This is a genomic window from Massilia sp. NBRC 108631 (assembly GCF_059704565.1).
In genome coordinates, this window is the sequence record NZ_BAAKJE010000025.1 from 1 (window position 1) to 49,043 (window position 49,043).

Annotated in this window: 44 protein-coding genes; 22 read left to right on the top strand and 22 right to left on the bottom strand. The window is 64.4% G+C overall.

All coding sequences use genetic code 11. The annotated features are described in order from the left end of the window. Positions 1–144: 144 nt before the first annotated feature. Positions 145–411 carry a 30S ribosomal protein S20 gene (gene rpsT / locus AC6H42_RS02080; RefSeq protein ID WP_056402684.1) on the top strand — a complete coding sequence of 89 codons (267 nt, stop codon included), beginning with the start codon at positions 145–147 and terminating at the stop codon, positions 409–411. 98 nt (positions 412–509) lie between these two features. On the opposite strand, the gene AC6H42_RS02085 is transcribed toward rpsT, so the two are convergent. Continuing rightward, positions 510–962: a DUF192 domain-containing protein gene (locus AC6H42_RS02085; RefSeq protein ID WP_057158772.1), complete on the bottom strand. Its 453-nt coding sequence runs from the start codon at positions 960–962 to the stop codon at positions 510–512. 8 nt (positions 963–970) lie between these two features. Then, a complete protein-coding gene (locus tag AC6H42_RS02090) occupies positions 971–1,534 on the bottom strand; it encodes a pseudouridine synthase (protein WP_057158771.1) in 564 nt (187 codons plus the stop codon). Between the two features lie 113 nt (positions 1,535–1,647). Between AC6H42_RS02090 and icd the strand changes: the two genes are divergently transcribed. Together icd and AC6H42_RS02100 are read left to right on the top strand one after the other, a co-directional pair. Next, a complete protein-coding gene (gene icd, locus AC6H42_RS02095) occupies positions 1,648–2,901 on the top strand; it encodes an NADP-dependent isocitrate dehydrogenase (protein WP_497547313.1) in 1,254 nt (417 codons plus the stop codon). A 103-nt stretch (positions 2,902–3,004) separates the two neighbouring features. Further along, positions 3,005–3,220 (top strand): type II toxin-antitoxin system MqsA family antitoxin, encoded by a 216-nt coding sequence (locus tag AC6H42_RS02100; RefSeq protein ID WP_057158769.1) that lies wholly within the window; start codon positions 3,005–3,007, stop codon positions 3,218–3,220. Positions 3,221–3,286: 66 nt separating this feature from the next. Here AC6H42_RS02100 and cspE read toward each other — a convergent pair whose 3' ends face one another. Continuing rightward, a complete protein-coding gene (gene cspE / locus AC6H42_RS02105) occupies positions 3,287–3,490 on the bottom strand; it encodes a transcription antiterminator/RNA stability regulator CspE (RefSeq protein WP_056403455.1) in 204 nt (67 codons plus the stop codon). A gap of 333 nt (positions 3,491–3,823) precedes the next feature. On the opposite strand from cspE, the gene clpS reads away from it, so the two are divergent. Together clpS and clpA are read left to right on the top strand one after the other, a co-directional pair. Beyond that, positions 3,824–4,126, top strand: coding sequence for an ATP-dependent Clp protease adapter ClpS (gene clpS / locus AC6H42_RS02110; protein WP_056402670.1), 303 nt, complete (start codon positions 3,824–3,826; stop codon positions 4,124–4,126). After that, positions 4,123–6,426: an ATP-dependent Clp protease ATP-binding subunit ClpA gene (gene clpA / locus AC6H42_RS02115; protein WP_057158768.1), complete on the top strand. Its 2,304-nt coding sequence runs from the start codon at positions 4,123–4,125 to the stop codon at positions 6,424–6,426. Before clpS ends, clpA begins: the two co-directional genes overlap by 4 nt. 52 nt (positions 6,427–6,478) lie before the next feature. On the opposite strand, the gene AC6H42_RS02120 is transcribed toward clpA, so the two are convergent. The 4 genes from AC6H42_RS02120 to AC6H42_RS02135 are packed head-to-tail and all read right to left on the bottom strand — an operon-like array spanning position 6,479 to position 9,820. Then, positions 6,479–7,168 (bottom strand): alpha/beta fold hydrolase, encoded by a 690-nt coding sequence (locus AC6H42_RS02120; RefSeq protein ID WP_497547314.1) that lies wholly within the window; start codon positions 7,166–7,168, stop codon positions 6,479–6,481. Then, a complete protein-coding gene (locus tag AC6H42_RS02125; RefSeq protein ID WP_057158766.1) occupies positions 7,165–7,908 on the bottom strand; it encodes a LytR/AlgR family response regulator transcription factor in 744 nt (247 codons plus the stop codon). Before AC6H42_RS02125 ends, AC6H42_RS02120 begins: the two co-directional genes overlap by 4 nt. Then, positions 7,908–8,945, bottom strand: a complete 1,038-nt coding sequence (locus AC6H42_RS02130) for a sensor histidine kinase (protein WP_057158765.1) — start codon at positions 8,943–8,945, stop codon at positions 7,908–7,910. Before AC6H42_RS02130 ends, AC6H42_RS02125 begins: the two co-directional genes overlap by 1 nt. Continuing rightward, a complete protein-coding gene (locus AC6H42_RS02135; RefSeq protein ID WP_057158764.1) occupies positions 8,945–9,820 on the bottom strand; it encodes an alpha/beta fold hydrolase in 876 nt (291 codons plus the stop codon). The genes AC6H42_RS02130 and AC6H42_RS02135 overlap by 1 nt, the downstream gene beginning before the upstream one ends. A 169-nt stretch (positions 9,821–9,989) precedes the next feature. Here AC6H42_RS02135 and AC6H42_RS02140 point away from each other — a divergent pair, with 169 nt between their 5' ends. Continuing rightward, positions 9,990–13,346, top strand: coding sequence for a S41 family peptidase (locus AC6H42_RS02140; RefSeq protein WP_200954127.1), 3,357 nt, complete (start codon positions 9,990–9,992; stop codon positions 13,344–13,346). 82 nt (positions 13,347–13,428) lie between these two features. On the opposite strand, the gene prpR is transcribed toward AC6H42_RS02140, so the two are convergent. Then, complete coding sequence (gene prpR / locus AC6H42_RS02145; RefSeq protein WP_497547315.1) at positions 13,429–15,105, bottom strand: propionate catabolism operon regulatory protein PrpR; 1,677 nt, start codon at positions 15,103–15,105, stop codon at positions 13,429–13,431. A 160-nt stretch (positions 15,106–15,265) separates the two neighbouring features. On the opposite strand from prpR, the gene prpB reads away from it, so the two are divergent. From prpB to AC6H42_RS02180, 7 genes are all read left to right on the top strand, one after another. Continuing rightward, positions 15,266–16,156 carry a methylisocitrate lyase gene (gene prpB / locus AC6H42_RS02150; protein WP_057158761.1) on the top strand — a complete coding sequence of 297 codons (891 nt, stop codon included), beginning with the start codon at positions 15,266–15,268 and terminating at the stop codon, positions 16,154–16,156. A gap of 15 nt (positions 16,157–16,171) precedes the next feature. Beyond that, the gene (gene prpC / locus AC6H42_RS02155) at positions 16,172–17,323 is read left to right on the top strand and encodes a bifunctional 2-methylcitrate synthase/citrate synthase (protein WP_057158760.1); all 1,152 of its coding nucleotides are present in this window, start codon (positions 16,172–16,174) and stop codon (positions 17,321–17,323) included. Continuing rightward, positions 17,323–19,917 carry a Fe/S-dependent 2-methylisocitrate dehydratase AcnD gene (gene acnD / locus AC6H42_RS02160; protein ID WP_497547316.1) on the top strand — a complete coding sequence of 865 codons (2,595 nt, stop codon included), beginning with the start codon at positions 17,323–17,325 and terminating at the stop codon, positions 19,915–19,917. The genes prpC and acnD overlap by 1 nt, the downstream gene beginning before the upstream one ends. 2 nt (positions 19,918–19,919) lie before the next feature. After that, positions 19,920–21,122 (top strand): 2-methylaconitate cis-trans isomerase PrpF, encoded by a 1,203-nt coding sequence (prpF, locus tag AC6H42_RS02165; protein WP_497547325.1) that lies wholly within the window; start codon positions 19,920–19,922, stop codon positions 21,120–21,122. A 105-nt stretch (positions 21,123–21,227) separates the two neighbouring features. Beyond that, positions 21,228–21,536, top strand: a complete 309-nt coding sequence (locus AC6H42_RS02170; RefSeq protein WP_057158758.1) for a DUF485 domain-containing protein — start codon at positions 21,228–21,230, stop codon at positions 21,534–21,536. Continuing rightward, on the top strand, positions 21,533–23,206 hold the full coding sequence (locus tag AC6H42_RS02175) for a cation acetate symporter (protein WP_057158757.1): 1,674 nt from the start codon (positions 21,533–21,535) through the stop codon (positions 23,204–23,206). Before AC6H42_RS02170 ends, AC6H42_RS02175 begins: the two co-directional genes overlap by 4 nt. Before the next feature lie 177 nt (positions 23,207–23,383). After that, complete coding sequence (locus AC6H42_RS02180) at positions 23,384–26,659, top strand: sensor domain-containing protein (RefSeq protein ID WP_497547317.1); 3,276 nt, start codon at positions 23,384–23,386, stop codon at positions 26,657–26,659. 9 nt (positions 26,660–26,668) lie between these two features. On the opposite strand, the gene xth is transcribed toward AC6H42_RS02180, so the two are convergent. Both xth and AC6H42_RS02190 read right to left on the bottom strand, forming a co-directional pair. After that, the gene (xth, locus tag AC6H42_RS02185; protein WP_497547318.1) at positions 26,669–27,436 is read right to left on the bottom strand and encodes an exodeoxyribonuclease III; all 768 of its coding nucleotides are present in this window, start codon (positions 27,434–27,436) and stop codon (positions 26,669–26,671) included. A 36-nt stretch (positions 27,437–27,472) separates the two neighbouring features. Further along, on the bottom strand, positions 27,473–27,904 hold the full coding sequence (locus AC6H42_RS02190; protein ID WP_497547319.1) for a LysR substrate-binding domain-containing protein: 432 nt from the start codon (positions 27,902–27,904) through the stop codon (positions 27,473–27,475). On the opposite strand from AC6H42_RS02190, the gene AC6H42_RS02195 reads away from it, so the two are divergent. The 3 genes from AC6H42_RS02195 to AC6H42_RS02205 all read left to right on the top strand — a co-directional run bounded on the left by AC6H42_RS02195 (position 27,806) and on the right by AC6H42_RS02205 (position 29,341). After that, the gene (locus AC6H42_RS02195; protein WP_497547320.1) at positions 27,806–28,138 is read left to right on the top strand and encodes a putative quinol monooxygenase; all 333 of its coding nucleotides are present in this window, start codon (positions 27,806–27,808) and stop codon (positions 28,136–28,138) included. The two genes, AC6H42_RS02190 and AC6H42_RS02195, sit on opposite strands and share 99 nt — an antisense overlap. Positions 28,139–28,383: 245 nt before the next feature. Further along, positions 28,384–28,797 (top strand): phiTE_015 family protein, encoded by a 414-nt coding sequence (locus tag AC6H42_RS02200; RefSeq protein WP_057158754.1) that lies wholly within the window; start codon positions 28,384–28,386, stop codon positions 28,795–28,797. 79 nt (positions 28,798–28,876) lie between these two features. After that, positions 28,877–29,341, top strand: a complete 465-nt coding sequence (locus AC6H42_RS02205) for a hypothetical protein (RefSeq protein WP_229418390.1) — start codon at positions 28,877–28,879, stop codon at positions 29,339–29,341. Positions 29,342–29,373: 32 nt separating this feature from the next. On the opposite strand, the gene AC6H42_RS02210 is transcribed toward AC6H42_RS02205, so the two are convergent. Continuing rightward, a complete protein-coding gene (locus tag AC6H42_RS02210) occupies positions 29,374–30,867 on the bottom strand; it encodes a leucyl aminopeptidase (RefSeq protein WP_057158752.1) in 1,494 nt (497 codons plus the stop codon). Between the two features lie 60 nt (positions 30,868–30,927). Between AC6H42_RS02210 and lptF the strand changes: the two genes are divergently transcribed. From lptF to AC6H42_RS02225, 3 genes are read left to right on the top strand one after another with little or no spacing between them, the layout of a single operon-like run. Continuing rightward, positions 30,928–32,070 carry an LPS export ABC transporter permease LptF gene (gene lptF, locus AC6H42_RS02215; RefSeq protein WP_057158751.1) on the top strand — a complete coding sequence of 381 codons (1,143 nt, stop codon included), beginning with the start codon at positions 30,928–30,930 and terminating at the stop codon, positions 32,068–32,070. After that, positions 32,070–33,239: an LPS export ABC transporter permease LptG gene (gene lptG, locus AC6H42_RS02220; protein ID WP_057158750.1), complete on the top strand. Its 1,170-nt coding sequence runs from the start codon at positions 32,070–32,072 to the stop codon at positions 33,237–33,239. The genes lptF and lptG overlap by 1 nt, the downstream gene beginning before the upstream one ends. Beyond that, on the top strand, positions 33,239–33,652 hold the full coding sequence (locus AC6H42_RS02225) for a sirohydrochlorin chelatase (RefSeq protein WP_229418389.1): 414 nt from the start codon (positions 33,239–33,241) through the stop codon (positions 33,650–33,652). Before lptG ends, AC6H42_RS02225 begins: the two co-directional genes overlap by 1 nt. Before the next feature lie 15 nt (positions 33,653–33,667). On the opposite strand, the gene AC6H42_RS02230 is transcribed toward AC6H42_RS02225, so the two are convergent. From AC6H42_RS02230 to AC6H42_RS02265, 8 genes are all read right to left on the bottom strand, one after another. Further along, a complete protein-coding gene (locus AC6H42_RS02230; protein WP_057158749.1) occupies positions 33,668–34,408 on the bottom strand; it encodes a hypothetical protein in 741 nt (246 codons plus the stop codon). A gap of 64 nt (positions 34,409–34,472) precedes the next feature. Further along, the gene (locus AC6H42_RS02235; RefSeq protein WP_497547321.1) at positions 34,473–36,539 is read right to left on the bottom strand and encodes a M13 family metallopeptidase; all 2,067 of its coding nucleotides are present in this window, start codon (positions 36,537–36,539) and stop codon (positions 34,473–34,475) included. Between the two features lie 77 nt (positions 36,540–36,616). Continuing rightward, positions 36,617–37,345, bottom strand: coding sequence for a uroporphyrinogen-III C-methyltransferase (cobA, locus tag AC6H42_RS02240; RefSeq protein WP_057158747.1), 729 nt, complete (start codon positions 37,343–37,345; stop codon positions 36,617–36,619). A gap of 2 nt (positions 37,346–37,347) precedes the next feature. Continuing rightward, positions 37,348–38,655, bottom strand: a complete 1,308-nt coding sequence (locus tag AC6H42_RS02245) for a sulfate adenylyltransferase subunit 1 (protein WP_497547322.1) — start codon at positions 38,653–38,655, stop codon at positions 37,348–37,350. Next, complete coding sequence (gene cysD, locus AC6H42_RS02250; RefSeq protein ID WP_057158745.1) at positions 38,655–39,602, bottom strand: sulfate adenylyltransferase subunit CysD; 948 nt, start codon at positions 39,600–39,602, stop codon at positions 38,655–38,657. Before cysD ends, AC6H42_RS02245 begins: the two co-directional genes overlap by 1 nt. A 38-nt stretch (positions 39,603–39,640) precedes the next feature. Further along, positions 39,641–40,357, bottom strand: a complete 717-nt coding sequence (locus AC6H42_RS02255; protein WP_057158744.1) for a phosphoadenylyl-sulfate reductase — start codon at positions 40,355–40,357, stop codon at positions 39,641–39,643. A 15-nt stretch (positions 40,358–40,372) separates the two neighbouring features. Further along, a complete protein-coding gene (locus AC6H42_RS02260; RefSeq protein WP_057158743.1) occupies positions 40,373–40,948 on the bottom strand; it encodes a DUF934 domain-containing protein in 576 nt (191 codons plus the stop codon). Continuing rightward, positions 40,941–42,632 (bottom strand): nitrite/sulfite reductase, encoded by a 1,692-nt coding sequence (locus AC6H42_RS02265; protein ID WP_497547323.1) that lies wholly within the window; start codon positions 42,630–42,632, stop codon positions 40,941–40,943. The genes AC6H42_RS02260 and AC6H42_RS02265 overlap by 8 nt, the downstream gene beginning before the upstream one ends. Before the next feature lie 178 nt (positions 42,633–42,810). Between AC6H42_RS02265 and AC6H42_RS02270 the strand changes: the two genes are divergently transcribed. From AC6H42_RS02270 to AC6H42_RS02280, 3 genes are all read left to right on the top strand, one after another. Next, positions 42,811–43,752, top strand: coding sequence for a CysB family HTH-type transcriptional regulator (locus tag AC6H42_RS02270; RefSeq protein ID WP_057158741.1), 942 nt, complete (start codon positions 42,811–42,813; stop codon positions 43,750–43,752). A 5-nt stretch (positions 43,753–43,757) separates the two neighbouring features. Beyond that, positions 43,758–44,408, top strand: a complete 651-nt coding sequence (locus AC6H42_RS02275; RefSeq protein ID WP_497547324.1) for a class I SAM-dependent methyltransferase — start codon at positions 43,758–43,760, stop codon at positions 44,406–44,408. A 219-nt stretch (positions 44,409–44,627) separates the two neighbouring features. After that, on the top strand, positions 44,628–45,596 hold the full coding sequence (locus tag AC6H42_RS02280) for a porin (protein WP_057158994.1): 969 nt from the start codon (positions 44,628–44,630) through the stop codon (positions 45,594–45,596). 60 nt (positions 45,597–45,656) lie between these two features. On the opposite strand, the gene AC6H42_RS02285 is transcribed toward AC6H42_RS02280, so the two are convergent. The 3 genes from AC6H42_RS02285 to AC6H42_RS02295 form a co-directional block, all read right to left on the bottom strand. Then, positions 45,657–46,430, bottom strand: coding sequence for a sensor histidine kinase (locus tag AC6H42_RS02285; protein WP_057158739.1), 774 nt, complete (start codon positions 46,428–46,430; stop codon positions 45,657–45,659). 90 nt (positions 46,431–46,520) lie between these two features. Further along, positions 46,521–47,297 (bottom strand): LytR/AlgR family response regulator transcription factor, encoded by a 777-nt coding sequence (locus AC6H42_RS02290; RefSeq protein WP_057158738.1) that lies wholly within the window; start codon positions 47,295–47,297, stop codon positions 46,521–46,523. Between the two features lie 63 nt (positions 47,298–47,360). Continuing rightward, positions 47,361–48,713 (bottom strand): sensor histidine kinase, encoded by a 1,353-nt coding sequence (locus AC6H42_RS02295; RefSeq protein ID WP_057158737.1) that lies wholly within the window; start codon positions 48,711–48,713, stop codon positions 47,361–47,363. Positions 48,714–49,043: the final 330 nt, after the last annotated feature.

Genomic DNA, 49,043 nt, shown 5'->3' on the forward strand with positions numbered 1-49,043 from the left:
AGGCTGTACAGATTTCAGTATCGCAGACACTAATGTTTTGCCAGCGTCCCTTGGCTTACATGGTTAGGCAGACAGACTGAACAAACACCTGTTTGGCAAACGCTATTGTTTGCAAACGAACTTTGACAACGATTAGGAACCACCATGGCAAATACCGCACAAGCGCGCAAACGCGCTCGTCAAGCAGTCAAGCAAAACGCTCACAACTCGGCTCAGCGTTCGACCCTGCGCACCGCAATCAAGGCAGTGCGTAAAGCGATCCAGGGCGGCGACAAAGCTGCTGCTACCGCAATCTTCCAGGCATCCGTGTCGACCATCGACAGCATCGCCGACAAGAAAATCATCCACAAAAACAAGGCAGCTCGCCACAAGAGCCGTCTGGCCGCTGCTCTGAAGGCACTGGCAGCCTAATTGCGCCGGCGGCGTTCGCGCCGCTGTGCACCAGGCAGGATGAGGCAGGAAACCCGCATGGCGCAAGCCATCGCGGGTTTTTGTGTTTTGTGCGCGCCTTAGCGCGGCGCCGGCAACTGCTCCACCTTCATGCCGGGCGTGATGTGGCGCTGGCGGAACCAGCCCACATTCATCTGCAGCGCATAGCGCACCGGCTGGCCGCTCGCGGAGCAGTGGCTGTCCAGCGTGTTGGCGCGCATGTTTTCGATATTGACGATGCGCCCGTCGGCGCCGATAAACGCCACCGACAGCGGCAGCGGCGTATTTTTCATCCACAGGCAGTGCGCGCCAGCCCGGTCGAACACCAGCAGCATGCCGCTGTTGGCCGGCATGGCGTCGCGGTGCATCAAGCCTTGCCGGCGCTGTTCCTCGGTGGCGGCCAGTTCCGCGCTGATGCGGTGCCCGCCCGCGCTCAGCTGGACGCTGCCGGGCGGCTGGACCGGTTGCTGGCTGGATGCCGGCGCGGGGGCCGCTGCCGCCAGCAGGGCGGCGCATCGCAAGATGGTCTGCATGCCGCCGCTCAGCGTGGCTTCAAATCGCGCGGCGCCACTTCCATCCACTCGCCCGGCATCAAGGGGTGGCTGGCCAGCGAAATGCCGCCTATGGCGCTGCGCACCAGCCGCAGGGTAGGGTGGCCGATGGCCGCGGTCATGCGCCGCACCTGGCGGTTCTTGCCTTCCTGCAGTGTAATCGCCAGCCACGCCGTCGGCGCGTCGGCCCGGCTGCGGATGGGCGGATGGCGCGGCCATAGCCAGCCCGGTTCGGCAATGCGCACCGCCTGGCACGGCTTGGTGGTGAAATCGCCCAGGTCGAGCGGCGCCTGCAGGCGCGCCAAGGCGGCCGCGTCCGGCACGCCTTCCACCTGCACCAGGTAGACCTTGGCCTCCTTGCGCTCCGGGTGGGCGATCTCGTGCTGCAGCTTGCCGTCGTCGGTGAGCAGCAGCAGGCCTTCGCTGTCGGCGTCCAGCCGGCCGGCCGGGTACACATTGGGCACCTTGACGTAGTCCGCCAGCGTTTCACGCTCCGGCTGCGGGGAAAACTGGCACAATACCTGGAATGGTTTGTTGAATAAGATTAGCGGCATAGACGAATTGTACCGTGCGCCCGGCGAAATACTGGTGCATAATGTGAAACACACGTCTTATGTCTTATAGAAGACCTGCTTACCTGGACTTGCCCACTATTTCGGAGATCACGATGTTTCAACATATCAAAGTTCCTGCTGACGGCCAGAAAATCACCGTCAACGCCGATTTTTCCCTGACCGTACCCGACAATCCCATCATCCCCTACATCGAAGGCGACGGCACCGGCGTGGACATCAGCCCGGTCATGATCAAGGTGGTGGACGCGGCGGTGGCCAAGGCCTACGACGGCAAGCGCAAGATCAGCTGGATGGAAATCTACGCCGGCGAGAAGTCGACCAGCGTGTACGGTCCGGACGTGTGGCTGCCGGAAGAGACGCTGCAAGTGCTGAAGGACTACGTGGTTTCGATCAAGGGCCCGCTGACCACGCCAGTCGGCGGCGGCATCCGTTCGCTCAACGTGGCGCTGCGCCAGGAGCTGGACCTGTACGTCTGCCTGCGCCCGGTGCGCTACTTCAAGGGTGTGCCGTCGCCGGTGCGCGAGCCGGAGAAGACCGACATGGTGATCTTCCGCGAAAACTCGGAAGACATTTACGCCGGCATCGAATACCAGGAGGGCAGCGAAGGCGTGAAAAAGCTGATCGACTTCCTGGTCAAGGAAATGGGCGTCAAGAAGATCCGCTTCCCGGACACCTCGGGCATCGGCATCAAGCCGGTGTCGCGCGAAGGCACCGAGCGCCTGGTGCGCAAGGCCATCCAGTACGCGATCGACAACGACAAGCCATCGGTGACCATTGTCCACAAGGGCAATATCATGAAGTACACCGAAGGCGGCTTCCGCGACTGGGCCTACGCGCTGGCGCAGAAGGAGTTCGGCGCCCAGCTGATCGACGGCGGTCCATGGTGCAAGTTCAAGAATCCGAAGACCGGCCGCGACATCATCGTCAAGGACTCGATCGCCGACGCCTTCCTGCAGCAGATCCTGCTGCGCCCGGCCGAGTACAGCGTGATCGCCACCCTGAACCTGAACGGCGACTACATCTCGGACGCGCTGGCCGCGCAAGTGGGCGGCATCGGCATTGCGCCGGGCGCCAACCTGTCCGATTCGGTGGCCATGTTCGAAGCCACCCACGGCACCGCGCCGAAATACGCCGGCAAGGATTACGTGAACCCGGGTTCGCTGATCCTGTCCGCTGAAATGATGCTGCGCCACATGGGCTGGACCGAGGCGGCCGACCTGATCATTTCTTCCACCGAAAAAGCCATCGCCTCGAAGAAAGTCACGTACGACTTCGCGCGCCTGATGGAAGGTGCGACCCAGGTGTCGTGCTCCGGCTTCGGCGACGTGATGATCGAAAACATGTAACGCCAACCGTGCAGTTGGCAGGGCCCCGCACTCCCAGCGAGTGCGGGGCCTTTTTCATTGGTGTATGCTGATGCTACAGAACAACAGAATACAGGAGCGATTCATGCAGTGTCCATTTTGCGGCGAAGGCTCGCTGGTGCACCAGACCAGGGACATGCCGTACACCTACGACGGCGAATCGACCGTCATCCCCAATGTGACGGGCGACTTCTGCGGCGCCTGCGGCGAGTGCGTATTCACCGACAGGGAAAGCAAGCGCATCGGCGATGCCATGCTGGCATTCAACAAGGCCGTGAACGCGAGGAACGCGGCGGCGTAGCGGGCCCGCCACGGCAAAAAAAAACCCCACGATTGCGGGGTTTCTTACTTCCAAAAAAGCTATTGCTTACATCGACTGGATGTTGGAAGCTTGCTTGCCTTTAGGGCCTTGGGTGACTTCGAACTGAACTTTTTGACCTTCTTTCAGGGTCTTGAAGCCATTCATGTTGATCGCGGAGAAGTGTGCGAACAAATCCTCGCCGCCATCATCAGGAGTGATGAAGCCAAAGCCTTTGGAGTCATTGAACCACTTAACGGTACCAGTTGCCATAAAAAAAACTTTCAATAAAAACGAATCACACGAGCCATAAAAGCAAGAAGCTTCCTGCCCCCTCCTCGACGCCTCACTTCTTATCAACATGTACATTTCTGCACAAGTCGATATCGCATTGTTGGCGGAACAATTTTTAATGTCAAGCGCTTTCGAGGGGCTATTAGTATTTTTCTTGCAACAGCCGCACAGCCCGTCTAAAAAGCCACTCTTGATTTTGCCGCGACGGTCGCCATCTGCGCCAAGTCGGGAAAACGCGTAAGATGGAATACAAATGGATTTACATCCATAAAGCACGTTGCAACAACACCGAAAGCATTAGAATATAAGCGTATGGCAACCAAGCATGATACCGAACAGCTGCTGGAACGGCAGACGCTAAAACCGCCTCCCCTGTATCAGGTGGCGTTGCTGAATGACGACTACACCCCGATGGAGTTCGTGGTGGCCATCATTCAGGAGTACTTCAACAAGGACCGTGAGACGGCCACCCAAATCATGCTGAGCGTGCACCGCTACGGCAAAGGCGTGTGCGGCGTCTTCTCGAAGGATATCGCGAGTACCAAAGTGGAGTTTGTATTAACGCATGCACGCAAGGCAGGCCATCCCCTGCAGTGTGTGATGGAGGAAGTATGATTGCGCAGGAACTGGAAGTAAGTTTGCACATGGCGTTTGTCGAAGCACGGCAGGCACGGCATGAATTCATCACGGTAGAGCATCTGCTGCTGGCGTTGCTGGACAATCCGTCGGCAGCCGAAGTGTTGCGTGCGTGCGCGGTCAACATCGAGGACCTGCGGAAAACCCTGACCAACTTCATCGGCGATAACACGCCGACCGTGCCGGGCACGGGCGAGGTGGATACCCAGCCGACGCTGGGCTTCCAGAGGGTGATCCAGCGCGCCATCATGCACGTGCAGTCCGCTTCCAACGGCAAGAAGGAAGTCACCGGCGCAAACGTGCTGGTGGCCATCTTCGGCGAGAAGGATTCGCACGCGGTCTACTACCTGCACCAGCAGGGCGTGACCCGCCTGGACGTGGTCAACTTCATTTCGCACGGCGTGCGCAAGGACCAGCAGAGCGACGCCGCCAAGGCTTCGGAAGGCGTGGAAGAGGGCGCCCCCGGCGCCGAGGGCCAGCAGAAGGAAAGCCCGCTCGACCAGTTCACGCAGAACCTGAACAAGGCCGCCGCCGACGGCAAGATCGATCCGCTGATCGGCCGCGAAGAGGAAGTGGACCGCGTGATCCAGATCCTGTGCCGCCGCCGCAAGAACAATCCGCTGCTGGTGGGCGAAGCCGGCGTGGGCAAGACCGCCATCGCCGAAGGCCTGGCCTACCGCATCACGCAAAGCGACGTGCCGGAAATCCTGCAGAACGCCGTGGTCTACTCGCTGGACATGGGCGCGCTGCTGGCCGGCACCAAGTACCGCGGCGACTTCGAGCAGCGCCTGAAGGCCGTGCTCAAGCAGCTCAAGGACAACCCGAACGGCATCCTGTTCATCGACGAGATCCACACCATCATCGGCGCCGGTTCGGCGTCGGGCGGCACGCTGGACGCGTCCAACCTGCTCAAGCCGGCCCTGGCCAACGGCCAGCTGAAATGCGTCGGCGCCACCACCTACACCGAGTTCCGTGGCGTATTCGAGAAGGACCACGCGCTGAGCCGCCGCTTCCAGAAAGTGGACGTCAACGAGCCTACCGTCGAGCAGACCGTGCAGATCCTGCGCGGCCTGAAGTCGCGCTTCGAGGAACACCACGGCGTGAAGTACTCCGCGTCCGCCTTGTCGACCGCAGCCGAACTGGCGGCCCGCTTCATCAATGACCGCCACCTGCCGGACAAGGCCATCGACGTGATCGACGAGGCCGGCGCCGCGCAGCGCATCCTGCCGAAGTCCAAGCAGAAGAAGACCATCGGCAAGGCCGAGATCGAGGAAATCATTTCCAAGATCGCGCGCATTCCGCCGCAAACCGTCAACCAGGACGACCGCAGCAAGCTGCAGACCATCGACCGCGACCTGCGCAACGTGGTGTTCGGCCAGGACCCTGCCATCGACGCGCTGTCGTCCGCCATCAAGATGGCGCGCGCCGGCCTGGGCAAGACCGACAAGCCGATCGGCTCCTTCCTGTTCTCCGGTCCGACCGGCGTCGGCAAGACCGAGGTGGCCAAGCAGCTGGCCTTCATCCTGGGCATCGAGCTGATCCGCTTCGACATGTCCGAGTACATGGAGCGCCACGCCGTGTCGCGCCTGATCGGCGCGCCGCCGGGCTATGTCGGTTTCGACCAGGGCGGCCTGCTGACCGAGGCGATCACCAAGAAGCCGCACGCCGTGCTGCTGCTGGACGAGATCGAGAAGGCGCATCCGGACATCTTCAACATCCTGCTGCAGGTGATGGACCATGGCACGCTGACCGACAACAACGGACGCAAGGCCGACTTCCGCAACGTGATCATCATCATGACCACGAATGCGGGCGCCGAGAGCTTGCAGAAGACGTCGATCGGCTTCACCACCACCAAGCAGGCGGGCGACGAGATGGCCGACATCAAGCGCATGTTCACGCCGGAGTTCCGCAACCGCATCGACGCCACCATCAGCTTCCGTGCGCTGGACGAGGAAATCATCCTGCGCGTGGTGGACAAGTTCCTGATGCAGCTGGAAGAGCAGCTGCACGAGAAGAAGGTGGAAGCCGTATTCACCGAGGCGCTGCGCAAGTTCCTGGGCAAGAAAGGCTTCGATCCGCTGATGGGCGCGCGCCCGATGTCGCGCCTGATCCAGGACATGATCCGCAAGGCGCTGGCCGACGAGCTGCTGTTCGGCCGCCTGGTGTCCGGTGGCCGCGTCACGGTGGACCTGGACGAGAAAGACCAGGTCAAGCTGGAGTTCCCGGAATCGGACGCCGCACCAAGCCCGCCGCCGGAAACCGTCGAAGTGGAATAAGACCCGAACCCGCCTCCGTGGCGGGTTTTTTTTCGTCCGGCTTGCCTTGCCTTTATTGGCTGGCTTGCAGCCAGTCCAGCATCAGCTGCGCCAGCGCGGCGGGCTGCTCGAGCGGAATCAGGTGCCCGCTGCGCTCGACCACTTGCAGTCTGGCGGCGGGAATGCCGTCGCGCAGTTCCTCGGCCTCGGCCAAGGAGCGCAGCTGGTCTTGCGCGGCCGCGATTACCAGGGTAGGGCAGGCGATGGCGCCCAGCCGTTCCATGTCGCCGCGTTCCAGCAGCGACTGGCGCAGGAACACGTCGCGTCCCAGCCGCGCGCCCATGGCGCGCACGCGCTCGACCAGCGCGGCGTTGCCAGCCTGGTCCGGGTGCAGCGACGTGACGATGGCGCCCTTGCTGAGCCCACGGAACGGCCCCTGCGGCGTATTCCGGGCCGCCTTGGCGCGTTGTTCGCGCGTGGCCTGCGAGTCCGGCCGGCTGGAGGTGGCGACCAGAATCAGCGACTGCACCCGTTCGGGCGCCAGCCGCGCGATCTCGCGGGCGATGTAGCCGCCCATGGAAAAACCGGCCAGCACGAGGCGCGGCGGGCTGGCGGCCAGGATGCGGCGCGCCATTTCTTCCACGGCGCCGCCTTCGCGCAGGCTGCCGTGGATGATGGGCCGGTCCACGCCAAGCAGCGGCAGCACGTCGTCCCACAGGGTTTCATCCAGCATGTAGCCGGGGATCAGGAGCAGCGGTGTCATAAGCTTGAGAGGAGTTTGAACTGGGCTGCGCGGCGGCGGGATACTTCCACTGCCGGGCCGCCCTGCAGCACCAGATCGAGCCCGCCTGCGTCGTTCGGGGCCACGCTGCGCACACAGTCCAGGTTGACGATGTGGCGCCGGCTGGCGCGGAAGAAGCGCTGCGGATCGAGCTTCTCCTCCAGCTGCGTCAGGGTGCGCAGCATGAGCGGCTGCTGGCCATCGAAGTAGACGCGCGTGTAATTGCCTTCGGACTCGAATAAACGGATATCGTGCAGCGCGACGAACCAGCAGCGCTCGCCGTCCTTGATGAAGATCTTGTGCGGCGCCGGCGGTTCCGTGGGGGCGGCAGGCATCGCCGCCGCCCCTGCTGCGGCCACTGCCGCCGCAGCCTGCCTGCGCTGGGCCGCGCGTGCCAGCGCAGCCGCCATGCGCGCCGGCTGGATGGGCTTTTGCAAATAGTCCAAAGCATTCACCTCGAACGCCTGCAACGCAAATCGGTCGAATGCCGTCGTGAAGATCACGTCCGGTACATTGTCCAGCGAGGCCAACAGATCGAAACCGCTGCCGCCGGGCATCTGCACGTCCAGCAGCAGCAGGTCGGGCCGCAGCGCCGCGATCTGCGTTACGGCATCGGCCGCGCTGACCGCCTCGCCTACGATCTCCATCACCGGATGCGCGGCCAGCAGGCGGCGCAGTTCGGCGCGCGCCAGGCGTTCGTCGTCCACCAGCAGTACGCGCATCAGGCAGCCTCCGGCAGTGTCAGCCTGGCGCGCACACAGCCGCCGGTTTCAGACAAGTCGAGGCTGGCGCCTTGTCCCACCGCCAGCGCCAGCCGCTTGCGCGCGTTGTTCAGCCCGACTTGCGTGGAATTGCTGAACTGGCGCAGCGCGCCTGTGTTGGCGATCTCGATCAGTATGCAGCCTCCCGCGCGGCGCGCGGTGATGGTAATGTCGCTGCCCGTGGTGCTGCTCTCCACGCCATACTTCACGGCGTTCTCCACCAGCGTTTGCAGCGCCATCGGCGGCACCTGCACCGCCTCCAGGCCGGCGTCGATGTGCACGCTGGCGCGCAGGCGCTCCTCGAAGCGTATCTGTTCGATCGCCAGGTAAGCCTGCACCGCCTCCATTTCCGCAGACAGCGGGACGGTGCCGGTCTGGCCGGATTGCAGCGCATAGCGCATCAGGCTCGCCAGCTGGTCTATCATCCGCGCCGCCGCGTCGCGATCCTCGTAGATCAGGCCGCGCACGCTGTTCAGGCTATTGAAGAAGAAGTGCGGATTGACCTGCGCCTGCAAGGCGCGCAGTTCCGCGTCCTTGCCACTTACTTCCAGCCGCAGCGCCTCCGCCTCGAAGCGCGCCGCACGGCCGATAGCTTTGACCATCAGATAGAAACCGGTCCAGCTGATGAAGACCAGCGCCCAGAAGGTCAGCGCCATCGGCAGGAAGCCATAGTTCGCCGGCGACGAGTTCTGAATCAGCCTGATGCCCAGTGTGACGCTAGCCGCTTGCAGCGGCGAGAGCACCAGCGCCGGCAAGGCGAACATTTGCCAGCGAATGCGCGGCGTGTGCCACCCTCGGCGCTTGAAAAACCAGCGCCAGCCATGCGAGAGCAACAGGCCGCTGGCGGCTGACCAGACGGTGGTCAGCACCACGCCCTTCATGTGCAGCGTCCAGCTATAAGTGGCCAGTACAAACAACAGGATGCACAGCCAGCCGATCAGCTGAAGTGTCCAATACCAGTTAAGGCGCGTGGGCCAAGGGCGGGTAGCGTGGTCCATTATTTTTGATTCAAAAATTGGTCGATGCGAGCATACATCCATTCTGGATCGTCGTACATGATGAAGTGGCGCGCAGTGTCGGTCAGCTCGAATTTCACGTCGGGCAGCAGCCGGTACTGGCCTTGGTACATGGCTTCGATCGCGCTGCGCGGCAGCATGCCCTTGTGGGCCGCCCAGCCGGCCAGCACCAGCGTCGGCGCAGTCACGCGCGCCAGGTCCGGACGCAGGTCATGCGACAGCATCTGGTACATCGAGGTCGCCATGGCCTTGCGGTCGGACTTCTGGCCCCAGCCCACGATGCGCTCGACGTCCGCGGCGGAACTCGCCATGGTGCCCGCCGTGCGGCGCTGCTGCGTTGCGAATGAAGCATCGTCCGCCTGCAGGGTGCGGTCGCGCGCTTGCGCAGCCACTGCCTCCAGCTGCTCCGGCGTCATGTTCGGCATCTGCGTGGCAGCCAGTGCTGGCAACATGTCCACCACCACCACGCGGCCCACTTGCGCCGGGTGGTCAGCCGCGAGCTTCAGCGCCAGGTAGGCGCCCATGCTGTGCCCGATCAATACCGGCTGTTCCATCCTGTGCTCGGCGATATAGTCCGACAGCTGTTGCTCGGCCGCTGGCAGCAGCGGCGCCTCGATGGCGGGCGTGCCCGCGAAGCCGGCCAGCGTCAGCACATGGCACTGGCGCTTGGCGCAGAAGCGCTGCACGGTGCCATCCCACACCTCGCCAGGGGATGCCAGGCCCGGAATCAGGATCACGGGTGCGCCGCTGCCGGTGACCTTCACGTTGAAGGCGGGATGGCTGGCAGCTGTGGCGCCTATGGCGGGCAGCAGCGCCGCGCAGGTGAACAGGGTGCGGGAGATCAGGCGTTTGAACATGGTGTCGTTCCTTGTGAGTGGTGGCAATGGAGACCATGCTACCGGCGCCCCGCCGGGGCAGCCACGGCCTTGGGATGAGCGGTAAAAATTGAGGATGAACGGCGTGGCGGGGTAGTGTATATTTGCCAACCAGGTATTGCCATGTTCCCAACCACCGAGCGAGCCACACTTGAAACGACACAGTCTCAGAACCGCCATTGCCCCGCTGGCCGCCGCCAGCGCCATGCTGATCGCACAATCCGCCGCAGCGCTTCCCAACACCGGCGACACCCGCATGCTGAGCGAGCCGGCCGTATCGGCGCGCCACATCGCCTTCATGTACGCGGGCGACCTGTGGCTGGCCAACCTGGACGGCAGCGCGCCGCGCCGCCTGACCTCGGACGTGGGCGACAAATCCAATCCCGTGTTCTCGCCGGACGGCAAACTGCTGGCCTACACCGCGCAGCTGGACGGCAATGCCGACGTGTACGTGCTGCCGGTGGAGGGCGGCGTGCCCAGGCGCCTGACCTACCACCCCGGCCCGGATGTCGCGCAAGGTTTCGCGCCGGACGGCAAATCCGTCCTGTTCACCTCCCCGCGCGCGGCATTCAACAACCGCTACCGCAAGCTGTTCACGGTGCCGGTGAATGGCGGCGTGGAGACCGAACTGGAGATCCCGAACGCCGCGCGCGCTGCCTATTCGCCGGATGGCAAGCGCGTGGCGTACAACCCGTTCTCGCCCGCGTTCACGCAGTGGAAGCGCTATCGCGGCGGCACCAACTCCATCCTGTGGCTGTACAGCTTCGGCGACAAGTCGGTGGAAAAAATCCCGCAGCCCGCGACCCATTCCAACGACGTCGATCCGGTGTGGCTAGGCGATACGGTCTACTTCCGTTCCGACCGCAGCGGCGAATTCAACCTGCACGCCTACGACCTGAAAACCAAGGCCGTGCGCCAGGTCACCAACCACCGCGACTTCCCGGTGCTGAACATCGCTGCCTCGGGCAACACGCTGGTGTACGAGCAGGCCGGTTATCTGCACACGCTGGACCTTGCCGGGGCCAAGGCGAACAAGCTGACCGTCGGCGTCAGCACGGACCTGGGACTGTCGCGCGAGCGCTGGGTACGTGGCGCCAAATACATCCGCAACGCCTCCATTTCCCCGTCCGGCGCGCGCGTAGCGTATGAGTTCCGGGGCGAGATCGTCACCATTCCGGCCGACAAGGGCGACGTGCGCAACTTGACGCAGAGCTCGTCGGCGCACGAACGCAACCCGGCCTGGTCGCCAGACGGCCGCTCGGTGGCGTACACCTCCGACGCGTCGGGCGAGTATGAACTGCACATCCGCCAGCAGGACGGCAAAGGCGCGGCGAGAAAATTCAAGCTCGCCGGCGCCGGCTATTACGACAACCTGGTGTGGTCGCCCGACTGCAAGAAGATCGCCTACACCGACAACGCCTGGACCATGTACGTGCTGGACGTTGCCACCGGCGCGACAAAAAAGGTGGCCGCCGAGCCGCTGTACGGCGTGAACAAGACTCTGCGCGCAGCCTGGGCGCCCGACTCGCGCTGGATCGCCTACACGCTCAATTCGATGAGCTACACGCGCTCCGCCTACATCTACTCGCTGGAACAGAATAAATCGTACGCGGTGACCGACGGCCTGTCCGATGTGGCCAATCCCGTGTTCGACAAGAGCGGCAAATACCTGTACTTCTTCGCCTCCACCAACGCCGGCCCAAGCAACAACTGGTTCTCGCAGCAGAACGAGGACAACCTGGTCACGCGCACCATCTGGATGGCGGTGCTGCGGCGCGACCTGCCGTCGCCGCTGATCAAGGAAAGCGACGAGGAGAAGGGCGCGCCGCCATCGGCCCCGAAAGAGCCGGAGAAAAAAGACACGGCGAAGGACGCGGCCAAGGCCGCCAAGGCCGAAGCCGAAGCGGCCGAGCCGCCCAAGGTTGATCCGAAAACCGGGCGCGACGACCCGAAGGTGGCGCTGGCCGTGGTGGCCCCGATTTCCATCGATTTCGACGGTATCGAAACCCGCATCATCGATCTGCCGGTGCCCGCCGCGCAGATCTCCGAGCTGGAAGCCGGCGCCGCCGGGCAGATCTTCTTCATGCGCGAGGCGGACGGCAAGAAGGCGGTGCAGCGCTTCGACCTGAAGGACCGCAAGGCGGAAACCCTGGTGGCGGAAGTGGATGGCTACGACATCTCGGCGGACGGCAAGAAGCTGCTCTACAAGCACAAGGAAAACTGGGTGATGGGTTCGGCCACCGGCAAGATGCTGCCGGCCGGCGAAGGCCGCATCAAGGTCGACAACATTGAAGTGAAGGCCGAACCGCGCGCCGAGTGGGTGCAGATCTTCAATGAAGCATGGCGCATCAACCGCGACTTCTTCTACGACCCCGGCATGCACGGCGTGGACTGGAACAAGATGCGCGACAAGTACGCCGCCTTCCTGCCCGACCTGTCCAGCCGCGCGGACCTGAACCGCCTGATCCAGTGGATGTGCAGTGAACTGGCGGTGGGCCACCATCGCGGCGGCGGCGGCGACAACTTCGTCGAAAGCCGCGCCGTGCCGGGCGGCCTGCTGGGCGCGGACTACGAGATCGCCAATGGCCACTACCGCTTCAAGAAAGTGTACGGCGGCTTGAACTGGAACCCCACGCTGCGCGCGCCGCTCACCGAGCCGGGCCTGAACGTGAAGGCCGGCGAGTACCTGCTGGCGGTGGAAAGCCGTCCGCTGCTGCCGCCGACCAATCTGTACAGCGCGTTCGAGAACACCGCCAACAAGGCCATCGACATCACCGTCGGCCCCAATCCGGACGGCAGCAAGTCGCGCACCATCACCGTGGTGCCGGTGGCGAACGAGGACGCGCTGCGCAACCGCGACTGGGTGGAAGGGAATATCCGCAAGGTGCACGCGGCCACTAACGGCCGCGTGGCCTACGTCTACGTGCCGAATACGGCGGGGCTGGGCCACACCTACTTCAAGCGCTACTTCTTCCCGCAGGCCGACAAGGACGCCGTCATCATCGACGAGCGCTTCAACGGCGGCGGCAGCGTGGCCGACTACTACATCGAGATCCTGCAGAAGAAGGAGATCGCGTGGTGGACCATGCGCTACGGCGCCGACATGAAGACGCCGTCGGCCTCCATCCAGGGCCCGCGCGCCATGCTGATCGACGAGACGGCCGGTTCCGGCGGCGACCTGTTGCCGTGGATGTTCCGCAAAAACCAGATGGGACCTTTGATCGGCAAGCGCACCTGGGGCGGGCTGGTGGGCATTCTCGGCTTCCCGGTGCTGATGGACGGCGGTTTCATCATGGCGCCCAACCTGGCGTTCTGGACGCGCGACGGCGGCTGGGGCGTGGAGAACGAGGGCGTGGCGCCGGATATCGAGGTCGAGCAGACCCCGGCACTGGTGATCGCGGGCCGCGATCCGCAGCTGGAGAAGGCGATCGAGGTGATCAAGGCCGAACTGGTGAAGAACCCTCCTGTGCGTCCGGTGCGTCCGGCCTTCCCGGACAAGAGTAAATAGCCGGCGGCTGCGGTGTTGATTGGCGGGTTGCGCGGCGGTAGGGCGGCTTGGCGCCTGGCGCGTAAGCCGCCTGGGGGAGGCGCTAGCTACCCTGCTCGGCGCGCAGGCGGCGCCAGAGGGTGGTGCGGCTGATGCCGAGGTAGTCGGCGGCGGCGTCGCGGCGGCCGCCGAAACGTGCGAGAACGGCGCTGGCACTTTCCTGGCTGCCAGTGCCGCCCGCCGACGCGGCGGGCGACGGCAAGAGGCCGCTGGCGGCTGCCAGGGCCGCTCCGGCGCCTGCCGCCGCCATGCTGGCGCTGCCCTGCAGCTCGGGCGCGACGCCCAGCACGAAACCTGGAGTGAGCGCCTGCAGCGGCTCGGCCGCCAGGAACAGCGCCAGCCGTTCGGTCAGGTTGCGCAGTTCGCGCACGTTGCCCGGCCAGCCGTAGCCCAGCAGCAGCGGGGCGCAGGCGCTGATTTCGGCGTGCAGATTGGGATGCGGCCGCGCGCCCAGCGCCGCCAGCGCGTTCTTCAGCGACCACTCCGCCAGCGGAACGATATCGTCCGCGCGCTTGCGCAGCGGCGGCAGCGCCAGGCGCAGCACCGCCAGCCGGTAGAACAGGTCGGCGCGGAAGCGGCCTTCGCGCACACGCTGCTCGAGGTCGCAGTGGGTAGCGCTGATGATGCGCACGTTGATGGCGATCGGCCGCGTGCCGCCGACCCGCACCACTTCGCGCTCCTCCAGCACCCGCAGCAGGCGCGTTTGCAGCGCCAGCGGCATTTCGCCGATTTCGTCCAAAAACAGCGTGCCCCGGTTGGCCGCTTCGAACAGTCCCGCGTGCCCGCCGCGCCGCGCGCCGGTGAACGCGCCTTCCTCATGCCCGAACAGTTCGGACTCCAGCAGCGACTCGGCGATGGCGCCGCAATTGACCGCCACGAAGGGCCGGTTCGCCCCCAGCGCGCGCGGCGCTTCGCGGTGGATGGCCTGCGCCACCAGTTCCTTGCCGCAGCCGGTCTCGCCCTGGATCAGCACCGTGGCGGGTGACTTCGCGTACAGCACCACGGCCTGCCGCGTCTTTTCCATCGCGGCCGATTCGCCGCGCAGATCGTTCAGGCCATGGCGCGCGCGCAGCGTGTCCGCCACCACGCCCACGCGGCTGCGCGCGCGGTTCGCCTCGAGCTGGGTCAGGCGCGCCATTTCCAGTGCGTCGTCGAAGGCGCGCCGGATCGATGCGGCGGAGTACATGAACACCGCCGTCAGCCCGGCTTCCTCGGCCAGGTCGGTGATCAGCCCCGCGCCGACGATGGCGCGCACGCCGGACGCCTTCAGGTCGTTGATCTGGGCCCTTGCATCCTCTTCGGTGGCGTAGGTGCGCTGCGCCACGTCGAAACCGAAGGTGGCGGTAAACTCGGCCAGCTCGGTCATCTTGTCCTGGTAGGTGATGACGCCGATGCGTTCGGACACCCGCCGCGCGCGCGCCAGTGCCTGCATCACGTCGAAACCGCTGGCCTTGGCGATCACTACCGGCACCGACAGCCGCCCCTTCAGGTAGGCCGCGTTGGAGCCGGCTGCGATCACCGCGTCGCAGCGCTCCGTGGCCATGCGTTCGCGGATGTGGCGCGCCGCCTCGTCGAAACCGAGGTTGATCGGTTCTATCGTGGCCAGCTCGTCGTATTCCAGCGTGATGTCACGGAACAGCTCGGACAGGCGCGACACGGCCACCGTCCAGATTACGGGTTTGTCGGCGGCATCGAAGGGCGGGGGAGAAGCATGGCGCATGTTTCAATTGTAGTCCATTCTGGTTTCAATGTTTCATTGTGTTTCAATATGAAACACGCAACGCTGTTGCCCATGGAGGCAAGTGCTTGATTTTGCGGTACTTCAGCATCTGGCACGGCATTTGCAATAGTGGCTGCAACCTAACTTGAAAGGGCATCACATGAGCCAATACTCCGCAGGCGCCGCGTTCCGCAAAGCCGTCCAGGAAGAGTCCCCGCTGCAGGTCGTCGGCGCCATCAACGCCAACCACGCGCTGCTGGCCAAGCGCGCCGGCTTCAAGGCCATCTACCTGTCCGGCGGCGGCGTCGCAGCCGGTTCGCTGGGCCTGCCCGACCTGGGCATCTCCAACCTGGACGACGTGCTGACCGACGTGCGCCGCATCACCGACGTGTGCGACCTGCCGCTGCTGGTGGACGTGGACACCGGCTTTGGCGCTTCCGCCTTCAATGTGGCGCGCACCGTCAAGTCCATGATCAAGTTCGGCGCCGCCGCCATGCACATCGAAGACCAGGTGGGCGCCAAGCGCTGCGGCCACCGTCCGGGCAAGGAAATCGTATCGAAGGCAGAGATGGTGGACCGCATCAAGGCCGCCGTCGATGCGCGCACCGACGAGAACTTCGTCATCATGGCCCGCACCGACGCGCTGGCCGTGGAAGGCCTGGACGCCGCCATCGAGCGCGCCGTGGCCTGCGTGGAAGCCGGCGCCGACATGATCTTCCCTGAAGCGATGATCTCGCTCGACATGTACAAGCAGTTCGCCAAGGCGGTGGGCGTGCCCATCCTGGCCAACATCACCGAGTTCGGCGCCACCCCGCTGTTCACGGTGGACGAGCTGCGCTCGGCCGACGTCGGCCTGGTGCTGTACCCGCTGTCCGCCTTCCGCGCCATGAACAAGGCTGCGGAAAACGTCTACGGCGCGATCCGCCGCGACGGCACCCAGCAGGGCGTGCTGGACACCATGCAGACCCGCCAGGAGCTGTATGAGCGCATCAACTACCACGACTTCGAACAGAAGCTGGACGCCCTGTTCGCTGCGAAAAAAAATAGCTAATCGAGGAGACCCCAAATGACCGAACAAGCCCCTACCTTCAAGCCTAAAAAATCCGTTGCCCTGTCCGGCGTTACCGCCGGCAATACCGCATTGTGCTCGGTCGGTAAAACCGGCAACGACCTGCACTACCGCGGCTACGACATCCTGGACGTGGCCACCACCAGCGAGTTCGAGGAAATCGCCTTCCTGCTGGTGCACGGCAAGCTGCCCACCGAATCGGAACTGCGCGGCTACAAGGCCAGGCTGAAATCGCTGCGCGGCCTGCCGCAGGCGGTCAAGTCGGCGCTCGAAGCGCTGCCAGCGTCGGCCCACCCGATGGACGTGATGCGCACCGGCTGCTCCGTGCTGGGCTGCGTGCTGCCGGAAAAGGATGACCACAACGTGCCGGGTGCGCGCGACATCGCCGACCGCCTGATGGCGTCCTTCGGCTCCATGCTGCTGTACTGGTACCACTACAGCCATAACGGCAAACGCATCGAAGTGGAAACCGACGATGACTCCATCGGCGGCCACTTCCTGCACCTGCTGCATGGCGAGAAGCCGAGCGCATCGTGGGTCAAAGCCATGCACGTGTCGCTGATCCTGTACGCGGAACACGAGTTCAACGCATCCACCTTCACCAGCCGCGTCATCGCCGGCACCGGTTCCGACATCCACTCGGCCATCACCGGCGCCATCGGCGCGCTGCGCGGCCCGAAACACGGCGGCGCCAACGAGTTCGCGTTCGAGATCCAGAAGCGCTACGAGAACGCCGACGAAGCCGAAGCGGACATCCGCAAGCGCGTGGAAAACAAGGAAGTGGTGATCGGCTTCGGCCATCCCGTGTACACCATCTCCGACCCGCGCAACGTGGTCATCAAGGAGGTCGCGCGCAAGCTGTCCGAGGAAGCCGGTTCGACCAAGATGTTCGACATCGCCGAGCGCCTGGAGTCGGTGATGTGGGAAATCAAGAAGATGTTCCCCAACCTGGACTGGTTCTCGGCCGTGTCCTACCACATGATGGGCGTGCCGACCGCCATGTTCACGCCGCTGTTCGTCATTTCGCGCACCTCCGGCTGGGCCGCCCACATCATTGAGCAGCGCATCGACAACAAGATCATCCGCCCGAGCGCGAACTACGTCGGCCCGGACGACCTGAGTTTCGTGCCGATCAAGGACCGTAAATAATGAACTCCGCTCACCGCAAGCCCCTCCCGGGCACCAAGCTAGACTACTTCGACGCGCGTGCCGCGGTCGATGCCATCCAGCCAGGCGCGTACGACAAGCTGCCGTACACCTCGCGCGTGCTGGCCGAGAACCTGGTGCGCCGCTGCGACCCGGCCACGCTGAACGCGTCGCTGTCCCAGCTGATAGAACGCAAGCGCGACCTGGACTTCCCGTGGTTCCCCGCCCGCGTAGTGTGCCACGACATCCTGGGCCAGACCGCGCTGGTGGACCTGGCCGGCCTGCGCGACGCCATCGCCCTGCAGGGCGGCGATCCGGCCCTGGTCAACCCGGTGGTGCCGACCCAGCTGGTGGTGGACCACTCGCTGGCGGTGGAATGCGGCGGCTTCGATCCTGACGCTTTCGACAAGAATCGCGCCATTGAAGACCGGCGCAACGAAGACCGCTTCGACTTTATCAACTGGACCAAGAAGGCGTTCAAGAATGTCGATGTGATCCCGCCCGGAAACGGCATCCTGCACCAGATCAACCTGGAGCGCATGTCGCCCGTGGTGCAGGTGCAGAACGGCGTGGCCTATCCGGACACGCTGGTGGGCACCGACTCGCATACCCCGATGGTGGACGCGCTGGGCGTGATCGCCATCGGCGTGGGCGGCCTGGAAGCGGAGAGCGTGATGCTGGGCCGCGCCTCCTGGATGCGCCTGCCGGATATCATCGGCGTGGAGCTGACCGGCAAGCCGGGCGAAGGCATCACCGCCACCGATACGGTGCTGGCGCTGACCGAATTCCTGCGCAAGGAAAAAGTGGTGTCGTCCTACCTGGAGTTCTTCGGCGAGGGCGCTACCCACCTGACACTGGGCGACCGCGCGACGATCTCCAACATGGCGCCGGAATTCGGTTCCACCGCCGCCATGTTCTACATCGACGACCAGACCATCAAGTACCTGAAGCTGACCGGCCGCGACGCCGCGCTGGTGGACCTGGTGGAGGTCTACGCCAAGGAGACCGGCCTGTGGGCCGATGAACTCAAGCACGCCGAGTACGAACGCGTGATCCGCTTCGATCTCTCGACGGTGGTGCGCAATATCGCCGGCCCGTCCAATCCCCACAAGCGGGTGCCGACCTCCGAGTTGGCCGCGCGCGGCATTTCCGGCGTGGTGGAAAGCGAGCCGGGCTTGATGCCGGACGGCGCCGTCATCATCGCCGCCATCACCAGCTGCACCAATACCAACAACCCGCGCAACATGATCGCTGCCGGCCTGCTGGCGCGCAACGCCAACAAGCTGGGCCTAAGCCGCAAGCCCTGGGTGAAAAGCTCGCTGGCGCCCGGTTCCAAGGCCGTGACGCTGTACCTGGAAGAGGCGCACCTGATGCGCGAGCTGGAACAGCTGGGCTTCGGCGTGGTGGCATACGCCTGCACCACCTGCAACGGCATGTCGGGGGCGCTCGACCCTGTCATCCAGAAGGAAGTCATCGAGCGCGACTTGTACGCCACCGCTGTCCTGTCCGGCAACCGCAACTTCGACGGCCGCATCCATCCCTACGCCAAGCAGGCCTTCCTGGCTTCGCCGCCGCTGGTGGTGGCCTACGCCATCGCCGGCACCATCCGCTTCGACATCGAAAAGGATGTGCTGGGCGTGACGGCCGACGGCAAGGAGATCCGCCTGGCCGACATCTGGCCGAGCGACGAAGACATCGACGCCCTGGTCGCGGCCAGCGTCAAGCCCGAGCACTTCCACAAGGTCTACATCCCGATGTTCGCCAAGCAGGCCGACGACGGCGTGAACGTCAGCCCGCTGTACGACTGGCGTCCGCAGACCACCTACATCCGCCGCCCGCCGTACTGGGAAGGCGCGCTGGCCGGCGCGCGCAGCCTGGCCGGCATGCGTCCGCTGGCGGTGCTGGGCGACAACATCACCACCGACCACCTGTCGCCGTCGAACGCCATCATGCTCGACAGCGCGGCCGGCGAATACCTGGCGAAAATGGGCTTGCCGGAAGAGGACTTCAATTCCTACGCCACCCACCGCGGCGACCACCTGACCGCGCAGCGCGCCACCTTTGCCAACCCGACGCTGAAGAACGAAATGGTGCTGGAAGACGGCAAGGTGAAAGCCGGTTCGCTGGCGCGCATCGAGCCGGAAGGCAAGGTCACGCGCATGTGGGAAGCCATTGAAACCTATATGGAGCGCAAGCAGCCGCTGATCGTGATCGCCGGCGCGGACTATGGCCAGGGTTCTTCGCGCGACTGGGCCGCCAAAGGCGTGCGCCTGGCCGGCGTGGAAGCGATCGCGGCCGAAGGCTTCGAGCGCATCCACCGCACCAACCTGGTGGGCATGGGCGTGCTGCCGCTGGAGTTTACGCCGGGCGTGAACCGCCTGACCCTGGGCATCGACGGCACCGAGACCTTCGATGTGAAAGGCGAGCGCACGCCGCGCGCCGTGCTCACGCTGGTGATCCACCGCAGGAACGGCGACACCGTCGAGGTACCGGTGATCTGCCGCCTGGACACGGCGGAGGAAGTGTCGATCTACGAAGCGGGCGGTGTGTTGCAGCGCTTCGCACAGGATTTCCTCGAATCGGCAAAGGCTGCATGACCATGGCACACCAGGCTCAAATCAAGATTGCCGCCACCTATATGCGTGGCGGCACCAGCAAGGGCGTGTTCTTCCGCCTGCAGGACCTGCCGCAAGCGGCGCAGCTTCCGGGCAAGGCGCGCGACGCCTTGCTGCTGCGCGTGATCGGCAGCCCGGACCCGTATGGCAAGCAGATCGACGGCATGGGCGGCGCCACATCGAGCACCAGCAAAACGGTGATCCTGTCGAAAAGCGCCAGGCCGGAGCACGATGTCGACTACCTGTTCGGCCAGGTCGCCATCGACAAGGCCTTCGTCGACTGGAGCGGCAACTGCGGCAACCTGTCGGCGGCCGTCGGCGCCTTCGCCATCAGCGGAGGCCTGGTGGATGCTGGCCGCGTGCCGCGCGACGGCGTGGCCGTGGTGCGCATCTGGCAGGCCAACATCGGCAAGACCATCATCGCCCACGTTCCCATGAACAATGGCGAAGTGCAGGAAACCGGCGACTTCGAACTGGACGGCGTGACCTTCCCGGCGGCCGAAGTGCAGCTCGAGTTCATGGACCCGGCGGCGGACGAGGAGGGCGCGGGCGAGGGGGCGAGCAAGTCGATGTTCCCGACCGGGAACCTGGTCGATGAACTGGAAGTGCCGGGCGTCGGCACCTTCAAAGCAACCATGATCAACGCCGGCATTCCGACCATCTTCGTCAACGCGGAAGACATCGGCTACACCGGTACCGAACTGCAGGACGTGATCAACGGCGACAGCAAGGCGCTGGCGCGCTTTGAAGCCATCCGCGCCTACGGCGCGCTGCGCATGGGCCTCATCAAGCATATCGATGAAGCCGCGCAGCGGCAGCACACCCCGAAGGTGGCCTTCGTTGCGCCGCCGTCTGCTTACCTGTCTTCCAGCGGCAAGCCAGTGGCTGCGGGCGATATCGATTTGCTGGTGCGTGCGCTGTCGATGGGCAAGCTGCACCACGCCATGATGGGCACCGCAGCAGTGGCCATCGGCACGGCCGCTGCGGTGCCGGGCACGCTGGTCAATTTGGCGGCGGGCGGCGGCGCGCGCAGCGCGGTGCGCTTCGGCCATCCGTCGGGCACCTTGCGCGTCGGCGCCGAAGCGACCCAGGCTGGCGCTGAATGGAGCGTCACCAAGGCCATCATGAGCCGCAGCGCGCGGGTGCTGATGGAAGGCTGGGTGCGCGTGCCCGGTGACGCGTTCTGAATTTTTTTCAGGACGCGTAAGGGGCCGGTAAGTCTGGCGGTTTATTGTGGACGCAAGCTCTGGGAAAAGAGCACCGTCCACATATCAAACCCAAGGAGACAAGCCGTGCATGACGATCTCGTTCAACAAATCAAGCGCGACCCCAGCTACCATCAGCTGGTCAAGTCGCGCTCCCGCTACGGCTGGGCGCTGACCGCGCTCATGATGCTGGTCTACTACGGCTACATCTTGCTGATCGCCTTCAACAAGGAATTCCTCGCCGCGAAAACCGGCGCCGGCGTGATGACCTGGGGCATGCCGATCGGCTTGCTCGTCATCGTGTTCACGGTGCTGGTCACGGCGGTCTATGTGCGCCGCGCCAACGGCCAGTTCGACGAGCTGACCCAGGCCATACAGCAGCGGGTGCAAGCATGAACGCCGCGCAACGCAGCCTGAGCTGGCTTGGCGCGCTGGCGCTGCTGGGTGCCAGCGGCGCCGCGCTGGCGGCCGGGGCCGACCTCGGCCAGGCCGAGCGCCAGCCCACCAACTGGACCGCCATCGTGATGTTCGGCGCCTTCGTCGTGTTCACGCTGTTCGTCACCAAGTGGGCGGCGGCCAAGACCAAGTCGGCGTCCGACTTCTACACCGCCGGCGGCGGCATCACCGGTTTCCAGAATGGCCTGGCCATCGCCGGCGACTACATGTCGGCCGCTTCCTTCCTCGGCATTTCCGCCGCAGTGTTCCTGAACGGCTACGACGGCTTGATCTACGCCATCGGCTTCCTGGTGGGCTGGCCCGTGATCACCTTCCTGATGGCGGAGCGCTTGCGCAACCTGGGCCGCTTCACTTTTGCCGACGTTGCCGCCTACCGCTTCAAGCAGGCGCCGATCCGCATTTTCTCGGCCTCCGGCACGCTGGTGGTGGTGGCCTTCTACCTGATCGCGCAGATGGTCGGCGCCGGTCAGCTGATCAAGCTGCTGTTCGGTCTCGAATACTGGATCGCGGTGGTGCTGGTCGGCTCGCTGATGATGATCTACGTGCTGTTCGGCGGCATGACCGCCACCACCTGGGTGCAGATCATCAAGGCGGTGATGCTGCTCGGCGGCGCCAGCTTCATGGCCATCGTGGTGCTGGCGCAGTTCAACTTCAGTCCCGAAGCGCTGTTCGCCAAATCGGTTGAAGTGCATGCCAAGGGCGACGCCATCATGGGGCCCGGCACCTTTATCAAGGACCCGGTCTCCGCGATCTCCTTCGGCATGGCGCTGATGTTCGGCACCGCCGGGCTGCCGCACATCCTGATGCGGTTCTTCACCGTGCCAAGCGCGAAGGAAGCGCGCAAGTCGGTGTTCTGGGCCACCACCTGGATCGCCTACTTCTACGTGCTGACCTTCATCATCGGCTTCGGCGCCATCGTACTGGTGAGCACCAATCCGGAGTTCAAGGACGCCGCCGGCAAACTGCTGGGCGGGAACAACATGGCGGCTATCCACCTGGCCAAGGCCGTGGGCGGCGACGTCTTCCTGGGCTTCATCTCCGCAGTGGCCTTTGCCACCATCCTGGCGGTGGTGGCCGGCCTGACGCTGTCGGGTGCTTCGGCCGTGTCGCATGACCTGTACGCCACTGTCTTCAAGAAGGGCAAGGCCAGCAGCACCAGCGAACTGCGCGTGTCGCGCCTGACCACCATCGCGCTGGGCGTGGTCGCCGTGGTGCTGGGCATCGTGTTCGAGAAGCAGAACATTGCCTTCATGGTATCGCTGGCCTTTGCCATCGCCGCGTCGGCCAACTTCCCGGTGCTGTTCATGTCGGTCCTATGGAAGGACTGCACCACCCGCGGCGCCACCATCGGCGGCTTTATCGGCCTGATCTCCGCCGTGGTGCTGACGGTGCTGTCGAAGTCGGTGTGGGTGGACGTGCTTGGCAATGCCGCCGAGGTGTTCCCGTACGCTTCGCCGGCCATCTTCTCGATGCCGGCCGGCTTCCTCGGCATCTGCCTGTTCTCGCTGCTGGACAAGAGCGCACGCGCCCGCATCGACCGCGCCGGCTACGAGGCGCAGCAAATGCGCTCGGAGACCGGCATCGGCGCTGCCGGAGCCAGCGCGCACTGACACGCCGGGCAGTTTCAGGCGTATTGTTGTAACTATGCCCGGCCAGACCGGGCATAGTCGCTTTTAGAGGGCGATGTCGGGCAGTCCGGTGGCAATAACGGCGGTTTGTGGTTATGATCTGCCAACTACGCTGCCGCTGGAGACAGGCATCGTTTCTAACAAGGTGCCAAGGTGTACATGAGTCGTATTCCGCCCCATCCGGATTCCGTGGCCGAGGCTTTGCTGCTGATCGGCCTGCCCGCGTGCGCGTGCGGCGGCGACGGGCTGGTGCTCGCATCCAGCCCGGAGCTGGACCAGTTGCTCGGCTTTGCCGCCCAGGGCCATCCGGCGGCCGACGTGTTCGCGCGCCACGCGCGCGCCGACAGCGCCGCGCGGCTGAAGCAGGCGCTGGAGGCGGGCGCCTGCGCGCTGCTGAAGTGGGACAGCTGCCTGGCGCACGCGGACGGCCAGTACATCCCGGTGCAAGCCACGCTCAAGCCGCTGCCGGGCGAAGGCGCGGCCGGCGGCGCCATCCTGGTGTTCCACGACACCAGCAGCTTCCAGCGCGACCAGCGCGCGCTGCGCAAGACGCTGCTGGAACAGCAGGCCATCCTCGAGAACGCGGCGGTTGGCATCATCTTCGGCAAGGCCGGCTTCATCATCGAATGCAATATCCGCGCGGCCGAAATGTTCGGCTACGCGCGCGACGAGATGGAAGGGGCCAGCGGCAACATGCTGTACGCCACGGACGAGATCCGCCTGCGCGTGGCCGAGCAGTCGCGTCCCTTGCTGGTGCAGGGCCAGTCCTACAAATCCGAAGTGCAGCTGCGCCGCAAGGATGGTGCGCTGTTCTGGGGCCGCATCTACGGGCGCTCGCTGGACCCGTCGGACATCGCCGAGGGCACGGTCTGGATCGTGGAGGACATCAGCGAGCAGCGCGCGGCCGAGGAAAGCATGCGCAAGGTGCTGATGGAACAGAACGCCATCCTGGACAACGCCTCGGTCGGCATCCTGTTCACCAAGGCGCAGACGCTGCTGAGCTGCAATCCGCGCATGGCCGAAATGTTCGGCTACACGCGCGACGAGATGTATGGGCGGCCGTCGGTGGAGGTGTTCCCGTCGCTGCAGGCGTATGCGGAGTTCGGCCGCGAAGCCGGCCCGCTGCTCGGCAGCGGCCTGCCTTTCGAAAAGAAGGAATTCCAGTTCAAGCGCAAGGACGGCAGCCTGCTGTGGTGCCGCGTGCGCGCGCAGGCCATCAGCCACGAAAGCGGCGACGGCGGCACCATCTGGATCCTGGAGGACATCACGCTCTCGCGCCAGACGCAGATGGAAGTCGAAGCCATCATGACCAACGCGTCGATCAGCATCCTGTTCACCAAGAACCGGGTGATCACGCGCTACAACCGCGGCTTCGCCGAGATGTTCCGCTACGACGGCGACGAGGGCCTGGGCTTGCCCGGCATGTCGCTCTACCCCACGCAGGACGCCTACGAGCGCCTGGGCGCTGCCGCCACCCCCTTCCTGATGGTGGGCAAGCCCTTCCTGACCGAAGTGGAAATGCGGCGCAAGGACAACACCACCTTCTGGGCCCAGCTGATCGCCTACGTGGTCAATCCGGACGACCCGAGCCAGGGCACCATCTGGATCGCCGAGGATCGCACCGAACAAAAGCTGGCCGAGGAATCGCTGCGCAACGCGCTGCTGGAAAACCAGGCGATCCTGGACAGCGCGGTGCTGGGCATCTCGGTGTGCGAGGGCGGCTACAACCTGCGCTGCAACGCCAAGATGGAAGAGCTGTTCGGCTATGCGCCGGGCGAAATGAACAACCTGAGCGTGCAGGCCTTCTACCCCGACCTGCAGGCCTGGGACGCGGCGCGCAAGGAAACCGCGCGCGATTTCCAGGCCGGCCACGTCAACACTTCCGAGTACCAGCTGGTGCGCAAGGACGGCAGCCGCTTCTGGGCGCGCCTGTCCGGCCGCCCGTTCGACATGGCGCAGCCCAACGGCCGCTCGGTATGGCTGGTGGACGACATCACAGCGCGCCGCGCCGACGCCGAAGCGGTGCGCCAGGCGCGCGACGAACTGGAAGTGCGGGTGCTCGAACGCACCGCCGAACTGGCCGGCGCCAACGCGCAGCTGCAGGGCGAGATCGTGGAGCGGCGCCAGGCCGAGGCAAGGGTGCACCACATGGCCTACCACGACAGCCTGACCGGCCTGCCCAACCGTGCCCTGCTGGCCGACCGCCTGGACCGCGCCATGCTGGCCGCGCAGCGCTCGGACCGGCGCCTGGCCGTGATGTTCCTGGACCTGGACCGTTTCAAGACCATCAACGATTCGCTGGGCCACCTGACCGGCGACCAGCTGCTCAAGGAAGTGGCCAGCAGGCTGTGCCGCGCGGTGCGCGCCAGCGACACCGTGGCGCGCCTGGGCGGCGACGAATTCGTGGTGCTGGTGCCGGGCATCCGCTCCATCGAGGAAGCCAGCCGGGTGGCCGAGAAGATCATCGAGGCGCTGGCCGTGCCCTTCCCGCTGGAAGGGCGCATGCTGCACATCACGCCGTCGATCGGCATTTGCGTGTTCCCGGACGACGGCGAGGACGTGGAGACACTGATGCGGCACGCCGACGGCGCCATGTACCACGCCAAGGCTTCCGGCCGCAACAACTACCAGTTCTTCACGCAGAAGATGAACGTGTCGGCGGCCCAGCATTTCGAACTGGAGAACAGCCTGCGCAGCGCGCTGGCGCTGGGCCAGTTCGAGCCGCACTTCCAGCCCATCATGGACATTGCCACGCGCCGCGTGCACGCCATGGAGGTGCTGCTGCGCTGGCGCAGGCCGGGCCTGGGCCTGGTGATGCCGGACAGCTTCATCCCGCTGATCGAGGAAAACGGCATGATCGTGCCGATCGGCGAATGGGTGATGCGGCGCGCCTGCGAGCAGAGCATGGAATGGCTGAAAATGGGGCTGCAGCCGGTGCCGCTGGCGGTGAACCTGTCGGCGCGCCAGTTCATGCACCGCGGCCTGGTGGAATCGGTGCGCCGCATCCTGGACGAAACCGGCATCGACCCGGCCATGATCGAGTTCGAGATCACGGAAACGGCGCTGATGCAGCACGGCGAGCATACGCTGGAGATCCTGGGGCAGATCAACGCGATGGGGATCCGCCTGTCGATCGACGATTTCGGCACCGGCTACTCCAGCCTGGCCTACCTGAAGCGCTTCCCGGTGAGGAAGATCAAGATCGACCGCGCCTTCATCAAGGACCTGGAGCACAGCGCGGAAGACCGCGCCATCGTGGCGGCCATCATCGCGCTGTCGGACAGCCTGCAGATGCCGGTGGTGGCGGAAGGGGTGGAGACGGAAGCCCAGTTCGCCCTGCTGCAGCAGCAGGGCTGCCAGTACGCGCAAGGCTATCTGTTCTCGCAGCCGGTGCCGCACGAAAACGCGCAGCACATGCTGGAGCGGCTGAGCTGACTAAACGGCCTAGTCGCTGAGCGTGGCGATCACCGGCGCGTGGTCGGACGGCTGCTCCCACTTGCGCGGCGCGCGGTCCACCACGCAGGCGGTGCAGCGCGCGGCCAGCGGCGGCGACAGCAGGATATGGTCGATGCGCACGCCCTTGTTCTTCTGGAAGCCCAGCATGCGGTAATCCCACCAGCTGAAGGTCTTCTCGGCCTGCTCGAACATGCGGAACGAGTCCGCCAGGCCCAGCGCAAACAGCGCCTGCAGCGCGGCGCGCTCCGGCTCCGAGCACAGCACCTGGCCGGCCCACAGCACCGGGTCGTGCACGTCGCGGTCGTCGGGGGCGATATTGTAGTCGCCCAGCACCGCCAGGTTCGGATGGAGCGCCGCTTCCAGTTCCAGCCAGTGGCGGAAGGAGGCCAGCCAGCCCAGTTTGTACTCGTACTTGTCGGTGCCCACGGCCTGGCCGTTCGGCACGTAGGCGCACACCACGCGCACGCCGTCGATGGTGGCGGCCAGGATGCGCTGCTGCGCGTCCTCGTAGTGCGGGTTGTTGCGCACCACGTCCGTCATCGGCAGCTTGGACAGGATGGCCACGCCGTTGTAGGTCTTCTGGCCGCTGAAGATCACGTGGTAGCCAGCCGCCTCGATTGCCGCCGTCGGGAATTTGTCGTCCGTCAGCTTGGTCTCTTGGATGCACAGCACGTCGACCGGGTTCTCATCCAGCCATTTCAGGACGTGGGGCAGGCGGACGTTGAGCGAGTTGACGTTCCAGGTGGCGAGTTTCATGTGTAGTGTCTTTTCACGTAAATCAGATCCGGCATTCTAACCGAATGCGCCGAGCAGGAATTCGCGCAGCAGCTGCGCGCTGGGACCGATGCGCTGCGAGTGCACCAGGTAGATCTCCAGCGGGGCGGTTTGCATTTCCGGCAGCAGGTGGATCAGGTCGCCCGAGGCGATCAGCGCGGCCGCGTCGTAGGCTGGCAGGCGTGCCACGCCTTCGCCGGCCAGCACGAAGGCCAGCCGGGCCGCCGCGCTGTCGGTCACCACGTCGCCGCGCACGGGGATCTGCACTTCCTGTCCGCCGGCGCGCGCCGTCAGCGAGCGCTGGGTGGATGGATACGCCACCCAGCTGAGCCGGGTTGCCTGGGCTACGAAGTGTACCGGGGTGTGGAGGCGCCCGGCTCCCTGCTGCTGATCGAGCGCTACCGCGACGAGGCGGCGCTGGAGGCGCACAAGCAGTCCGGCCACTATCATGCGCTGGTGGTGGGGCCGGTATTGGCGCTGCTCGAGGCCGCCGGGTGGAGATTTTCCGCCAGTAATGAACGAAACAGCAAGGAAACCCACCCAGCCCGCTTGCGCGGGCTTTTTCTTTTTCATCCAGGCAGTCCTATTGTGTTGGCGGAAATTTCCCAACGCGGCAAACTACGCGCTGGCAAAAAAAGCCAGTGGAATCGAACTATTGATCAGCAAGCTGTTTGCAAAATGTAACAATATGAAAAATAATTGCCGATAGTGCTTCATTGTTATCAAATTGGTACTAATATTCCATAAACGGCAGCCGAAAACAGAAATATACTTAAAGAACTCGGGATGACACTGAATTTTCCATGAAGCAACACTTTTGATGCAAAAAAAGTTAGAATCGTGTTGGAACGCGTCAAGAAATGGTACTATTGGGAAATAGTTGTTGTTTAAACAGTGAGATATGCGCGAAGCATTTGTAAAGGACTGAAATGCGATCTGCATTTGAAGCATGGGCGCAGCGCGATGGCCACATCGTGCGCCGCCGCGAGGACAAACCAGAAGAGTACCTGGTATTCGAAACGCAACGCCGCTGGGTGATCTGGCAGGCGGCGCTGGAGCACGGCAAAACGCCGGCGGGGCGAAAGACGGCAGCGCAGAAGGAAGCAGCTGCCGCCGAGAAAGCCGCTGCTGCGCGTGGACCGGGCTTGCAGCGTGTTCCGGCCTTGGGGCAGGACGAAGCGGTGGTTCGCAACCAGGTGCTGAATGAAGTACTGGACGCGTTTTCGCGGCTGAATGGCGAGTCGGGCATGGAAGACATTCTCCAGGTGATCCAAAGCCTGAAGCAGCCGTCCAAGCCGAAAGCCATGGAGCGCGCAGTGGACAGCAAGGCTATCGAGCGCTGATACGCCGGCGGCGGGCCACGGACGGGCAGCGCCGCCAGGTGCTGCCTCGGGGCTCTGCCGCCTTGCCTAAAGGAGCGACATGCGGACTGACATGTCACGGATAGCGGTCGTTGCCGTTCTTGCCGGCTCAGCCGCCATGGCCATGCTGGCAGGCTGCGGCACCCTGACCGAAGCGCCCAGCCAGCGCGTGCTGGTGCAGACCGTGCTCGACCACCGCGAGGTGGCCGGCGCCGGCTGCATCCTGCAGAACGACGCCGGCAAATGGTTCGTCACCACCCCGGCGCGGCTTGCCATCCGCAAGAGCAAGGGCCAGCTGCGCGTGGACTGTCGCCTGGACAACGCGGCCTGGGCCGACGAGAAAATCAATTCCAAACAGAACAGTACGCTGTGGGGCAATGTGGTCCTGACGGCCGGTATCGGCGTGCTGGTCGACCGCAACACGGGGCAGGGCTTCGATTACCCGGATGTGCTGACGGTGGAGATGAAGCGCTTCCAGCCGGCGCCCGGCCAGAATGGGCCGGATGCGGGACGCGCGGTGTACTGAATAAGAAACGGGCCTTGCGGCCCGTTTGTTTTTTATGCGCGGTTAATCAGGAAGTTCGCCAGCAGCGGCACCGGACGGCCGGTGGCGCCCTTGGCGCCGCCCGACTTCCAGGCGGTGCCGGCGATGTCCAGGTGGGCCCAGTTGTACTTGCGGGTGAAGTTTTCCAGGAAGGCCGCTGCGGTGCACGAGGCGCCGCCCGGGGTGCCGATATTGGCCAGGTCGGCGAAGTTGGACTTCAGCTGTTCGTTGTACTGCTCGCCGATCGGCAGGCGCCATGCGGTGTCGCCGCTGGCCTTGCCGGCAGCCATCAGCTCGGCCGCCAGCGCGTTGTGGGCGTCGTCGTCGCGCGTGAACAGGCCGCTGTTGTGGTGGCCCAGGGCCACGATGCAGGCGCCGGTCAGGGTGGCGATGTCGATCACCGCGGCCGGGTTGAAGCGTTCGGCGTAGGTCAGCGCGTCGCACAGCACCAGGCGGCCTTCGGCGTCGGTGTTCAGGATTTCGATGGTCAGGCCGTTCATGGAGCTGACAATGTCACCCGGCTTGGTGGCGCGGCCGGAAGGCATGTTCTCGCAGGCGGCGATAATGCCCACCACGTTCGATTTCAGGCCCATCTCGCCGATGGCGCGGAAGGTGCCCAGTACCGAGGCGGCGCCGCACATGTCGTACTTCATCTCGTCCATGCCGGGACCGGCCTTGATCGAAATGCCGCCGGTGTCGAAGGTGATGCCTTTACCGACCAGCACCACAGGCGCGTCCTTGGCCTTGCCGCCCTTGTGCTTGAGGACGATGAACTTGGGCGGCTGCTCGCTGCCGTTGGTGACGGACAGGAAGCTGCCCATCTTCAGTGCTTCGAGCTGCTTGCGGTCCAGGATCTCGACGTCGAAGCCATGGTCCTTGGCCAGTTTCTTGGCGGTGTTGGCCAGGTAGGTCGGGGTGCAGACGTTGGCCGACAGGTTGCCCAGGTCCTTGGTCAGCTCCATGCCGTTGGCGATCGCGATCGCTTGCGCCAGCGCCAGCTTGTTGGCGGCGGTGTTGGCCACGGCCAGCGCCACCTTCTTCACGCCGGCCGGGGCCGGGTCTTTCTTGCTCTTCTGGCTGTCGGTGCGGTAGATGCTCTCGCGGCCGGCCTGCACCACGGTGCGGATGGCCCACGCCGCGTCGCGCTCTTTCACTTCTTCCAGCGGTAGTGCGATAATGGCGTCCGCCGCGCCCAGGGAGGAAAACGCCTTGACCGCAGCCTGTACGCCGGAGGCGAAGCTTTTCTCGCCGACGGCTTCGTCGGCGCCCAGGCCGATCAGCAGCACGCGCTCGGCGGCGGCGCCTTTCAGGCCGCGCAGCAGCAGGGCCGTACCCGGCTTGCCGGTAATGTCGCCGGACTTCAGCGCAGCCGTGATTTCACCCGCACTGTCGAGGGCCTTGGCCGCTTGCGAAAGCTTCTTGTTTTCGAATACCGCGACGGCGATGCAGCCGGTCTTGGCGGACGCAATGGTGTTTTTTGCGTCGAATGCTTTTATGCTAAAGTCCATTAGATTTCTCCGTGTAGGCTTGGTTCTTACTTAACTTGACGACCGAATTATAAACTTCGAATGATTTTTCAACGTGCCCTTCAACGCGAGTTGGCCAGTGCTGCCGGGGCAACCTTCACGGTGCTGTTCTCCCTAATCGTCACCTGGGCCCTGATCAACATCCTCGGCAGAGCCGCCGGCGGCAGGGTCGCATCGAGCGACGTGGTCGCGCTGATAGCGTTCGCGGCCCTGAATTATCTGCCAACTGTCCTGATCCTCACCAGCTTTATTTCAGTGCTGATGGTGGTCACCCGCAGTTACCGCGATTCCGAGATGGTGGTGTGGTTCGCTTCCGGCCTGAGCCTGGCGCGCTGGATCCGCCCGGTGCTGACCTTCATCCTGCCCATCGTGCTGGTGACCGGGGTGCTCAGCTTCTACGCCACGCCGTGGGCCAAGCAGAAGAGCAGCGAGTACACGCAGCGCTTCCAGAAGCGCGAAGACCTGCAGCAGGTGTCGCCGGGCCAGTTCCGCGAGTCGGCGTCGGCCAACCGGATTTTCTTTGTCGAAGGCGTGTCCGGCCAGAGCGCCGTGGTGCACAACGTGTTCGTCAATACGGTGGACGCGAAAGGCACCGCCACCGTGGTGGCCAAAGAAGGCGTGATCACCACCACGCCCGAGGGCGACCGCTACCTGGTGCTGAAGAACGGCCGCCGCTATCTGGGCGCGCCCGGCAGCGCCGACGTGCAGACCATGGAGTTCGAGCGCTACAGCATGCGCGTGGCCAGCAAGTCGCAGGAGCTGGGTGCTGCGCAAGGCGTGGACGCGATGCCGAGCGCGGAGCTGTTCAAGGGCAGCGGGCCCGCCATCCAGGGCGAAATCCTGTGGCGCATTGCGCTGCCGATCACCTGCTTGCTGCTGCCGCTGCTGGCCATCCCGCTCGGTTTCGTCAACCCGCGCGCGGGCAGCTCGTCCAACCTGATCGTGGCCTTGCTGATCTTCTTCAGCTATAACAACCTGGTCAAAGTGTTGGAGGCCAGCGTGCGCGAGGGCCGCGTGAGTTTTGCCTTGTCCTGGTGGCCGCTGCACCTGGCACTGGCTACCGTGGTGGCGCTGCTGTTCGTGTGGCGCCTGAATGTGAATCACCGCTATCATCCGCGCGTGCTGTGGGCTGCGTTCAAGCGCGGCAAGCAGGTGTCCTCGCCAGTGCCCAAGGAAGTGAAGTAATGAGTATCCTGCAACGCTATTTCGCCACCTCGATTGCGCAGGCGGTGTCCTTCGTGCTGCTGGCGCTGCTGGGCCTGATGGCCTTCATGGACCTGACCGGCGAATTGCCGTCGGTGGGCAAGCACGGCTACACGCTGCAGCACGCGGTGCTGTATGTGGCCATGATGGTGCCCGAGCAGATTTACCGCGTGCTGCCGGTGGCCACGCTGATCGGCACCATCTACACCATGGCGCAGCTGGCTTCGTCGTCCGAATTCACCATCATGCGCGCGGCCAGCATGTCGACCCGCATGGCGATCGGCATGCTGTTCAAGATCGGCGTGGTGATCGTGGCGATCGCCTTCGTGTTCGGCGAACTGATCGTGCCGCGCACCTCGCCGCTGGCCGAAAAGGTGCGCCTGACGGCGCAGGGCGCCGCCATCTCGGCCGAGTTCCGCTCCGGCCTGTGGACCAAGGACATCATCAAGAGCGAAGGACTGACCGGCACCGTGCTCGGTTCGCGCTTCTTCAATGTGCGCGAAGTGCGCCCGGACGGCCAGCTGCTCGACGTCAAGCTCTACGAGTTCGACAACAGCTTCCGCCTGCGCGCGCTGATCCAGGCCAAGCGCGCCACCTTCCAGGGCAAGAGCGTGTGGCGGCTGGAGGAAGTGACCGAGAGCCGCTTCAGCAATCCGGCGCTGCTGGTGGCGGGCGCCACCGCCACCGCGCAGAACCACTTCGCGCAGGAAACCAGCCTGGTCGAGGTGGTGAAGCTGGCCTCGCGCGACCTGGTGTCGGAGATCACGCCCAAGATCCTGTCGGTATCGCGCCGTGATCCGGAGCGCATGTCGGCCAACGAGCTGGCGGTCTACACCCGCCACCTGCAGGAGAACAAGCAGGAGACCAAGGTATTCAAGGTGGCGTTCTGGAAGAAGCTGTTCGATCCGCTGGCCATCTTCGTGCTGATGGCGCTGGCGCTGCCGTTCGCCTATCTGCACGCGCGCAGCGGCGGCGTTAGCCTGAAAGTGTTCGTTGGCATCATGATAGGGGTGAGCTTCCTGCTGGTGAACACCCTGTTCTCGCACGTGGGCATGCTCAGTACCTGGCCGCCATTCCTCACCGCTGCGGCGCCCAGCGTGATTTATCTGATGCTGGCCATCGGCGCATTGTGGTGGGTGGAGAGACACTGATGACGACTGAAGCCATGACAAGCAAAAAAGCACTGATCCTGTTCGCGCACGGGGCGCGCGCCGCCAGCTGGGCCGCGCCCTTCGAACGCCTGAGCGCCATCACGCAGGCGCGGCTGCCCGATGTGGACGTGTCGCTCGCGTTCCTGGAGTTGATGTCGCCGCGCCTGCCGGAGCGGGTTGCCGAACTGGCGGCCGCCGGCGTGGCGGAAGTGGCGGTGGTGCCGATCTTCCTGGGGCAGGGCGGCCACGTGCTGCGCGACTTGCCGCTGATGCTGGATGAGTTGCGCGCAGCCTATCCGGCCATGCGCTTCAGCGTGGCCGAAGCGGCGGGCGAAAACCCGGCCGTGCTGAGTGCTATCGCGGACTATTGCGTCGGCACGCTGCAGGGGGCGGCCGGCGGCGCTGGCGCCTGAGCGGGCCGCTGGGCCTTACGCTTCGCCGTCCGCTTCGGACTGGGCCGCCATGGCGGCCAGCGTGGAGCCGGGCTGTTCCAGTTCGCGCTGGATGATGGCGCGCAGGCCATCCGAACGGACCTCGTCCAGCGCCAGTTTCTGCATGTTGTCCGCTTCGCCCTTTTCCTCCAGGCCGTTCAGCACGGCCAGCACCAAGCGCACTTCCTTGGCATAGTTGAGCACATAGGCCAGCAGCGTCGGCGCGGCCGAGGCGGGCTGGCTGGCCAGCGCGTCGGCGCCGTCGTTCAGGCGCGCGGCCAGGGCCTGGATGCGGCCGGAAGGCGAGGGCAGGAAACGGCGCGCCAGCTGGAAGTCTTCGCATTTCACCAGCGCCGTCATGGCCAGCTCGGCGCACTGCTCGGCCAGCGCGGAGTCGATCTCGTCGAGCTTCAGGAACAGCGCGTGGGTGGCGCCCACTTCGCGCAGCGCTTCATTGATGGCGGCCACTTCGCGGAACCGCTCCACGGTGGCCGCGCCCAGCAGCATGCGCGACGATTCGCGGTCGCGGATGCTCTGCAGCGCGGCGCGGGCGGGCGGGAAGGCGTCGGCCAGATAGATCCAGTCGCGCAGGGCGAACGACAGGCGCACGCCGCGCCATTCGGGCGACACCTCCAGCGCATGCTCATGCAGCCAGAGGTGGTCCTTCAGCGCGTCCTGGTAGCGGCCGGCCAGACGGGCTTCGCGGGCGCGTTCAAATACTTCATTCGGCTGCTGCATGTCACCTCCTTGAAAATCGAAGGCGACATTTTAACAGGCGCCGCCGCAGCGCCCACGCAGGCCCCTACCACACCCGGCAAATCTTCTGCTTCGGCTTGACCATGGCCTGGCCGGGCTTGCAGGCGAAGGCCTTGGCGAATTCCGGCATATTCACCACCACGCCGTTGATGCGGTACTTGCCTGGCGAGTGCGGGTCGGTCATGGCGTGCAGGCGCAGGCTTTCCGGCCGCTCGCTCTGGCAGGTCCACTGCGCGGTACCGACGAAGAAGCGCTGCTCCGGCGTCAATCCCTCGCGATTCTCCAGCACCTTGTCGGCGATTTCGGTCTTCCACGCCATCCAGGCCAGTATCAGGCCGCCCAGGTCGGCCGCGTCCTCGCCCAGCGTCAGTTTGCTGTTGATCTTGATGTCGTCCACCACGGTGTACTGCGCGTACTGGTCCACGATGCACTGCGCGCGCTGCTTGAATGCCTTGGCATCCTGCCTGGCCCACCAGTCCTTCAGGTTGCCCTTGGCGTCGAACTGGCGGCCTTCGTCGTCGAAGCCGTGAATCAGCTCATGGCCGATGGTGCCGCCGGTGTTGCCGTAGTTCGGCGCGTCGTCCATGTTGCCGTCGAACAGCGGCGGCTGCAGCACGCCCGCAGGGAAGTTGATGTCGTTCATCTGCGGGTTGTAGTAGGCGTTCACGGTGGGCGGCGTCATGCCCCACTCGGAACGGTCCAGCGGCCTGCCGATCTTGTCCAGCTGGCGCCGCACTTCGAAGGCGGTGCCGCGCACCACGTTGCCGGCGAAGTCGTCGCGCTTGACGCCGTAGGCGCTGTAGTCGCGCCAGCTGTCCGGGTAGCCCACCTTGTTGGCCACCGCGTGCAGCTTCTCGCGCGCCTTGGCCTTGGTCGGCTCGCTCATCCACGTCAGCGAGTTGATGTCCTGCTCCATGGCGGCCTCGATCTGGCGCGTCATGTGCAGCGTCTTTTCCTTCAGTTCCGGGCTGAAGGCGCGGCTGACGAACTCCTGGCCCAGCGCTTCGCCCAGTTGCAGGTCGACCAGCTGCACGCAGCGTTTCCAGCGCGGCTTCTGCTCCGGCGTGCCGAGCAGGGTCTTGTGGTAGAAGGCGAAGTTCTCGTCCACGAAGGCCTGCGACAGGAACGGCGACATGGCGCGCGTGGTGTGCCAGCGCAGATAGGTCTTGATGTCGGCCAGGCTCAGTTGCTGCAGGCCCTGGTTCAGCGCGCGCAGATAGGCCGGTTCGTTGGCGTTGAAGCGCTTCACGCCTGCCACGCCGGCGGCCTGCAGGTAGTCCTTCCAGTTGAAGGCGGGCGTCATCGCCTGCAGGCCTTTCAGGTCGGTCTTGTGGAACATCTTGTAGGGGTCGCGCTGCTCCACGCGCGACAGCGAGGCTTTCGCCAGCGCGGTTTCAAAGCGCAGGATTGCCCTCGCGGCGCGCCTGGCTTCGGCCGGCGTATCGCCCGCCAGTTCCAGCGAGCGGGCAATGTGGTCCACGTATTGGACACGGATGGTTTTCGACTTGGCGTCGGTCTTGAGGTAGTAGTCGCGGTCGGGCAGCCCGGCGTCGGCGTTGCCGGCGAAGGCGATCACCTGGGCCGAGTCGCCCAGGTCCTGGTTGGACGAGAAAGCGAACAGCATGCTGTTGGCCACGTCGGTGTGCAGCCGGGCCAGCACGCCCGGCAAATCCTGTTTGCCTGCCATGCCGCCGATCAGCGCCAGGTATTCCTGCAGCGGCGCCGCGCCGCGCTGGTTGACGGTCTGCTCGTCCATGCAGGCGGCGAAGTAGTCGCCGATCTTCTGCTGGGCCGGGTTGCGGCCGCTCTGCTGCGCGGCCAGGGCGGACAGGATGCCCCACAGGAAGCGCTGGTTGTCCTGCGCGGCCTTGCCGTAGACGCTCCAGGCGCTCTGGTCGGCCGGGATCGGGTTGTTCTTGATCCAGCCGCCGCAGCTGTACTGGTAGAAGTCCTCGCAGGGATCGGCGCTCTTGTCCATGGCGGTAACGTCCAGGCCGGGCGTGTAGGGCAGCGCGGCCAGCGGCGCCTCGTTGGCGGCGGCGGGCCGGGCCGGCGCTTGGCCATAAGCGGCGCTGACGGCAAAGGCCAGCAGGACGGGGACGAGATTGCGCATGAATAGTGCTCCGGTGAGTCGAAGCAGCTATTCTACGGCGGGGATTGTTGAAATGGCAACCGGCGGCGCCGGGAATGTCAGTCGGCGGCCTGGTGCGGGCGGCGCGCCATGGCGTGGCCGAGCATCACCAGCACCGGACCGTGCGACGGCTCCAGGCCGTGCGCCAGCGTGTCCAGCGTCAGGCGCAGGATGCGCTGGTCGGGACGGCTGACGTTTTCGATCACCACCACCGGCGTCGCGCCCAGCCGGCCCTGGTCCAGCAGGCGCTGCGCAGTGATGATGGCTTCGCGTCCGCCCATGTACTGTACCAGCGTGTCGCTGTCCGGCATGTCGACGTCGGCCGGGTGCTCGGGCGCGGTGCTGGAGGTGAAGAAGGCCACGCTGCGCGCCACGCCGCGCTTGGTGAGCGGCTGCCTGGCGGCCGCCGCCGCCGCCACGGCGGTGGTGATGCCGGGGACGACTTCGACCTCGATGCCGGCTTCCTCCAGCGCCCGCAACTCCTCGTCGGCGCGGCCGAACAGCATCGGGTCGCCGCCTTTCAGGCGCACCACCAGCTTGTGCCGGCCGGCCTGCTCGACCAGTTGCGCGTTGATGGCATGCTGCGCGGTGGAGCGCTGGCCCGAGCGCTTGCCGACCGAGATTTTCTCGGCCTGCGGGCACAGCTCCAGCATCTCTTCGGTCACCAGCGCGTCGTGCAGCACCACGTCGGCTTGCGCCAGCAGGCGCGCGCCGCGCATGGTGATCAGATCCTGCGCACCGGGACCGGCGCCGATGAGGAAAACCTTCCCGAACACAGGCACGGACATGGTCAAGCCAGGCGGATCATGCCTGCGGCCACGGTCTGGTGGGTGACTTCATCGATCAGGATGAAGGCGCCCGTCGCGCGGCTGTCGGTATAGTCGTCGGCGGCCAGCGGCTGCTGCACGGTCAGCGCAATGCGCGCCACGTCGTTCAGCTTCAGCGCGTCGGCGCTGCGGCGTTCCTGGGTGTTGATGTCGAGCAGCGACGCGATACTGGTGATCTTGGCGGCGGTTTGCTTGGTGCCGTGCTTGATCCAGTACTTGCGGCGCAGGTCCAGCGCGTCTTCCGACAGCCAGCACACATCCGCGTTCAGGTTCTTCAGCAGGGTGGCCGGCTGCTCGCTGCTGGCCAGCAGGTCGCCGCGCGAGATGTCCAGGTACTCGTTGAGCAGCAGGGTGACCGACTGGCCGGCCGATGCCGACTGGTGCGAGCCTTCCAGCGTCAGGATGTCCTTGACGGTGGCGGCCTGGCCCGAAGGCTGCACCACCAGCTTGTCGCCCACCTTCACGTTGCCGGCTTCGATGCGGCCCATGTAGCCGCGGAAGTCGTTTGCCTCGTGGCCGTTGTGGCGCGCCACCAGCTGCACCGGAAAGCGGAAAGGCGCATTGTGCGACTCGTCGTACACGGACAGCGATTCCAGCAGCTCGATCAAGGTCGGGCCCTTATACCACGGCATGTTCTCGCCGGCGTCCACCACGTTGTCGCCGCTCAGGGCCGACAGCGGGATAGGCGTGATGTCCTTCAGGCCCAGCGACTGCGCGAATTCCTGGTATGCCTTGACGATACGGTCGTAGATCGCCTGGTCGTAGTTCACCAGGTCCATCTTGTTGACGGCCACCACCACGTGCTCGATTTGCAGCAGGTGGGCGATGGTGGAGTGGCGCTTGGTCTGGATCAGCAAGTCCACGCCGCCGTCTTCGCGCAGCTTCACTTTCGACACGTCGATCAGGATGATCACGGCGTCGGCGGTGGAAGCGCCGGTGACCATGTTACGGGTGTACTGCTCGTGGCCCGGCGTGTCGGCGATGATGAACTTGCGCTTGGGCGTGGCGAAATAGCGGTAGGCCACGTCGATGGTGATGCCCTGTTCGCGTTCCGCTTCCAGGCCGTCGGTCAGCAGCGACAGGTCGATGGTGTCGCCCACGGTGCGCTTGTTCTTGGCGCGCGACACGGCGGCCAGCTGGTCGGCGAAAATGCCCTTGCTGTCGAACAGCAGGCGGCCGATCAGCGTGCTCTTGCCGTCATCGACGGAACCGGCGGTGATGAAGCGCAGCAGGCCTGCCTGGTTTTCAGTATTTTCAATGCGAGCGTTCATCAGAAGTAACCTGCTTTCTTGCGTTTTTCCATGGAGGCTTCGGAGGTCTGGTCGTCCATCCGGGTCGCGCCCCGTTCAGTAATCTGGGTGACGGCGGTTTCGGCGATGATCGCCTCCACCGTTTCCGCGTCCGACGACACCGGGCAGGTGCAGGAGATGTCGCCCACGGTGCGGAAGCGCACCACTTGCGTTTCCACCGCTTCGCCGTCGCGCGCCGGGGTCAGGTCGGTCAGCGGCACCAGCAGGCCGTTGCGCGGGATCACCTGGCGTTGGTGCGCGAAGTAGATCGGCGGCAGCGCCAGTTTTTCGCGGGCGATGTACTGCCACACATCCAGCTCGGTCCAGTTAGAGATCGGGAACACGCGCATGTTTTCGCCTGGGTGCACGCGGGTGTTATACAGGTCCCACAGTTCCGGGCGCTGGGCTTTCGGGTCCCACTGGCCGAATTCGTCGCGGAAGGAGAAGATGCGCTCTTTCGCGCGGGCCTTCTCTTCGTCGCGGCGGGCGCCGCCGATGCAGGCGTCGAACTTGTGTTCGGCGATGGTTTCCAGCAGCGTCACCGCCTGTGCGGCGTTGCGCGAATCGGTCTGCGGATTACGCAGGCGCACGGTGCCTTTCTTGATCGAGTCCTCCACCGAGCCGACGATCAGGCGCTCGCCCAGTTCGGCCACGCGCTGGTCGCGGAAGGTGATCACTTCCTCGAAGTTGTGGCCGGTGTCGATGTGCACCAGCGGGAAGGGGAACTTCCCGGGGCGGAACGCCTTCTCGGCCAGGCGCAGCAGCACCACGGAGTCCTTGCCGCCCGAGAAGAGCAGGGCGGGGTTGCTGCATTCGGCGGCCACTTCGCGCAGGATGTGGATGGCTTCCGATTCCAGCGCGTCCAGGTGGCGGGCGTTTACGTCGCTCAAGCCTATGGTGGAGGCGTAACGGTCAACTACAGTGTTCATGGTGCTTGCCTATTCTTGTGTTGGTGGCCGGCGCGTCATTACGCCGCCACGGATTTGATGCGTATCAGCTTGCCGTCTACCACGTGCAGGCCGCATTCCTTCGACTCCGGGTTTTCCCACCACCAGCGGCCGGCGCGCACATCCTCGCCCGGCTCGATGGCCCGGGTGCAGGGTTCGCAGCCGATCGACGGGTAGCCCTTGTCATGCAGTGCATTGTAAGGCACCTTGTTTTCGCGCAGGTAGTTCCACACGTCTTCCTCCGACCAGTCGGCCAGCGGATTGAACTTGGTCATCAGGTGCGCCGGATCGTCTTCCTCTATCATAAGCGAGGTGCGGGTGGCCGACTGCGCGCGGCGCTGGCCGGTGATCCAGGCCTGGTTGCCGGCCAGGGCGCGGCCCAGCGGCTCCACCTTGCGGATGCGGCAGCATTCCTTGCGCATGTCCACGCTGTCGTAGAAGGCGTTCAGCCCGTTCTGCGCCACATAGGCTTCCACCGCTTCCGGCTGCGGGCGGTACAGCGTGATCTGGTAGCCGTAGGTCTCCTTCACCTTGTCCAGCATGGCCAGCGTTTCAGCATGCAAGCGGCCGGTCTCCAGCGAGAAGATGGTGATCGGCAGTTTGGCCTTCAAAATCAGATCGGTCAGCACCATGTCTTCGGCGGCAAGGCTGGAGGCGAACACCGCCGGCGTGAAATCACGGACGATGCGCTCCAGGGTTTGCTGCGTGGACTGGGTCAGGGTATTCAGCTCGCTCATGGCTGGCTCCGCGCTTCAGATGCCGTAGCCGGCGTCGCCGCTGCTGGCAACGTTGGCGGCGGGCGTGGCGCGGGCATGGCGGCGGAACAGCGGCACTTTCTGGTCCACGGAAGCCTGGTAGGTCTCCGAGAAGTCGGACAAGCCTTTCAGCGCGTCCTCGATGCTGCGGTCGGCGCGCACGTCATAGGCGTTGAAGCCCACGCGCTGCATCGAGAACAGCTGGTCGCGCAGCACGTCGCCGATGGCGCGCAGTTCGCCGGCGTAGGCCAGGCGGGTGCGCAGGTTGTAGGCGATGGAGTAGCCGCGCCCGTCGGTGAATTTCGGGAAGTCCACCGCCACCACGGCGAAGGCATCCAGCTCGCCCTTCAGCGTTTCAGGACGCTCGTCCGGGCCGAACCACACGCCGATTTCCGCGGCGGCGCGGCGCGGCGCCAGGGCTGCAGCCTGCGCCTGCCAGGTCGCCAGCGGCACGATGACCTTGCCGGCCGGGACGGCCAGTGCGGCCGCGTCTTCGCCTTCGGCGGCGCGCAGCACGGTCCAGTCGTCGCCGACGATTTCACGGCCCTTGATAATCAGTTTTTGCTCAGACATATTCATCTTCTCCAACCAGGCGGCCCACGTCGGCAATCGGCGTGGCGTATACAAATTCCTTGAACGGCGCGACGCCCAGGCGCTGCACGGTATCGACAAAGCGTTCCGCTTCGTAGCGCTCGCGGACGTACACCTGCAGCAGGCGGCCGATCACTTCCGGCATCTGCAGCGCCGAGAACGACGGGCCGATAATCTTGCCGATGGCCGAATCGTTGCCCTGCGCGCCGCCGATCGACACCTGGTACCACTCGCTGCCGTCCTTGTCCACGCCCAGCACGCCGATGTTGCCCACGTGGTGGTGGCCGCAGGCGTTGATGCAGCCCGAGATGTTCAGTTCGATCTCGCCGATGTCGTGCTGGAAGTCCAGGTTGTCGAAGCGCTCCGCGATGGCGGCGGCGATCGGCAGCGACTTGGCGTTGGCCAGCGAGCAGAAGTCGCCGCCCGGGCAGCAGATCATGTCGGTCAGCAGGCCGATGTTCGGCGTGGCCAGGCCATGCGCCTTCACTTCCTGCCACAGGGTGAACAGCTGGCTTTGCTCCACGTCCGCCAGCACGATGTTCTGCTCGTGCGTCACGCGCAGTTCGCCGAAGCTGTAGCGGTCCGACAAGTCGGCCATGAAGTCCATCTGCTCGGCGGTGGCGTCGCCCGGCGGCACGCCGGTCTTCTTCAGCGACAGCACCACGGCCGCGTAGCCGGGCTGCTTGTGCGCCTTGACGTTGCGCTTGAGCCAGTTGGCGAAGGCTTTGTTGTCGGCGTGCGCGGCCAGCGGGTCGATCGCTTCCAGCGCCTTGTACGGATGCGGCTCGAAGTAGGCCACCACGCGGTCGATCTCTTCCTGTGTCAGCGTTTCGGCATTGCCCTTCAGGTCAGCCCATTCCGCTTCGACCTGGCGCGTGAATTCCTCCGCGCCGATGGCCTTCAACAGGATCTTGATGCGGGCCTTGTACTTGTTGTCGCGGCGGCCGTACTGGTTGTACACGCGCATCACCGCTTCGATGTAGGTCAGCAGGTGTTCGCGCGGCAGGAACTCGCGGATCACCGTGCCCAGGATGGGGGTGCGGCCCATGCCGCCGCCAACCATCACCTTGAAGCCGATTTCGCCGGCGTCGTTGTACACCACGGTCAGGCCGATGTCGTGCACGGCGATGGCCGCGCGGTCCTGCACGGCGCCGTTGACGGCGACCTTGAACTTGCGCGGCAGGGCGATGAATTCAGGGTGGAAGGTCGACCACTGGCGCAGGATCTCGCAGTACGGGCGCGGATCGATGATCTCGTCGGCCGCCACGCCGGCGAATTCGTCGGTGGTGGTGTTGCGGATGCAGTTGCCCGAAGTCTGGATCGCGTGCATCTCCACCGAGGCCAGGTCGGTCAGGATGTCCGGGGTCTGTTCCAGCTCGATCCAGTTGAACTGGATGTTCTGGCGCGTGGTGAAGTGGCCGTAGCCGCGGTCGTACTTGCGCGCGATGTGGGCGAACATGCGCATTTGCTTGGAGGCCAGCAGCCCGTACGGCACCGCGATGCGCAGCATGTAGGCATGGCGCTGATAGTACAGTCCATTCTGCAAACGCAGGGGCAGGAATTCGGCTTCCGTCAGCTCATCGGCCAGGCGGCGGCGCACCTGGTCGCGGTATTGCGCGATGCGTTCGCGGACGATGAGGTGGTCGTATTGATCGTATTGATACATGTCATTCCTAAAAAAATCGCTTGCCGGCGGGGCTGGCTCTTTCAAAGTATCCCAAACTGGCGACAATGGTAATAAACTTCATCTTTATTCCAAACGACTTAGTCTTTATTTGCTTATATACGTATTGGGTATAAGCATGAGCGTAAAATAGAGCTAGAGCAGCCCCAACGAGAGAACAATGAATCTTCATCAACTGCGCTTTGTCCGTGAAGCAGTACGCCAGAACTACAACCTGACAGACGCCGCCAAGGCCCTGTTTACGTCCCAGCCGGGGGTGTCCAAGGCTATTATCGAGCTGGAAGAGGAACTGGGCGTGGATATTTTCACGCGGCACGGCAAGCGCATCCGCGGGCTGACCGAGCCGGGACGGCTGGTGCTGTCCTCGGTGGAACTGATCATGCAGGAGATCGACAGCCTAAAGCGCATCGGCAAGGAGTACGCGGCGCAGGACAGCGGCAGCTTCACCATCGCCACCACCCACACCCAGGCGCGCTACACGCTGCCCAAGGTGGTGCAAGCCTTCATGCTGAAATTCCCCAAGGTGCGCTTGTCTTTATTGCAAGGCAATCCGCGCCAGATCGCCGAAATGGTGCAGCGCGACCAGGCCGACCTGGCCATCGCCACCGAATCCATCGCCGGTGTTGATAATTTGATCACCTTGCCTTGTTATCAATGGGAGCACGTGGTGGTGGTGCCCCCCGACCACCCGCTGCTCAAATCGAAGACGCTGACGCTGGAGGAGATTGCTGCATTCCCGCTCATCACCTATGATGGCGCCTTCGCCGGCCGCAGCAAGATCGACCATGCGTTCTCGCTGCGCGGCCTGAAGCCGGACGTGCTGCTGGAAGCCATCGACGCGGACGTCATCAAAACCTATGTTGAGCTGGGCATGGGCATCGGCGTGATTGCCGGCATGGCCTTCGATCCCGAGCGCGACCGCAGCTTGCGCGCGCTGCCGGCCGGCCACCTGTTCGGCATGAACGTGTCGCGGGTGGCGGTCAAGCAGGGCGCCTACCTGCGCAGCTACATCTACACCTTCATCGAACTGTTGGCCCCAACGCTCAACCGCAAGTTGATCGAGCAGGCCATGAGCGGTGAAAAAGACACCTACGAGTTGTAAATTATATGAAGACCCAAAAAGAATACTACGCGGCCGTTGCCGCCACCTACGACCTGCAATACGAGCGTCCCGAAGTGGAACAGGACCTGGCAGAGCTGCACGAGGTGCTGTCCGAACTGCTGAACGGCCACAAGGTGCTGGAACTGGCCTGCGGCAGCGGCTACTGGACCGAAATCATCGCCGACGTGGCCGAGTCGGTGCGCGCCATCGACAACAGCCCGCAGATGCTGGCCGCCGCCGCCGAGCGCGGCCTGGACGAGGACTTCGTCCAGTTCACCGAAGGCGACGCCTTCAACCTGCCGGCCGACATCGTCCCGGGCGAATACACGGCCTGTTTTGCGGCCGGCCTGTGGTCGCAAGTGCCGCGCTCGAGCCAGGACAAATACCTGGCCCACCTGCGGCTGAAACTGGGCAAGGACGTGCTGCTGGTACTGCTCGACAACAACTATGTCGAAGGGTACAGCGAGCCCATCGCGCGCACCGACCTGGACGGCAACAGCTTCCACATCCTGACCGACACCAAGGGCGAGCGCTACGAAGTCGCGCAGAGCTACCCGTCCGACAGCTGGCTGCGCAAGCGCCTGTCCGGCGCCGCCAAGGAAGTGCGCGTCGAGCGCCTGGAACACTACTGGCTTGCCACCTGCCGCCTGAAATAACCCGTTTCCGTACCGACAAATGGGGTCAGGGTTAATTACACGGTTCGTATACGGTTCGTGTAATTAACCCTGACCCCATTTTTCTTTTGAGAAAAACAAAGTTTGTTGCGGATACGCAACAGCTTGTCGATGTCATATTGTTGAAGCATTTGTTAGGCAAGATTCGTCCCGTCAAGTTTGCAAGCGACGCTTTCCTCAACAAACAACATGGATCAACAAGTGAAAAAACTTACTCTGGCAGCACTGCTCATCGGCGGCTTCGTATCCGCAGCGCAAGCGCAATCGAATGTCACGGTCTACGGTGTTGTCGATCTGGGCCTGGCAAAGACTTCCGGCCAGTCGGTCATCGAACGTGAAAACCACGCGTCGCGCCTCGGCTTCCGCGGCACCGAAGATCTGGGCGGCGGCCTGTCGGCCATCTTCAACCTGGAAAACGAGATCCTCGCCGACACCGGCGCCCAGAAGGGCAATCTGTTCGACCGCCAGGCCTGGGTAGGCTTGAAGGGCGCCTTCGGTACCGTCTACATGGGACGTACCAAGGACATCATCGACGGCGCCATCGGCCGCATCGAACCCTTCGGCGCCGATGGCGTGATCGGTAAAGTCAACGAACCGATGATGCGCGGCGGCGTGGGCGCGTCCCGCGTGTCGAACGCTGTCACTTACCAGAGCCCGAGCTACAACGGCCTGGTGTTCAGCGCGCAAGCCGTGCTGAGCGAAATCAAGGACGCCGACAGCGGCTTCAGCGGCCTGGTCACCTATGACAATGGCCCGATCAGCCTGCACGCCGGCTACCAGCGCGCGGTGCAGACCGCCGTCTCGGCCGTCAAACCTACCCTGTGGAGCATCGGCGGCGCCTACAAATTCGGCGCCTTCAAGCTGACCGCCGGCTACACCAAGGGCGATACCGACCAGGTCGTCACCAACGCCGCCAACGGCGAATACGACAGCTTCCTGATCGGTGGCGTCTACACCGTCGGCAATGGCGACTTCAAGGCTGTGTACGGCAAGCAGGAACGCGACTACGTGAAGTCGGGCAAGGCCATCAGCGGCGAAGAGACGGTCAAGGAAATGGGTATCGGCTACGACTACCACCTGTCCAAGCGCACCGACCTGTACGCTTACGCCGGCCGCGAAAAAGTGAAATCGCTGACCTCCTACCAGGTTGGCATCTCGCACAAGTTCTAAGCTTTAGTACGGATTGAGCCTGGCTTGAGCAAAGGCGCCCTGCGGGGCGCCTTTCTGCGTTCAGGGCGGCAGCGGCAGTTCCACCGTGATGCGGGTGCCGCCGCCGTTGCCATCGCCGCCCGCCGCGCCGCCCTGGATATCGATCTCGCCATCCAGCGCCCACACGCGCTCGCGCATGCCGAGCAGGCCGAAGGAGTGCGCCTTGTTCAGGTCGTCCGGCGAGATGCCGCGCCCGTTGTCTTCTATCTGCAGGTGCAGGCGGCCGTCACGGCGCCGCACCGAAATGTGGACCCGGCTGGCGTGCGCGTGGCGCGCAATATTGGTCAGCGACTCCTGCACGATGCGGAAGGCGGCGGTGCTGTAGCGGTCGTCGAGTATCAGTTCGTGTTCGTGGGCGTCGAGCTGGCAGGCGATGCCGTGGCGCTGGGCGAATTCCTGGCGCAGCGTTTGCAGCGCGTAGTACAGGCCGCCTTCGTCCAGCGCGTGCGGGCGCAGATTGGTGGCGATGCGGCGCAGCGAGGTGATGGCGCGCTGTAGCAGCTTGTCCATTGAGCGCATCTGGCGCGTGGCTTGCGGACTGGCAGCGGGCTGTTGCAGCAGGCTCAGGTCGACGCGCAGCGTGGCCAGCAGTTGGCCGAGGTCGTCGTGCAGTTCGCGCGCGATATGGGCGCGCTCTTCTTCGCGTATGGTTTGCAGGGCGGCGGACAGGTCGCGCAGTTGTTCATAGGAGATGGCGCGGTCGGTCGCGCGCCGGCCGGGCGCCTGGCCGTTGCGCCGTGAGCGCTCGCCTGCCGTTTTCGGCCGCCGCCGCGCCAGTTTACCGAGCTTGTCCATGTGCACGTCCCTGTGGCCGGGAGTCGGCCTTAGGGTACACAATAGGATAGCCGCCGCGCCGGACTTTGATCTGGCGCAGGGCGGCACGCATTACATCTGCTTGAACAGGTGCAGGAAGCTGCGCGAGACTTCCAGTTTGTCGGAGCGGTCTTTGATCAGCACCAGGTGGCGGCCGCGGATGTCGCGCGTGACACCCTCGATGGCGTTGACATTGACCAGCGTGGCGCGGTGGATCTGCCAGAACAGGTCCGGATCGAGTTCATCGGCCAGGTCGCGCACCGGCTTGCGGATCAGCGCCTCATATTTGGCGGTCTGCACGCAGGTGTATTTTTCATCGGAGCGGAAGAACAGGATTTCCTCGACCGGTATCATGCGCAGGTCCTGGCCGATGCTGGCCTGGATCCATTGCAGATAGGTCTTCTTCGGCGCGGCGATCTTTTCGGCCAGCTGGGACAGCATGGCTGTCACGCTGGCATTCACGTCGGCGCCGCCCGTACTGCCGGCCGGCGCGCTCATGCGGTGCTTCAGGCGCTCCACCGTGATTTGCAGGCGTTCCGGCTCGGCCGGCTTGAGGACATAGTCCACGGCGCCGCGCTCGAACGCTTCCACCGCGTGTACATCGTAGGCGGTGACAAACACCACATTGCTCTTGTTGCCGATGGCGGCGGCCGCTTCCATGCCGCTCTTGCCTGGCATGCGGATATCGAGGAAGGCGAAGTCGGGCTTGAGCTGGTCGACCAGATCGATCGCTTCTTCGCCGTTTTTCGCTTCGCCGATGATGTCCAGCTCCGGCCACACCTGGCCCAGGCGCAAGCGCAGCTGGTCGCGCATCAGTCTTTCATCGTCGGCAAGAATTGCAGTTGGCATAGTCGAAGGCGTGTTAAAAAGTGAGTGCTAATTATTCAACGAATCGGCGGCTGGCGCAATCGATTACTTGGCCGCCAGCGCATAGGGCACTTCAATGGTGGCGATGACGCCGCTGGGCTGGTTGGGCTCGATATTCAGCGCCCCCTGGCTGCCGTGCAGCAGCTTCAGGCGTTCGCGGATATTGCTCAGGCCCAGGCCGGTGCCGTCGCTGGGCTTGGCGCCGAAGCCCAGGCCGTCGTCGGCCACGATTACGCGCAGCTTGTTGTGCGCCACCTCGGCGCGCACCCGCAAGGTGCCGCCTTCGGGCTTGCCTTCCAGGCCGTGCTTGATGGCGTTTTCCACCATCGATTGCAGCATCATGGGCGGGAAGGCTGCGGTGCGCAGGCCGTCCGGTACGTCGAAATCGATCGTCAGGCGCTCTTCCATGCGCATTTTCAGCAAAGCCAGGTAGGCGGCCACCATGTCGGCTTCGCGGCCCAGGTTAGTGATCAGGTTGCTGTCGCGCATTTGCGGCAGCACGGCGCGCAGGTATTTAATCAGGCTGCGCTGCATGGCCGAGGCGCGCGGCGGATCGGTCTCGATCAGGTGTTCGACCGAGGCCAGCGTATTGAACAGGAAGTGCGGCTCCACTTGCGCCTGCATCATCTGCATTTTCGCCTCGCTCAGCTGCCGTTGCATGGATTCGCGCTCGGCGGCGGCGTTGGCCGACAGCGTTTGGGCCTCGGCGCGCTTCTTTCCGCCCATGAGCGCCTTGGTGGCGAACAGGGCCAGCACCAGCAGGGAGACGAAGCTCTTGAACCAGGTCGATGCCTGCTTGTGGTAGCGCGACACCTTCTGCTCGGCGGCATCATCCACTGCCTCTTCGATGGCGTTGGACAGTTCTTCGCCGATTTGTGGCGGCAGTTCGATGTGGACTTCTTCGCCTGGCAAGGCCGGAGCAGCGGGCGCGGCAGGCGCGCGGGCGGCACGGCCGGCTCTGCTGCCGGTCTCGGCTTTGCTGGATGGGGTGGCTGGTGGCTCCGGCGGCGCAGCCGGGGCCGGTGCTTCGGCAGGTGCGGGCGGCTCGGGCAGGGCGGGGGCGGCCGGCTCGCTGCCGTCTTCGCCGCCGGCCGGCGGAGCTTCCTTACGGATCTTGCTGCCGCGCGGGTTGAAGTGGATGCCGCTGTCGTCGATCAGGATATTGGTGTCGCCACCCGGGCGGGAGCGCTTGCGCTCCTTGGTGACATATTCCTCATCCGGCCGCGAGGAGAATAGTTCGTCCTGCAGAATGGAACCGGCGATCAGGGCCAGCGCTGCAAACAGGAAGAATTTCCACCAAGACAATTGGGTAACCCAGGTTGCCGTCGCGTCGAAGCCTTTGTGCAGCCAGGCAATGATAGTCTTCAGTGTGTCATGGACTTTGGGTTGGGGAAACATGTAATGCCTTCAATTTCTCGGATGGTGCAACTGTACGCAATGTGGCCATGATGCGCCACGGCATTGCGACAGTCTGCAAAAATCGAGGCCTGGAAGGGCGCGGGTCGTATCCGGACGGCGGGGGCTTGCGGATGCAAGGCCGTTCAGTTATAGTTCTGTCCCCGCGCTGCTGAGCACTGCTTGTAGCGTAGGGAGAGGTAGGAAAACAGGGGTTGACGGATTTAACGAAACGCCCCATAATCTTCCTTCTCTGCTGCTGAACAAAACGCTTCAGCAACAACGCAGAATTCTTTAAAAATTTACAATCGATAAGTGTGGGCGTTTGATGAT

Excerpts from the sequence above, each read along its gene's own strand:
- rpsT (WP_056402684.1), top strand. The coding sequence starts at position 145 with ATGGCAAATACCGCACAAGCGCGCAAACGCGCTCGTCAAGCAGTCAAG.
- AC6H42_RS02085 (WP_057158772.1), bottom strand. The coding sequence starts at position 962 with ATGCAGACCATCTTGCGATGCGCCGCCCTGCTGGCGGCAGCGGCCCCC.
- AC6H42_RS02090 (WP_057158771.1), bottom strand. The coding sequence starts at position 1,534 with ATGCCGCTAATCTTATTCAACAAACCATTCCAGGTATTGTGCCAGTTT.
- icd (WP_497547313.1), top strand. The coding sequence starts at position 1,648 with ATGTTTCAACATATCAAAGTTCCTGCTGACGGCCAGAAAATCACCGTC.
- AC6H42_RS02100 (WP_057158769.1), top strand. The coding sequence starts at position 3,005 with ATGCAGTGTCCATTTTGCGGCGAAGGCTCGCTGGTGCACCAGACCAGG.
- cspE (WP_056403455.1), bottom strand. The coding sequence starts at position 3,490 with ATGGCAACTGGTACCGTTAAGTGGTTCAATGACTCCAAAGGCTTTGGC.
- clpS (WP_056402670.1), top strand. The coding sequence starts at position 3,824 with ATGGCAACCAAGCATGATACCGAACAGCTGCTGGAACGGCAGACGCTA.
- clpA (WP_057158768.1), top strand. The coding sequence starts at position 4,123 with ATGATTGCGCAGGAACTGGAAGTAAGTTTGCACATGGCGTTTGTCGAA.
- AC6H42_RS02120 (WP_497547314.1), bottom strand. The coding sequence starts at position 7,168 with ATGACACCGCTGCTCCTGATCCCCGGCTACATGCTGGATGAAACCCTG.
- AC6H42_RS02125 (WP_057158766.1), bottom strand. The coding sequence starts at position 7,908 with ATGCGCGTACTGCTGGTGGACGACGAACGCCTGGCGCGCGCCGAACTG.
- AC6H42_RS02130 (WP_057158765.1), bottom strand. The coding sequence starts at position 8,945 with ATGGACCACGCTACCCGCCCTTGGCCCACGCGCCTTAACTGGTATTGG.
- AC6H42_RS02135 (WP_057158764.1), bottom strand. The coding sequence starts at position 9,820 with ATGTTCAAACGCCTGATCTCCCGCACCCTGTTCACCTGCGCGGCGCTG.
- prpR (WP_497547315.1), bottom strand. The coding sequence starts at position 15,105 with ATGCGCCATGCTTCTCCCCCGCCCTTCGATGCCGCCGACAAACCCGTA.
- prpB (WP_057158761.1), top strand. The coding sequence starts at position 15,266 with ATGAGCCAATACTCCGCAGGCGCCGCGTTCCGCAAAGCCGTCCAGGAA.
- prpC (WP_057158760.1), top strand. The coding sequence starts at position 16,172 with ATGACCGAACAAGCCCCTACCTTCAAGCCTAAAAAATCCGTTGCCCTG.
- acnD (WP_497547316.1), top strand. The coding sequence starts at position 17,323 with ATGAACTCCGCTCACCGCAAGCCCCTCCCGGGCACCAAGCTAGACTAC.
- prpF (WP_497547325.1), top strand. The coding sequence starts at position 19,920 with ATGGCACACCAGGCTCAAATCAAGATTGCCGCCACCTATATGCGTGGC.
- AC6H42_RS02175 (WP_057158757.1), top strand. The coding sequence starts at position 21,533 with ATGAACGCCGCGCAACGCAGCCTGAGCTGGCTTGGCGCGCTGGCGCTG.
- AC6H42_RS02180 (WP_497547317.1), top strand. The coding sequence starts at position 23,384 with ATGAGTCGTATTCCGCCCCATCCGGATTCCGTGGCCGAGGCTTTGCTG.
- xth (WP_497547318.1), bottom strand. The coding sequence starts at position 27,436 with ATGAAACTCGCCACCTGGAACGTCAACTCGCTCAACGTCCGCCTGCCC.
- AC6H42_RS02190 (WP_497547319.1), bottom strand. The coding sequence starts at position 27,904 with ATGATAGTGGCCGGACTGCTTGTGCGCCTCCAGCGCCGCCTCGTCGCG.
- AC6H42_RS02200 (WP_057158754.1), top strand. The coding sequence starts at position 28,384 with ATGCGATCTGCATTTGAAGCATGGGCGCAGCGCGATGGCCACATCGTG.
- AC6H42_RS02205 (WP_229418390.1), top strand. The coding sequence starts at position 28,877 with ATGCGGACTGACATGTCACGGATAGCGGTCGTTGCCGTTCTTGCCGGC.
- AC6H42_RS02210 (WP_057158752.1), bottom strand. The coding sequence starts at position 30,867 with ATGGACTTTAGCATAAAAGCATTCGACGCAAAAAACACCATTGCGTCC.
- lptF (WP_057158751.1), top strand. The coding sequence starts at position 30,928 with ATGATTTTTCAACGTGCCCTTCAACGCGAGTTGGCCAGTGCTGCCGGG.
- lptG (WP_057158750.1), top strand. The coding sequence starts at position 32,070 with ATGAGTATCCTGCAACGCTATTTCGCCACCTCGATTGCGCAGGCGGTG.
- AC6H42_RS02225 (WP_229418389.1), top strand. The coding sequence starts at position 33,239 with ATGACGACTGAAGCCATGACAAGCAAAAAAGCACTGATCCTGTTCGCG.
- AC6H42_RS02230 (WP_057158749.1), bottom strand. The coding sequence starts at position 34,408 with ATGCAGCAGCCGAATGAAGTATTTGAACGCGCCCGCGAAGCCCGTCTG.
- AC6H42_RS02235 (WP_497547321.1), bottom strand. The coding sequence starts at position 36,539 with ATGCGCAATCTCGTCCCCGTCCTGCTGGCCTTTGCCGTCAGCGCCGCT.
- cobA (WP_057158747.1), bottom strand. The coding sequence starts at position 37,345 with ATGTCCGTGCCTGTGTTCGGGAAGGTTTTCCTCATCGGCGCCGGTCCC.
- AC6H42_RS02245 (WP_497547322.1), bottom strand. The coding sequence starts at position 38,655 with ATGAACGCTCGCATTGAAAATACTGAAAACCAGGCAGGCCTGCTGCGC.
- cysD (WP_057158745.1), bottom strand. The coding sequence starts at position 39,602 with ATGAACACTGTAGTTGACCGTTACGCCTCCACCATAGGCTTGAGCGAC.
- AC6H42_RS02255 (WP_057158744.1), bottom strand. The coding sequence starts at position 40,357 with ATGAGCGAGCTGAATACCCTGACCCAGTCCACGCAGCAAACCCTGGAG.
- AC6H42_RS02260 (WP_057158743.1), bottom strand. The coding sequence starts at position 40,948 with ATGTCTGAGCAAAAACTGATTATCAAGGGCCGTGAAATCGTCGGCGAC.
- AC6H42_RS02265 (WP_497547323.1), bottom strand. The coding sequence starts at position 42,632 with ATGTATCAATACGATCAATACGACCACCTCATCGTCCGCGAACGCATC.
- AC6H42_RS02270 (WP_057158741.1), top strand. The coding sequence starts at position 42,811 with ATGAATCTTCATCAACTGCGCTTTGTCCGTGAAGCAGTACGCCAGAAC.
- AC6H42_RS02275 (WP_497547324.1), top strand. The coding sequence starts at position 43,758 with ATGAAGACCCAAAAAGAATACTACGCGGCCGTTGCCGCCACCTACGAC.
- AC6H42_RS02285 (WP_057158739.1), bottom strand. The coding sequence starts at position 46,430 with ATGGACAAGCTCGGTAAACTGGCGCGGCGGCGGCCGAAAACGGCAGGC.
- AC6H42_RS02290 (WP_057158738.1), bottom strand. The coding sequence starts at position 47,297 with ATGCCAACTGCAATTCTTGCCGACGATGAAAGACTGATGCGCGACCAG.
- AC6H42_RS02295 (WP_057158737.1), bottom strand. The coding sequence starts at position 48,713 with ATGTTTCCCCAACCCAAAGTCCATGACACACTGAAGACTATCATTGCC.